Annotated in this window: 55 protein-coding genes and 1 tRNA gene (2 of these 56 running past the window's edge); 28 read left to right on the top strand and 28 right to left on the bottom strand. The window is 67.0% G+C overall.

The window, feature by feature from the left end; all coding sequences use genetic code 11:
* The 7 genes from trxB to GGR03_RS00820 all read left to right on the top strand — a co-directional run.
* Nucleotides 1–417, top strand: partial view of a thioredoxin-disulfide reductase gene (gene trxB / locus GGR03_RS00850; protein WP_183205461.1) — the end only. It extends 555 nt beyond the left edge of the window; 417 of the gene's 972 nt are visible here — the last part of the coding sequence; its start codon lies beyond the left edge, outside the window; its stop codon occupies nt 415–417.
* A gap of 54 nt (nt 418–471) precedes the next feature.
* Nucleotides 472–1,368, top strand: a complete 897-nt coding sequence (locus GGR03_RS00845; protein WP_163043641.1) for a LysR family transcriptional regulator — start codon at nt 472–474, stop codon at nt 1,366–1,368.
* A gap of 60 nt (nt 1,369–1,428) precedes the next feature.
* On the top strand, nt 1,429–2,232 hold the full coding sequence (locus GGR03_RS00840; RefSeq protein ID WP_183205460.1) for a metallophosphoesterase: 804 nt from the start codon (nt 1,429–1,431) through the stop codon (nt 2,230–2,232).
* A gap of 289 nt (nt 2,233–2,521) precedes the next feature.
* Complete coding sequence (locus GGR03_RS00835; RefSeq protein ID WP_183205458.1) at nt 2,522–3,538, top strand: SOUL family heme-binding protein; 1,017 nt, start codon at nt 2,522–2,524, stop codon at nt 3,536–3,538.
* Between the two features lie 253 nt (nt 3,539–3,791).
* Complete coding sequence (locus tag GGR03_RS00830) at nt 3,792–4,502, top strand: hypothetical protein (protein WP_183205457.1); 711 nt, start codon at nt 3,792–3,794, stop codon at nt 4,500–4,502.
* A gap of 205 nt (nt 4,503–4,707) precedes the next feature.
* Complete coding sequence (locus GGR03_RS00825; RefSeq protein WP_183205455.1) at nt 4,708–5,634, top strand: Gfo/Idh/MocA family protein; 927 nt, start codon at nt 4,708–4,710, stop codon at nt 5,632–5,634.
* Between the two features lie 45 nt (nt 5,635–5,679).
* Complete coding sequence (locus GGR03_RS00820; protein WP_183205453.1) at nt 5,680–6,948, top strand: cytochrome P450; 1,269 nt, start codon at nt 5,680–5,682, stop codon at nt 6,946–6,948.
* On the opposite strand, the gene GGR03_RS00815 is transcribed toward GGR03_RS00820, so the two are convergent.
* On the bottom strand, nt 6,938–7,285 hold the full coding sequence (locus GGR03_RS00815) for a cupin domain-containing protein (protein WP_183205450.1): 348 nt from the start codon (nt 7,283–7,285) through the stop codon (nt 6,938–6,940). The two genes, GGR03_RS00820 and GGR03_RS00815, sit on opposite strands and share 11 nt — an antisense overlap.
* Nucleotides 7,286–7,399: 114 nt before the next feature.
* Nucleotides 7,400–8,677 (bottom strand): O-acetylhomoserine aminocarboxypropyltransferase, encoded by a 1,278-nt coding sequence (locus tag GGR03_RS00810; protein WP_183205448.1) that lies wholly within the window; start codon nt 8,675–8,677, stop codon nt 7,400–7,402.
* A gap of 201 nt (nt 8,678–8,878) precedes the next feature.
* On the opposite strand from GGR03_RS00810, the gene GGR03_RS00805 reads away from it, so the two are divergent.
* Both GGR03_RS00805 and GGR03_RS00800 read left to right on the top strand, forming a co-directional pair.
* The gene (locus tag GGR03_RS00805; protein WP_183205446.1) at nt 8,879–9,985 is read left to right on the top strand and encodes a Gfo/Idh/MocA family protein; all 1,107 of its coding nucleotides are present in this window, start codon (nt 8,879–8,881) and stop codon (nt 9,983–9,985) included.
* A gap of 218 nt (nt 9,986–10,203) precedes the next feature.
* Nucleotides 10,204–11,940: a sensor domain-containing diguanylate cyclase gene (locus tag GGR03_RS00800; protein WP_183205444.1), complete on the top strand. Its 1,737-nt coding sequence runs from the start codon at nt 10,204–10,206 to the stop codon at nt 11,938–11,940.
* A gap of 50 nt (nt 11,941–11,990) precedes the next feature.
* Here GGR03_RS00800 and GGR03_RS00795 read toward each other — a convergent pair whose 3' ends face one another.
* Together GGR03_RS00795 and GGR03_RS00790 are read right to left on the bottom strand one after the other, a co-directional pair.
* Nucleotides 11,991–12,521: a CoA-binding protein gene (locus GGR03_RS00795; protein WP_183205442.1), complete on the bottom strand. Its 531-nt coding sequence runs from the start codon at nt 12,519–12,521 to the stop codon at nt 11,991–11,993.
* A complete protein-coding gene (locus GGR03_RS00790) occupies nt 12,518–13,336 on the bottom strand; it encodes an enoyl-CoA hydratase (protein WP_183205440.1) in 819 nt (272 codons plus the stop codon). Before GGR03_RS00790 ends, GGR03_RS00795 begins: the two co-directional genes overlap by 4 nt.
* 130 nt (nt 13,337–13,466) lie before the next feature.
* Between GGR03_RS00790 and GGR03_RS00785 the strand changes: the two genes are divergently transcribed.
* From GGR03_RS00785 to rpsI, 3 genes are all read left to right on the top strand, one after another.
* Complete coding sequence (locus GGR03_RS00785) at nt 13,467–13,919, top strand: PaaI family thioesterase (RefSeq protein ID WP_246367639.1); 453 nt, start codon at nt 13,467–13,469, stop codon at nt 13,917–13,919.
* Nucleotides 13,920–14,094: 175 nt separating this feature from the next.
* Nucleotides 14,095–14,559 (top strand): 50S ribosomal protein L13, encoded by a 465-nt coding sequence (gene rplM, locus GGR03_RS00780; RefSeq protein WP_183205436.1) that lies wholly within the window; start codon nt 14,095–14,097, stop codon nt 14,557–14,559.
* Nucleotides 14,559–15,035 carry a 30S ribosomal protein S9 gene (gene rpsI, locus GGR03_RS00775; RefSeq protein WP_183205434.1) on the top strand — a complete coding sequence of 159 codons (477 nt, stop codon included), beginning with the start codon at nt 14,559–14,561 and terminating at the stop codon, nt 15,033–15,035. Before rplM ends, rpsI begins: the two co-directional genes overlap by 1 nt.
* Before the next feature lie 133 nt (nt 15,036–15,168).
* Here the strand turns inward: rpsI and glmS are convergent, their stop codons facing one another.
* The 3 genes from glmS to GGR03_RS00760 form a co-directional block, all read right to left on the bottom strand.
* Nucleotides 15,169–16,995 (bottom strand): glutamine--fructose-6-phosphate transaminase (isomerizing), encoded by a 1,827-nt coding sequence (gene glmS, locus GGR03_RS00770; RefSeq protein WP_183205432.1) that lies wholly within the window; start codon nt 16,993–16,995, stop codon nt 15,169–15,171.
* A gap of 102 nt (nt 16,996–17,097) precedes the next feature.
* Nucleotides 17,098–18,468 (bottom strand): bifunctional UDP-N-acetylglucosamine diphosphorylase/glucosamine-1-phosphate N-acetyltransferase GlmU, encoded by a 1,371-nt coding sequence (gene glmU, locus GGR03_RS00765; protein ID WP_183205430.1) that lies wholly within the window; start codon nt 18,466–18,468, stop codon nt 17,098–17,100.
* Between the two features lie 156 nt (nt 18,469–18,624).
* Entirely contained in the window at nt 18,625–20,622 is a 1,998-nt protein-coding gene (locus GGR03_RS00760; RefSeq protein WP_183205428.1) for a polysaccharide biosynthesis protein, read from the bottom strand.
* Nucleotides 20,623–20,955: 333 nt separating this feature from the next.
* Between GGR03_RS00760 and metK the strand changes: the two genes are divergently transcribed.
* From metK to argC, 4 genes are all read left to right on the top strand, one after another.
* A complete protein-coding gene (gene metK, locus GGR03_RS00755) occupies nt 20,956–22,221 on the top strand; it encodes a methionine adenosyltransferase (protein ID WP_183205426.1) in 1,266 nt (421 codons plus the stop codon).
* Nucleotides 22,222–22,334: 113 nt separating this feature from the next.
* Nucleotides 22,335–23,297, top strand: coding sequence for an agmatinase (gene speB, locus GGR03_RS00750; protein WP_183205424.1), 963 nt, complete (start codon nt 22,335–22,337; stop codon nt 23,295–23,297).
* A gap of 159 nt (nt 23,298–23,456) precedes the next feature.
* Complete coding sequence (locus GGR03_RS00745; RefSeq protein WP_210291970.1) at nt 23,457–24,599, top strand: DegT/DnrJ/EryC1/StrS family aminotransferase; 1,143 nt, start codon at nt 23,457–23,459, stop codon at nt 24,597–24,599.
* 120 nt (nt 24,600–24,719) lie between these two features.
* A complete protein-coding gene (gene argC / locus GGR03_RS00740; protein WP_183205422.1) occupies nt 24,720–25,775 on the top strand; it encodes an N-acetyl-gamma-glutamyl-phosphate reductase in 1,056 nt (351 codons plus the stop codon).
* Between the two features lie 57 nt (nt 25,776–25,832).
* Here argC and GGR03_RS00735 read toward each other — a convergent pair whose 3' ends face one another.
* A complete protein-coding gene (locus tag GGR03_RS00735; protein WP_183205420.1) occupies nt 25,833–26,924 on the bottom strand; it encodes a COX15/CtaA family protein in 1,092 nt (363 codons plus the stop codon).
* 152 nt (nt 26,925–27,076) lie between these two features.
* On the opposite strand from GGR03_RS00735, the gene GGR03_RS00730 reads away from it, so the two are divergent.
* The gene (locus GGR03_RS00730; RefSeq protein WP_183205418.1) at nt 27,077–27,286 is read left to right on the top strand and encodes a DUF2842 domain-containing protein; all 210 of its coding nucleotides are present in this window, start codon (nt 27,077–27,079) and stop codon (nt 27,284–27,286) included.
* Nucleotides 27,287–27,302: 16 nt separating this feature from the next.
* On the opposite strand, the gene GGR03_RS00725 is transcribed toward GGR03_RS00730, so the two are convergent.
* A complete protein-coding gene (locus tag GGR03_RS00725) occupies nt 27,303–28,235 on the bottom strand; it encodes an NAD-dependent epimerase/dehydratase family protein (RefSeq protein ID WP_183205416.1) in 933 nt (310 codons plus the stop codon).
* A 135-nt stretch (nt 28,236–28,370) separates the two neighbouring features.
* Between GGR03_RS00725 and GGR03_RS00720 the strand changes: the two genes are divergently transcribed.
* Nucleotides 28,371–28,925 carry a sugar transferase gene (locus tag GGR03_RS00720; protein WP_183205414.1) on the top strand — a complete coding sequence of 185 codons (555 nt, stop codon included), beginning with the start codon at nt 28,371–28,373 and terminating at the stop codon, nt 28,923–28,925.
* Here GGR03_RS00720 and GGR03_RS24700 read toward each other — a convergent pair.
* Both GGR03_RS24700 and GGR03_RS00710 read right to left on the bottom strand, forming a co-directional pair.
* The gene (locus GGR03_RS24700; RefSeq protein WP_183205412.1) at nt 28,922–30,172 is read right to left on the bottom strand and encodes an O-antigen ligase family protein; all 1,251 of its coding nucleotides are present in this window, start codon (nt 30,170–30,172) and stop codon (nt 28,922–28,924) included. The two genes, GGR03_RS00720 and GGR03_RS24700, sit on opposite strands and share 4 nt — an antisense overlap.
* On the bottom strand, nt 30,169–30,954 hold the full coding sequence (locus GGR03_RS00710) for a glycosyltransferase family 25 protein (RefSeq protein WP_183205410.1): 786 nt from the start codon (nt 30,952–30,954) through the stop codon (nt 30,169–30,171). The genes GGR03_RS24700 and GGR03_RS00710 overlap by 4 nt, the downstream gene beginning before the upstream one ends.
* A gap of 313 nt (nt 30,955–31,267) precedes the next feature.
* Between GGR03_RS00710 and GGR03_RS00705 the strand changes: the two genes are divergently transcribed.
* Both GGR03_RS00705 and GGR03_RS00700 read left to right on the top strand, forming a co-directional pair.
* Nucleotides 31,268–31,831, top strand: coding sequence for a polysaccharide biosynthesis/export family protein (locus GGR03_RS00705; RefSeq protein WP_183205408.1), 564 nt, complete (start codon nt 31,268–31,270; stop codon nt 31,829–31,831).
* 237 nt (nt 31,832–32,068) lie between these two features.
* Complete coding sequence (locus GGR03_RS00700) at nt 32,069–33,604, top strand: undecaprenyl-phosphate glucose phosphotransferase (RefSeq protein ID WP_246367551.1); 1,536 nt, start codon at nt 32,069–32,071, stop codon at nt 33,602–33,604.
* Here the strand turns inward: GGR03_RS00700 and GGR03_RS00695 are convergent.
* Complete coding sequence (locus GGR03_RS00695; RefSeq protein WP_252920134.1) at nt 33,598–34,413, bottom strand: 3'(2'),5'-bisphosphate nucleotidase CysQ; 816 nt, start codon at nt 34,411–34,413, stop codon at nt 33,598–33,600. The genes GGR03_RS00700 and GGR03_RS00695 overlap by 7 nt on opposite strands.
* Before the next feature lie 639 nt (nt 34,414–35,052).
* On the opposite strand from GGR03_RS00695, the gene GGR03_RS00690 reads away from it, so the two are divergent.
* The 5 genes from GGR03_RS00690 to GGR03_RS00670 all read left to right on the top strand — a co-directional run bounded on the left by GGR03_RS00690 (nt 35,053) and on the right by GGR03_RS00670 (nt 38,109).
* Nucleotides 35,053–35,520 carry an Rrf2 family transcriptional regulator gene (locus GGR03_RS00690; protein WP_183206958.1) on the top strand — a complete coding sequence of 156 codons (468 nt, stop codon included), beginning with the start codon at nt 35,053–35,055 and terminating at the stop codon, nt 35,518–35,520.
* On the top strand, nt 35,510–36,406 hold the full coding sequence (locus tag GGR03_RS00685; protein ID WP_183205404.1) for an NAD(P)/FAD-dependent oxidoreductase: 897 nt from the start codon (nt 35,510–35,512) through the stop codon (nt 36,404–36,406). The genes GGR03_RS00690 and GGR03_RS00685 overlap by 11 nt, the downstream gene beginning before the upstream one ends.
* A gap of 121 nt (nt 36,407–36,527) precedes the next feature.
* Nucleotides 36,528–37,145 carry a class I SAM-dependent methyltransferase gene (locus tag GGR03_RS00680; protein ID WP_210292007.1) on the top strand — a complete coding sequence of 206 codons (618 nt, stop codon included), beginning with the start codon at nt 36,528–36,530 and terminating at the stop codon, nt 37,143–37,145.
* A gap of 329 nt (nt 37,146–37,474) precedes the next feature.
* On the top strand, nt 37,475–37,807 hold the full coding sequence (locus GGR03_RS00675; RefSeq protein ID WP_183205400.1) for a DUF2934 domain-containing protein: 333 nt from the start codon (nt 37,475–37,477) through the stop codon (nt 37,805–37,807).
* Between the two features lie 2 nt (nt 37,808–37,809).
* Entirely contained in the window at nt 37,810–38,109 is a 300-nt protein-coding gene (locus GGR03_RS00670) for a hypothetical protein (protein ID WP_183205398.1), read from the top strand.
* A gap of 116 nt (nt 38,110–38,225) precedes the next feature.
* Here the strand turns inward: GGR03_RS00670 and GGR03_RS00665 are convergent.
* Nucleotides 38,226–38,302, bottom strand: a tRNA-Pro gene (locus tag GGR03_RS00665).
* A 209-nt stretch (nt 38,303–38,511) separates the two neighbouring features.
* Here GGR03_RS00665 and GGR03_RS00660 point away from each other — a divergent pair.
* Nucleotides 38,512–39,933: a phosphomannomutase gene (locus tag GGR03_RS00660; protein WP_183205396.1), complete on the top strand. Its 1,422-nt coding sequence runs from the start codon at nt 38,512–38,514 to the stop codon at nt 39,931–39,933.
* Between the two features lie 59 nt (nt 39,934–39,992).
* Nucleotides 39,993–41,015, top strand: a complete 1,023-nt coding sequence (gene galE / locus GGR03_RS00655; RefSeq protein WP_183205394.1) for a UDP-glucose 4-epimerase GalE — start codon at nt 39,993–39,995, stop codon at nt 41,013–41,015.
* A 39-nt stretch (nt 41,016–41,054) separates the two neighbouring features.
* Here galE and GGR03_RS00650 read toward each other — a convergent pair whose 3' ends face one another.
* The 6 genes from GGR03_RS00650 to GGR03_RS00625 form a co-directional block, all read right to left on the bottom strand.
* Nucleotides 41,055–41,630 carry a MerR family transcriptional regulator gene (locus tag GGR03_RS00650; protein ID WP_183205392.1) on the bottom strand — a complete coding sequence of 192 codons (576 nt, stop codon included), beginning with the start codon at nt 41,628–41,630 and terminating at the stop codon, nt 41,055–41,057.
* A 26-nt stretch (nt 41,631–41,656) separates the two neighbouring features.
* Nucleotides 41,657–41,995 (bottom strand): integration host factor subunit alpha, encoded by a 339-nt coding sequence (locus GGR03_RS00645; protein WP_183205390.1) that lies wholly within the window; start codon nt 41,993–41,995, stop codon nt 41,657–41,659.
* Between the two features lie 106 nt (nt 41,996–42,101).
* Nucleotides 42,102–43,082 (bottom strand): beta-ketoacyl-ACP synthase III, encoded by a 981-nt coding sequence (locus GGR03_RS00640; RefSeq protein ID WP_183205388.1) that lies wholly within the window; start codon nt 43,080–43,082, stop codon nt 42,102–42,104.
* On the bottom strand, nt 43,079–44,146 hold the full coding sequence (plsX, locus tag GGR03_RS00635) for a phosphate acyltransferase PlsX (RefSeq protein WP_281378948.1): 1,068 nt from the start codon (nt 44,144–44,146) through the stop codon (nt 43,079–43,081). The genes GGR03_RS00640 and plsX overlap by 4 nt, the downstream gene beginning before the upstream one ends.
* Nucleotides 44,147–44,231: 85 nt before the next feature.
* Nucleotides 44,232–44,810, bottom strand: a complete 579-nt coding sequence (locus GGR03_RS00630) for a YceD family protein (protein WP_183205384.1) — start codon at nt 44,808–44,810, stop codon at nt 44,232–44,234.
* Nucleotides 44,807–45,337: a ubiquinol-cytochrome C chaperone family protein gene (locus tag GGR03_RS00625; protein ID WP_183205382.1), complete on the bottom strand. Its 531-nt coding sequence runs from the start codon at nt 45,335–45,337 to the stop codon at nt 44,807–44,809. Before GGR03_RS00625 ends, GGR03_RS00630 begins: the two co-directional genes overlap by 4 nt.
* A 197-nt stretch (nt 45,338–45,534) precedes the next feature.
* Here GGR03_RS00625 and GGR03_RS00620 point away from each other — a divergent pair, with 197 nt between their 5' ends.
* Entirely contained in the window at nt 45,535–46,005 is a 471-nt protein-coding gene (locus GGR03_RS00620) for an outer membrane protein assembly factor BamE (protein WP_418885024.1), read from the top strand.
* Nucleotides 46,006–46,078: 73 nt separating this feature from the next.
* Here GGR03_RS00620 and GGR03_RS00615 read toward each other — a convergent pair whose 3' ends face one another.
* The 9 genes from GGR03_RS00615 to GGR03_RS00575 all read right to left on the bottom strand — a co-directional run.
* Complete coding sequence (locus tag GGR03_RS00615) at nt 46,079–48,229, bottom strand: sodium-translocating pyrophosphatase (protein ID WP_183205378.1); 2,151 nt, start codon at nt 48,227–48,229, stop codon at nt 46,079–46,081.
* Between the two features lie 146 nt (nt 48,230–48,375).
* On the bottom strand, nt 48,376–49,599 hold the full coding sequence (locus GGR03_RS00610) for an MFS transporter (RefSeq protein WP_183205376.1): 1,224 nt from the start codon (nt 49,597–49,599) through the stop codon (nt 48,376–48,378).
* A complete protein-coding gene (gene nusB / locus GGR03_RS00605; protein WP_183205374.1) occupies nt 49,599–50,090 on the bottom strand; it encodes a transcription antitermination factor NusB in 492 nt (163 codons plus the stop codon). The genes GGR03_RS00610 and nusB overlap by 1 nt, the downstream gene beginning before the upstream one ends.
* 5 nt (nt 50,091–50,095) lie before the next feature.
* Nucleotides 50,096–50,545, bottom strand: coding sequence for a 6,7-dimethyl-8-ribityllumazine synthase (ribH, locus tag GGR03_RS00600; protein ID WP_183205372.1), 450 nt, complete (start codon nt 50,543–50,545; stop codon nt 50,096–50,098).
* Between the two features lie 137 nt (nt 50,546–50,682).
* Entirely contained in the window at nt 50,683–51,300 is a 618-nt protein-coding gene (locus GGR03_RS00595) for a riboflavin synthase (protein WP_183205369.1), read from the bottom strand.
* Nucleotides 51,300–52,442: a bifunctional diaminohydroxyphosphoribosylaminopyrimidine deaminase/5-amino-6-(5-phosphoribosylamino)uracil reductase RibD gene (gene ribD, locus GGR03_RS00590; protein ID WP_183205367.1), complete on the bottom strand. Its 1,143-nt coding sequence runs from the start codon at nt 52,440–52,442 to the stop codon at nt 51,300–51,302. Before ribD ends, GGR03_RS00595 begins: the two co-directional genes overlap by 1 nt.
* Entirely contained in the window at nt 52,439–52,921 is a 483-nt protein-coding gene (nrdR, locus tag GGR03_RS00585) for a transcriptional regulator NrdR (RefSeq protein WP_183205365.1), read from the bottom strand. The genes ribD and nrdR overlap by 4 nt, the downstream gene beginning before the upstream one ends.
* 54 nt (nt 52,922–52,975) lie before the next feature.
* Nucleotides 52,976–54,292, bottom strand: a complete 1,317-nt coding sequence (gene glyA / locus GGR03_RS00580; protein ID WP_183205364.1) for a serine hydroxymethyltransferase — start codon at nt 54,290–54,292, stop codon at nt 52,976–52,978.
* Between the two features lie 175 nt (nt 54,293–54,467).
* Nucleotides 54,468–55,688 carry the 3' portion of a L,D-transpeptidase family protein gene (locus GGR03_RS00575; protein ID WP_183205362.1) on the bottom strand. Its footprint extends 123 nt past the window's final position, so the window shows 1,221 of its 1,344 coding nt (coding positions 124–1,344); its start codon lies beyond the right edge, outside the window — the gene reads right to left on this strand; its stop codon occupies nt 54,468–54,470.

Here is a 55,688-nt window from a genome sequence, read left to right as displayed (position 1 = left end):
ATCCTGCAGAACCGGCTGTTCGCCACGCCCAACATCGAAGTGATCTGGGATACCGCGGTCGACGAGATCGTTGGGCAGACGGAGCCGATGAAGTCGGTCGAGGCCGTGCGGCTGCGCAACCGCATCTCCGGCGAGATCGTCGAGCGCAAGACCGACGGCGTCTTCGTCGCAATTGGCCACGCGCCGGCGGTCGAACTGTTCGTCGGGCAGCTGCGGCAGAAGCCTTCCGGCTATCTCTGGGTCGAACCCGGCACGACCCAGACCTCGGTCCCGGGCGTCTTCGCCGCCGGTGACGTCGCCGACGACGTCTACCGGCAGGCCGTCACCGCTGCGGGTCTCGGATGCATGGCAGCCCTCGAGGCAGAGAAATGGCTGGCGGCCCGAACCGCCGACGAGACCCGCGTCGCCGCGGAGTAACACTCGCCGAAGGCGTCACGCCTTCTTCCAAGGCCATTCGAGGAAACACCACCCATGGCGCTCGATTGGGACAAGCTGCGGATCTTCCATGCTGCGGCGGAAGCCGGCTCGTTCACCCACGCCGCCGATGCGCTCAATCTGAGCCAATCGGCGATCAGCCGGCAGGTCGCCGCGCTCGAGAACGAGATCGGCGTGCCGCTCTTCCACCGCCATGCCCGCGGCCTGGTGCTGTCCGAGCAGGGCGAATTGCTCTTCCAGACCGCGAACGACGTGCTGAAGCGGCTCGAAGCGGTTCGCGTGCAGTTGACCGAGACGCGCGAGAAGCCGACCGGCAAGCTCCGCGTCACCACCACGGTCGGCCTCGGCTCCGGCTGGCTCACCGAGCGGTCGAAGGAGTTTCTCGAGCTCTATCCAGAGCTTGAGTTGCAGCTGGTCTTCGACAACGAGGAAATCGACCTCACCATGCGCAAGGCGGACGCGGCGATCCGCCTGCGCCAGCCGCAGCAGCCGGACCTGATCCAGCGCCGGCTGTTCACGGTGCATTTGCACGTCTACGCCGCGCCCTCCTATCTCGCCCGTTTCGGCACGCCCGAGACGATCGAGGACCTCGACCATCACCGCATCATCACCTTCGGCGAGCCGGCACCGAACTATCTGCGCAACCTCAACACGCTGGAGACGGTCGGGCTGCCAGAGGGCAAGTCGCGAAGCCCGATCCTGCAGATCAACAACCTCATGGCGATCCGCTCCGCCATCGAGAGCGGCATCGGCCTGGCCTTGCTGCCGGACTACATGGTCGACAAGCGCGCCAAGCTGGTCCAGGTCCTGCCGGAGATGGAGATGCCGACCTTCGACACCTATCTCTGCTATCCCGAGCAGATGCGCAGCGCCGCCAAGCTCAAGGTCTTCCGGGACTTCCTGATCTCCAAGGCCCGCACCTGGGCGTTCTGACGCTCTGCCGCCGGGGACGGGCAGGTCGTGGCCCCCGCCGCTACAGGGATTGATGAAGCGATGCTGACAGAGTCACCCTCGCGGGTCATCGCCATCGGCGACGTGCATGGTGCTTCCGATCTCCTGGAGACGCTGCTGGGCCGCCTTGACCAGGCTGCGCCCGGCTGGCCGATCTATTTCCTCGGTGACATCGTCGATCGCGGGCCCGACAGCCGTCGCGCGATGGATCTCGTCGAAGCCACCCTCGAAGCCCGTCCGGGCTCGAAGCTGCTGCTCGGCAATCACGACGACTGGCTGCTGCGGTTCCTGGAGGACCGGCTTTCTCTTTCCGAGGCTCTGCACTGGCTGGCGCAGGGCGGAGGCGAGACGCTTCAGTCCTACGGGGTCGCACCCGGCGCGGACCTGGATGAGGCGCGCCTGCATGTGCTGGGTACGCGGCCGAGCCACCTGCCTCTCCTGAATTCCGCCTCCGTTCTGGAAAGCGTCGACGGCTTCGCCTTCGTGCATGCCGGCATCGACCCGCTCCGACAGCTGGACGAGCAGCAAAGGCACGACTGTCTCTGGATGCGGGAGCCCTTCCTCGGCCATGTCGGGCTTCTTGGACATGTGGTGGTGCACGGTCATACGCCGCTTAAGGACGGCAGGCCCGTGGTCACCGAAAACCGCATATCGATCGACACGGCGGCGGTTCTGACGGGCGTGCTTACCGCAGCCCTCATCGATGTCGCCGACGGCAGCATCGGCTTCCTCGCGACCGGGAAGGCCGGCTGCGTGACCGCAGCCCAGCCGCACCGCCTGAATCGCGGATTGGGCACGGCGCTGGATCGGCTGACGCGAACCGACGTCTTTTCCACGTCCCGCTGAGCCTCGGGCAAAAAAAGGGGCGGCCTGAGGCCGCCCGAGTAAGGCTGGAGTATCAGGTCATGAAAAACCCGATGCTGTCCTAATGCGCTTACGCATCAATGGTTGCACTGCCGGAGCATGAATCTCGCACCGGCGTGAGGGTAATCGGGCTGATCGGATTCGGCGCCGCTCGATCGTTTGCAACGCAACCATCCTTCCGGGTCGACGTTATCGCGGGAAGCGCCGCATTGTCCTACCGCGAGGACGCGGTTCTGCCTGCGACCGAACGGAATGACTCAGGAGTCCAAACATGTTTCGCGACAAGCCCAGCACCTACGACCGCCTTGCCGACACGTTGAGCGGCATCGGCGACCGCCTCGCGGAGCTCGAGGAGCAGGCCGTCGAGCGCTTCCATCCGGCGCCGAGCCGCACCGAGCGCGTCCGCCGGGCCATCGCGCGTAACATCCCGTTTCATTCCGAGCCGACCGGCGTCGCTCGCTACCTGCCGGAGTTCATGACCGGCTGGAACATGCCGTCGACCACGGATGCGCGCCGCCACATGCTGTCGCTTCGCGACTCCGCCGGCGACAGCGTCGATGACGCGCGCGGCTACTTTGCCGACGCCCGCCGGCATCTGCCGGACTTTCGCCTGCCGCGCTTCACCAGCTTTCGTCGCGGCATGGAAACCGAGCGTGGGCTGGACTATCTCCGCAACCGCCCGGAACTGACTGCCCTCCTCGTCGTCGGCGGCGCCGTGGCGGTCGTCGGGACGGCCTACTACGTTACCAAGAAGGTGCAGGACCACGCCGAGGAGCCGGATTACGACGTCGTTCGCGAGGACGGGACGATCGAGATCCGCGACTACGATGCGATGATCGTCGCCGAGACGATCAAGAGCGGCTATCACGAGAAGGCTCGCCGGTCGGGCTTTGAAACGCTGGCCGACTACATCTTTGCCCGCAACCGCGACGGCAAGAAGATCAAGATGACCACCCCAGTGCTGCAGCAGCTTGCGGAAGGCGATGGCCGGACCAAGGGCTGGGCGATCCGCTTCGTCATGCCGAAGAAGTACACAATGGCCAGCCTGCCGAAGCCCGCCGGCAGCGACGTGACGCTGAAGGACATGCCGGCCCGGCGGATGGCGGCGATCCGGTTCTCCGGCAATTTCAGCGCGACGCTCGCCAGCAAGCAGCTGATGAACCTCTACAACTACCTCGCGGACAACAATCTGAAGCAGAAGGGCGACCCGCAATACGCCTTCTACAACCCGCCCTGGACGCCCGGCTTCATGAAGCGCAACGAGATCCTCATCGAGATCGAGCGCTGATCCAAGGCTTGGCTTCCATAGAGGAAGCATCCTTATAAAGAATAATGAGGCCCGCTTTCGGCGGGCCTTTTTCATGTCTGCCTGCGGCCGGAACGCTGGAGTTTGTCAGATTCGCCGGCCGTCCGAGGCCTCGTTAAAACTATTCCTATTAACTGGAAATCAAACATTACTCATCGAAGGCCCCATTGGTCTTGTCGAATAGCTAGTCTCGGCAGTTATATCGAAACAATCGGTGTGACAGGAGACCAGGTCCTTGAAGATTTCCGTAGCGCTTGCCGCGACCGCCGGCTTCCTTGCGGTTACACCGAGCCTGGCCGGCGGGCGGCCCACGGCCTGTTACGAACCCGTGCAAGCTCCGGCGCTATATTCCACCGTTGCGGAAGACGTGCTCGTCCGCCCCGGCCGTGTGGTCTACGACGTCGTGCCGGCGCGATACGGCTACGCCACCCGCGAGGTTCTCGTCGAGCCGGAGCAGATAACCAGCGAACGCATCCCCGCGGAATACACCACCGTGGCAAGGCAGGTGTTGCTGCAGCGCGAGCAGGTCATCCGGCGCTCGGCGCCCCCGGTCTATCGGACCGTCGTCGAGACGGTGATGATCGAGCCGGCGCGCGAGACGTGGGAGTGGCGCGTCATCAAGGGCAAGCGGGTCTATTGCCGGATCGTCCTGCCCGCCCGCTACGGCACGCGCGAGCGCACCATTGTCGAGCCCGGCGAGAGCTGGGACGAGGTCGTCCCTGCCGAGTACGGTGTCGAGTATGTGCAGGTCATGCTCGCGCCCGAGCGCTATCGCCAGCACGTGATCCCCGCCCGCTACGAGACGGTTCGCGAACAGGTGGTGATCGAGCCGGAGCAGACGATCGCACGGGAGATACCGGCGCAGTACGAGACGAGGCACAGGACCGTGAAGGTGCGCGAGGAGCGCGCCGGCTGGCGCCAGGTGCATTTGCGCGGTTCCTGCTGAGCCGGCCTGACACCCGCCCGACACGCCCGGGTACCGGCCTGTTGGCCGGAGCCCGCATCCGCTGCGATCGGACCCACCCATTGCCGAAGCCGGCCCCGACTTCTAGAACCGGCCCTGAACCCACCCCTCCGACTTGAGGGTCGGGAACGACGCCCGGCTGGACGGAACGGCGGGTCTCGGAATTGAACGGTTCGGGGATGACATCTTGGAAGACACGATAAGGATCGGCGTCATCGGCTGCGGCGTGATGGGCAGGAACCACGTCCGCGTGCTGGCCGATACGAAGGGCTTCGAGCTGGTCGGCATCGTCGACCACAATGTCGACGTGCGCGAGGCTGCAGCGCGCGCCAGCGGCGCCGCCGCCTGCGCCACGCCAGAGGACCTGATCGCGCTCGGTATCGATGCCGCCGTCGTGGCGCTCCCCACCTCGCTGCATCACGATGTTGGCTCGCAGTTGATCCAGGCAGGCGTCCACGTCCTCATTGAGAAGCCCATCGCGCGTACCGTCGAGGAAGCCCGCGCGCTCATCGCGCTGGCCGAGGCGCATGACCGCCGACTGATGGTCGGTCACGTCGAACGGTTCAATCCGGCCATCGAGGGCCTGCGGCAGGCGATCGGCGACGAGGAGATCCTGTCCGTTGCCGTGACCCGCGTCGGGCCCTTCCCGCCGCGCATCGGCGACGTCGGCATCGTCATCGACCTCGGCGTTCACGACATCGACCTGATCCGCTGGTTGACCCGCTCCGAGATCGTCGACCACCAGACCTTGGTCTCCCGCACGATCGGCGAGCACGAGGACATCGCCTTCATGCAGTTCCGGATGGCGAGCGGGGCGCTGGCCAGCATCAACACCAACTGGCTGACGCCGTTCAAGCAGCGCCGGATCGACGTCTCGACCCGCGACCGCTTCATCAGCTGCGACATGCTGCTGCGGACCGTTTCGGAATTCTCGCGCTACCAGCCGGACGGCGGCTATCTCCACCGCAGCATCGGCATCGGCTTCCACGAGCCGCTGAAGGCGGAGCTGCAGGCGTTCCGGGCGGCCATTCTCGGCACCGCTCCGGTGGCCGTCACCGGCGCCGACGGCGCCCGTGCCCTCGAGATCGCGCTGACGTCCCTCGGCGATGCCTGAACGACCGGCCCGAGTCTCGTTTCTCCCCGCGACCGGCGCCAGCTGATGCCGCCACTGCCGGCCAGTTTCGGCGTGGCGGACGGCGTGCTCCGCCTCGACCCGCGCGATCCGGGGTTCTACCAGGATCCCTACACGGCCTATGAGGAACTGCATCGCCACGGCGGCATCGCGCGCTGGGCCGAGACCGGAACGCTGGCCGTGGCGGACCACGGGACGGTCAGCGCCCTGCTGCGGGACCGGCGCTTCGGCCGGATCCTTCCTGCAGGCGAGGACGGGCGCCCGGACTACAGCGACAAGCCCCCGCACCTTGCCGATTTCTACGCCATCGAAGCCCGCTCGCTGCTGGACCTTGAGCCGCCGACGCATACCCGGCTCCGGAGTCTCGTCACCCGCGCCTTCGTCTCGCGGCAGATCGAGCACCTCGCGCCGCGGATCGGCGCGATCGCCAACGAGCTGATCGACGGGGTCGCTGCCGAAGGCGCGGTCGAACTGGTCGAGGCGTACGCAACGCCGTTGCCGGTGCGGGTAATCGCCGAGCTGATCGGCGTACCGAGCACGGATGCCCCGCTGCTCGTCGACTGGTCGCACCGGATGGTGGCGATGTACCGGCTCGGCCGCACGCAAGAGGTGGAGACCAGCGCCAATGCGGCGGCCCTCGATTTCGCCGCCTATCTTCGCACTGTCATCGCCGACAGGCGCCGGAAGCCGGCAGACGATCTGGTCTCGGCGCTGATCGCGGCGGAAAGCGATGGCGGCCGGCTCGACGAGGCCGAAATGGTCGCGACCCTGGTGCTGCTGCTGAACGCCGGGCACGAGGCGACGGTTCACCAGATCGGCAATGCCGTGAAGGCAATCATCGAGTCGGGCCAGGACCCTGCACGGCTTTTCTGCAACCCTGATTCAACCGCGGCCACGGTGGAGGAATGCCTGCGCTTCGACACGCCGCTGCATCTGTTCGAGCGCGTGGCGCAGGAGGCCGTGACACTCCGGGATGGCCGGCAACTTCAGCGCGGCGACCGTGTCGCCCTGCTGCTCGGCGCCGCCAACCACGACCCGGCGGTGTTCGAGCGCCCCGGCGAGTTCCTGGCCGGACGAGCGGCGAAGCCGCACGTCTCGTTCGGCGGCGGCATCCATTTCTGCGTCGGCGCGCCGCTGGCGCGGCTGGAACTGGCGATCGCGCTGGGCACGCTGTTCCGGCGGCTGCCGGACCTGGCGCTCGCCGTCGCGCCGCATTACCGCGACAGCTGGCACTTTCGCGGGCTGGAGCGGCTCAAGCTTCGCTTCCGACCGCAGGGAACGGCGCTTACACCTTGATGACGTAGTGCTTTTTCGTTGGCTCAACGACCGTCCAGCGGCCCTTGAAGCCGGGGCGGATGACGAAGCTGTCGCCGGCAACGAGCTTGACCGGCTCGCCGCCCTCCTCTGTCAGTACCGAGACGCCTTCGAGGATGTGGAAGAATTCCCACTCGGTGTAGTCGATCTCCCACTCGCCGACCGTCGACTCCCAGATACCGGCATAGAGGCCGTTGCCGTCGTCCTCGAGATTCCAGGTCTTGTTGGTTGGCCGGCCGCTGCGGATCTTCTCCCTGGCGGGTGCGCCATTCTCGACCGGTACCAGAGCCTTGTCGAAGCGGACGAAATGGTCGGTCATCGCGGTTCCTCGTCGATGGTCGCGGCTGGGATCAGGCGCGGCGCCGTTGCAGGCGGCAGAATGGAAAAGACCGGACACCCGAGGCGTCCGGCCTTCAAGAAGAGGCGATGGTCGTCAGACCTTGGCGAGTGCCTGGTCGAGGTCGGCGATGATGTCCGCAACGTTCTCGATGCCGATCGAGAGCCGCACCACGTCCGGCCCGGCGCCCGCGGCGATCTTCTGCTCGTCGGCGAGTTGCTTGTGGGTGGTCGAGGCGGGGTGGATGACCAGCGAGCGCGTGTCGCCGATATTGGCGAGGTGCGAGAACAGCTCCAGCGCCTCGACGAAGGTGACGCCCACCTCGAACCCGCCCTTGAGGCCGAAGGTGAAGACCGCCCCTGCCCCCTTTGGCGAATATTTCTGCATCATCGCGTGGTTGGGGTGATCCGCGAGCCCCGAATAGGACACCCAGCTCACCTTCTCGTGGCCCTTGAGATGCTCGGCCACAGCTTTGGCGTTGTCGCAATGGCGCTGCATCCGCAGCGGCAGCGTCTCGATGCCGGTCAGGATCATGAAGGCGTTGAAGGGCGAGATCGCCGGGCCGAGATCGCGCAGGCCGAGCACCCGGCAGGCGATCGCGAAGGCAAAATTGCCGAAGGTCTCGTGCAGGACGATGCCGTTATATTCCGGCCGCGGCTGCGACAGCATCGGGTAGTGGTCGCTGGCCGACCAGTCGAACGTGCCGGCATCGACGATCGCACCGCCCATCGAGTTGCCATGCCCGCCCATGAACTTGGTCAGCGAATGGACGACGATGTCGGCACCGTGCTCGATCGGCCGGCACAGATACGGCGTCGCCATGGTGTTGTCGACGATCAGCGGGATGCCGTGCTTCTGGGCGATGGCCGCGATTGCCGCGATGTCGACGACGATGCCGCCGGGGTTGGCGATCGATTCGATGAAGATCGCGCGGGTCTTCTCGGTGATCGCCGCCTCAAAGCTCGAGATGTCGTCCGGATCGGCCCATTTCACCCGCCAGTCGAACGACTTGAAGGCATGGCCGAACTGGTTGATCGAGCCGCCATAGAGCTTGCGCGAGGCGACGAACTCGTCGCCCGGCTGCATCAGGCTCTGGAAGATGATCAGCTGCGCGGCATGGCCGGAAGCCACCGCGACCGCGGCCGTGCCGCCCTCGAGCGCGGCGACACGTTCCTCGAGCACGGCCTGGGTCGGGTTCATGATGCGGGTGTAGATGTTGCCGAACTGCTGGAGCCCGAACAGCGAGGCGGCATGGTCGACATCGTCGAAGACGAACGACGTCGTCTGGTAGATCGGCGTGGCGCGGGCGCCGGTGGTCGGATCGGGCTGAGCCCCGGCATGGATGGCGAGCGTTTCGAAACCTGGTCCTGACATGTCGTCTCTCTCCCTTCCTGCCTGATCCGCGGCATCCCGGCCCGGTCGGCAGCGTTGCTTTGGTGACGAACTAGCATGCCGGAGACAGGCTCGCGAGGCATGGCGCGCTCCAATTGCCACACGCCGCGATGCATTTGTTTTGCAACGGAACGCCTGGCGGCGACATTCCTCGGCAGGAAACAAGCATTGGAAGGAACAGCGATGCCGAGCGCCGAAGGGAAGATCCGTTACGCCGTCGTGGGGGCCGGGTGGATTGCCCAGGGCGCCTTCATGCCGGGCGTCGGCCAGACGTCGAACTCCGTGCTGGCCGCCGTCGTCACTGGCGACGCGGAGAAGGCCAAGGGCCTCGGCGAGCGCTACGGCATCAAGGGCTATGGCTACGAGGATTATGCCGCCCTGCTGGCCAGCGGCGAGGTGGACGCCGTCTATGTCGCGACCCCGAACTTCCGGCATCGCGAGTTTGCCGAGCCGGCACTCAAGGCCGGTATCCACGTGCTTCTGGAAAAGCCGATGGCGGCGAGCCTGGCCGATGCCGAAGCCATCGCGGCGGCGGCCAAGGCGTCCGGCGCGAAGCTGATGGTCGCCTATCGGCTGCACTGCGAACCGGGCACGCTCGCCATCGTCGCGGCGATCCGCGCCGGCGAGATCGGCACGCCGCGCTTCTTCACCTCGACCTTCTCGCAGACCGTGAAGGCGTCCAACCATCGCGCCCTGAATGGCTACTGGGCCGGCCCGGTCCCCGACATGGGCACATATCCGATCAACGCGGTGCGTAACTTCTTCGAGGCCGAACCCCTTCGCGTCATGGCCTTCGCCTCGCGCGTGCCGGAGCGCGACCTCGGCTGCGACGACACGGTGAGCGTCATCCTGACCTTTCCGGAAGGACGCAGCGCCAGCTTCACCGTGAGCTATTCGGCCGACAGCATCGACCGGCTCCACGTCGTGGGCAGCGAGGGCGTCATAGAGGCCTCGCCGGCCTTCGGATTCGGCGAGGGCACCTCGATCGACTTCCGCCTCACACGGGGCGGCGATACCGAGGAACGCAAGGCGCCGGTGGTGGATCATTTCGGCGGCGAGACGGAATACTTCTCCGACTGCATCCTGAACGACCGTGAGCCCGAGCCGGACGGCGAGGAAGGCGTCCTGGACATGATTGTCCTCGACGCCATCGACCGCGCCATCGTGACAGGCCTGCCCCACGAACTTCCGCCGCGCTCGCGTCCACGCCGTATAGAAGCCGAGCAGCGGCGGAAATTACCGCTGGTGGCGGTGCCGGACTTCGTCAATACCGACGTGCCGATGGAATAGCGCTCGCTGCGCTCCCGCCCCATACCCCGACGGCCGTGAATTCTCCGCAGCGGCGGCGAACGACAGTGCCATCGGCGGACGGGTGCGAGCCCCTCGTGGGATGCCTGAAACGGGGACGCCTGAACAATTCGTTCAGACCGAGGCTCTATAGCCGGCAAACTGCCGGGCGGCCGCCGCTCGGCCGGAACATCGCGTCGGGTGGAGGAGATGCAAAGGGCATGCGCGAATTCCTGTCGGCCTTGAACCGCGTGCGCGATCGGACGAGCATGAAGCAGCAGTCGGCGCTGCTGACCGCGCTGCTCTCCATCCTGGTCGTCGCGGCGATGACGACGGCGACCACGATCCTCATCCGGGACCGCGCAGTGGGGATCGCCAATCACCAGATGACCGACCTTGCCCAGTCGATGGCGGATCGTCTCGATCAGGAGATGTTCGAACGTTTCCGCGAGATCGGCAATTTCGCGTCGCTGCACCCGTTGCGCGACAGCTGGGATGGCGCCCCGGAGGCGATCCGTCGATTGCTGGATCAGATGCAGAGGACGCTGCCGCGTTACGCCTGGATCGGCTATGCCTCGCTCGACGGCGAGATCCTGGCGGCGACCGGCGGCACGCTCGAAGGCGTGTCGGTCGCCGAGCGTCCCTGGTTCATCGCGGGGTCCCAAGCGACCTCCGCACTCGACCTGCACGAAGCCAAGCTGCTGGCGGACATACTCGGCCCGTCCGAAGACGGCGCGCCCTTCCGCTTTGTCGACGTCGCCGCCCCGGTGCGCGACGAGGCGGGCAATGTCCAGGGTGTCCTCGGCGCCCATCTGAGCTGGTCATGGGCGCAGTCGGTCCGCAGCTATCTGCTGGGGGCCCTCGAGCCGGATCTGCGGACCGATCTCTGGGTGACAGCCTCGGATGGCAGCGCCATTCTCGGCGCGCCGTATGGCCAGCCGGTCCTTTCGCCCGGCCAGTTGCAGATCGCTCGCCAGACCTTCGTCGGCGGCGAGGGAGACGGGACCTACCTCGCGGCGGCCGTTTCCACCAAGGGCTTCGAGACCTACCCGGGGCTCGGTTGGATCGTCGTCGCCAACCGTCCGATGTCGGTCGTCCTGGCGGACGCCAACCGGGTCACGCTGGCCATCGTGCTGATCGGCACGTTCGCGGCCGTGGTCGGCATCGCCGCGTCCTTCCTGATCGCCGGGCGGGTGACGCGTCCCCTGACGCGCCTCGCCGCCGACGCGGACAGGCTTGGGCGCGCGGCTGCGGAGACCAGCGTGTTCGACCGCCAGCGCGGCTCGTCGGACATCCTGAGGCTGTCCAACTCGCTGCGATCCCTCATGCGCCGCGTGGATTCGGCCGAGAGCCGCGCCACGGAAGTGCGCGACCTGATGGAACGGACCGAACAGGCCCATTCCGTTCAGACGCTCGAGCACCGCGAAACCGTCCGCAGGCTGCGGTACCTGGCCGACACCGACCCGCTGAGCGGCCTGATGAACAGGCGAAGCTTCCTCGGTGATGCCCAGGACGTCATGACCTTCTACCGCCGCTACGACCGCACGTTCGCCGTCCTGATGATCGACATCGACCATTTCAAGCGGGTCAACGACGCGCATGGCCACGCCGTCGGCGACGAGGTGATCAGCGCCGTCGGCAGGGTGCTCGCCGAATTGGCCCGGGAGACTGATCGCGTTGCCCGATTCGGGGGCGAGGAATTCGTCATCTTGCTGCGTGAAATCGACTCGGCTTCCCTCACGACCTGGGCGGAGCGGGTGCGCCGCGCCGTCCATGCCGCTGTCGTGGCGACCGAGGCCGGCCCGGTAAGCGTCACCGTCAGCGTCGGGGCGACGCTGGTCTCGGCCGATGACCGGGATGTCGAGGACGTCCTTCATCGGGCCGACGTCGCGCTGTACCGCTCGAAGTCCAACGGACGAAACCGGCTGACGGTATCCCCGGCCCGGACGGCGGAGTGAAAGCCGACTGACCGAGCGATGCGCAGGGTTCGGCCCCGGCACTCCCAGCCCTACCGCCGGGGTCCGAGCCCGAAACTCTGATAGCCCGAGCCGCGGGTCGGCTTCTTCGAGGAGATCACCCGCGAGTTGACGCCGTTCCAGCCGATCTCGCCGGAGAGCCGGGCGAACTCGATCTTCGGGCAGCGATCCATGATCACCGTCAGCCCTGCCGCCTCGGCCTTGGAAGCCGCTTCATCGTGGCGGACGCCGAGCTGTGTCCAGATCACCTTCGGCTTCGGGTCGAGCGCCAACGCCTGATCCACGACCGCCGGCACGGCGTCGGAAGAGCGGAAGACGTCGACCATGTCGACCGGCTCGGGAATGCTCGCCAGATCGGCATAGACGGTCTGGCCGAGGATTTCCTGGCCGGCAAGGCCGGGGTTGACCGGGATGACGCGGAAGCCCTTCGCGAGCAGGTATTTCAGGACGAAGTAGGAGGGCCGGATCTCCTTGGCGCTGGCGCCGACCATGGCGATGGTGCGGATTTCCGTCAGGATGCGGCGGATGACGGCATCGTCGTAGCGCAGCGGGGCCGCGCTCATTCGTGCGTCCATTCCGGCTTGCGCTTCTGCAGGAACGCCCCGATGCCCTCTTCGGCGTCCTTGGCGAGCATGTTCTCTACCATGACTTCTGCCGTATAGGCATAGGCGTCGGTGAGACCCATCTCGGCCTGACGATAGAAGGCTTCCTTGCCGGTTTTGACCGTGGCTGCCGATTTCGAGGCGATGGTGGTGGCGTATTTGCCCACCACCGTGCCGAGATACTCCGGCGGCACGACGCGGTTGACGAGGCCGAAATCGCGGGCACTGCGCGCGTCGATGGTCTCGCCGGTCAGCAGCATCTCCATCGCATGCTTGGGCGATAGGTTTCGCGACAGGGCTACCATCGGCGTCGAGCAGAACAGACCGATATTCACCCCCGGCGTGCAGAACTGCGCTTCCTCGGATGCAATGGCGAGATCGCAGGAGGCAACCAGCTGGCAACCGGCGGCGGTGGCGAGGCCGTTCACCTCGGCGATGACCGGGCTCGGGTGGCGAACGATGGCCTGCATCAGCTCGGCGCATTTCTGCATCGTCGCGGCGAAGAACGCGCGGCCGCCGTCGGGGTCACTGCGGTGCCCGGTGAGTTCCTTGAGGTCGTGACCCGCTGAAAAGACCTTGCCCTCCCCGGCGATGACCACCACCCGGTTGGTCTTGTCGGCGGCCGCTTCGGCGAGGCCCGCGAGCAGCGCGTCCATCACCGCCAGCGACAGAGCATTGGCCGGCGGGGCGGCGATGACGAGGCGGGTCAGGCTCGGCGCGCGCTGGACGACGACCGGCCCCTCATTTGCCATGTGGAGTTCGAGAATGTCTGCCATGGGATCCGCGCACGCTGTCTTCGGGGCCGGGTGGCCTTTCGGTCGGCAGCTAGATAGGACGAATCGTGCCCGTCCGCCAACGCTGCGCGTCTGCAGCCTGCTCGAAGGATCCGTGCCCGTGCAGCCGATCATGACAGTTGCGGAGATCAATCGCTTCCTCGAGACCGACTTTCCGCAGCTCGGCGGCAAGGACGGCGGCTACCTCGTCGTCGACGTCGCGCCCGGCACCGCGGTGCTGCGCCTCCTGGCTGGTTCGCAGCATCTGCGCCCGGGCGGCACGGTCTCCGGCCCGACCCTCTTCGCGCTGGCCGACGTCGCCGCCTATGTCGCGATCCTCGCGCATATCGGCCCGGTGGCGCTCGCAGTGACCACGAATCTCTCGATCAATTTCCTGCGCAAGCCCGAGCCCGGCGCGCTGTTCGGCCGTGCCCGCATCTTGAAACTCGGGAAGCGTCTTGCCGTGGTCGAGGTGGCAATCACCCCGGACGACGAAGCGGACACCGTGGCCCACGCGGTCGCGACTTATTCCATCCCGCCCCGTCCGACAGACGCAACGGATTTGCCGGGTACGCTGATACCCTAGCCCATCAATGCCTTGTATCACAGAGGATTGGCGGCAGCGGCGCACCGCGCTTTTGCGTTGACAGCGCTGCCTTCCGCCCGTATGTCACCGCCCAGAGAGAGCGGCCGTGAGCCGCGCTTTTCGTTTGGCGGCCGCAGCGGTTGCCTCAGACTCACGAACGACCCAAAGGCAACCCATGAAAACCTTCTCGCAGAAGACCGAGACGGTGGAGAAGAAGTGGATTCTGATCGACGCCGAAGGGCTCGTCGTCGGTCGCCTCGCCTCCATCGTTGCGCTTCGCCTCCGCGGCAAGCACAAGCCGACCTACACGCCGCATGTCGACGACGGTGACAACGTCATCATCGTCAACGCCGACAAGATCGTGCTGACTGGCAAGAAGTACGAAAACAAGACCTATTACTGGCACACCGGCTATGCCGGCGGGATCAAGGAGCGCAAGGCGCGCCAGATCCTCGAGGGCCGCTTCCCGGAGCGCGTCGTCGAAAAGGCCATCGAGCGCATGATCCCGCGCGGCCCGCTCGGCCGTCGCCAGATGAAGAACCTCAGGGTCTATGCCGGCGCGGAGCATCCGCACGTGGCGCAGAACCCGGTTGCGCTCGATGTCGGCGCGATGAACTCCAAGAACACGAGGGCCGTTTGATGTCCCAGCTCTCCTCGCTTGAAGAACTCGGCTCCGCCGAGACCATCACCCAGCCGGAAGCGCCGGTCTACGTCCAGAAGCTCGACCAGTTCGGCCGCGCCTATGCGACCGGCAAGCGCAAGGACGCCGTCGCACGCGTCTGGATCAAGCCGGGCACCGGCAAGATCACCATCAACGAGCGGGACTTCGGCACGTATTTCGCCCGTCCGGTCCTGCAGATGGTGCTCCGCCAGCCGATCGTCGCGGCCAATCGCGACGGCCAGTTCGACATCATCGCGACGGTCGCCGGTGGCGGCCTCTCCGGCCAGGCCGGCGCGGTTCGTCACGGCATCTCCAAGGCACTGACCTATTACGAGCCGGGCCTTCGCGCCGTGCTCAAGAAGGGCGGCTTCCTGACGCGCGACTCGCGTACGGTCGAGCGCAAGAAGTACGGCAAGGCGAAGGCCCGCCGGTCCTTCCAGTTCTCGAAGCGCTGATCGACCAGCGTTTCGCATCGAAGCAGAAAGGGCCGCCGGAGAGATCCGGCGGCCCTTTTTCGTTGCGGCTGCTTTTTGCAGGGCCGTAGCTGGTTCGCGGCATGGACCCGCCCCGGCGGGAAACCCGTCGCCGCTATTCGACGGTGACGGACTTCGCCAGGTTGCGCGGCTGGTCGACATCCGTGCCCATCTGAACGGCGGTGTGATAGGCCAGCATCTGCAGCGGGATCGCATAGACGATCGGGGTGAGAATTTCCGGCATGTCCGGCAGGATCACCGTGCTCGCCATGTCGCTCCCGGCGCTGGCGGCGCCCTTGGCGTCGGTGAACAGGATGATCCGCCCGCCCCGCGCAGCAACTTCCTGCATGTTCGACATGGTCTTCTCGAAGCTGCGATCGTGCGGCGCGATGACCACCACCGGCATCGTGTCGTCGATCAGCGCGATCGGCCCATGCTTCAGCTCGCCCGCCGCATAGCCTTCGGCGTGGATGTAGCTGATTTCCTTCAACTTCAGCGCGCCCTCCATGGCCAGCGGAAAGGAGAAGCCGCGACCGAGGAACAGCGCGTGGCGCTTCGTCGCCATCTCGCGCGACAGCGCCTCGACCGTATCCTCCAGCGCCAGCGCCTCGTTGGCGAGCCGCGGCACCTCGGCGAGCGAGCGCGTCAGTTCCAGCTCGCGCTCCGGCGAGATCACGCCACGCGCGACCCCGGCGTGGATCGCCAGGGCGGCGAGGCTGATCAGCTGGCAGGTGAAAGCCTTGGTCGAGGCGACGCCGATCTCGGGGCCCGCCAGCGTCGGCAGCACCACATCGCTCTCGCGGGCGATGGTCGATTCCTGCACGTTCACCACCGAGGCGATGCGCAGGCCCTCGCCCTTGGCATAGCGCAGAGAAGCCAGCGTGTCGGCGGTCTCGCCAGACTGCGAAACGAACAGCGCCAGATCGACGTCGCCCAGCGGGCTCTCGCGGTAGCGGAACTCCGAGGCGACATCCAGGTCGCAGGGGATCCGCGCGTAGCGCTCGAAATAATAACGGCCGACAAGCGCGGCGTAGTAGCCGGTGCCGCAGGCCGACAAAGCGATGCGGCGGACGCTGGAGAAGTCCAAAGTCTGGCCACCGGGGATGCGCGTGCGGCCGGTGGTCATGTCGACAAAGGCGCCGAGCGTATGGGAGAGAACCTCCGGCTGCTCGTAGATCTCCTTCTGCATGAAGTGGCGGTGATTGCCCTTGTCGACGTAGAAGGCCTTGCCGGTGGAGCGCCGGATAGGGCGGATGACCGGGTTGCCGTGCTCGTCGAAGATCTCGATCGTCGCATGGCGGAGAACGGCCATGTCGCCCTCTTCGAGATAGCGGACGGTGTCGGTGAACGGCGACAGTGCGATGGCGTCGGAGCCGAGGAACATCTCGCCCTCGCCTTCACCCACCGCGAGTGGACTGCCGCGCCGCGCTCCGATCAGGAGGCTTTCTTCGCCGTCGAACAGGAAGCCGAGCGAGAACGCCCCTTCCAGCCGCCCGAGGACCGCCTGCACCGCTTCCTTCGGCGCCAGCCCGCGCTTCTGCTCGCGGGTGACGAGATGGGCCACCGTCTCGGTATCGGTCTGGCTTTCGAAGACGGCGCCATCCGCCTCGAGTTCCGCGCGCAGTTCGCGGTAGTTCTCGATGATGCCGTTGTGGACGATGGCGAGCTTGCCGGTCATGTGCGGATGAGCGTTGGCCTCGGTCGCCGCGCCGTGCGTCGCCCAGCGCGTATGGCCGATGCCGATCGTGCCGGACAGCGGATCGCCCTCCAGCCGGCGCTGCAGGTTGACCAGCTTGCCCTCGGCCCGGCGCCGCGTCAGCACGCCGTCTTCGAGGGTCGCGACGCCGGCGGAATCATAGCCGCGATATTCCAGACGCTTGAGCGCGTCGACCAGCCGACCTGCGACAGGTTCGTGACTGACGATGCCGATGATGCCGCACATGGTGGAACGAGCCCCTGTCTGGTCGCGCATTGCCGCCGGAGCGGCTTTGCCGTCTCTACCGCAGCGCACGCCCCGCGGGGATTCACGATTGGTGACGGGAAATTACGCCGCGCCGCCGGACTTCGACCGGGCCGCCTTCGCCGCCTTGTTTCGCTCGGTGATCTCGCGGCCCCGGCCGGGCTTGTTCACCTGCCGCTGCCGCGCGATCGCCAGCGCGTCGTCCGGCACGTCGTCGGTGATCACGCTGCCGGTGCCGACATAGGCGCCGTCGCCGATCCGCACCGGCGCGACCAGCGCCGAGTTCGATCCGATGAACGCCCCGGCCCCGATCTCGGTCAGGTGCTTCAGGGCGCCATCGTAATTGCAGGTGATCGTTCCCGCACCCAGATTGGCGGCGGCGCCGACCGTCGCATCGCCGACATAGCTGAGGTGGTTGACCTTGGCCCCCTCGCCGATCTCGGCGTTCTTCACCTCGCAGAAATTGCCGACCTTGGAGCCAGCGGCAAGGCGCGTGCCCGGCCGCAGCCGTGCGAACGGGCCGATAGAGACATTCGGCCCGATCGAAGTCTGCTCGATATGGGAGAAGGCGTGGATCGTCGCACCGGATGCGACCCGAACGCCGGGGCCGAAATAGACACCCGGCTCGATCGTCACGTCGGCGTCGACCTCGGTATCATGCGAGAAATAGACCGTGGCGGGATCCTGCAGCGTGACGCCATCAAGCATCGCCGCACGGCGCCGACGGTCCTGCCAGAGCGCCTCGACGGACGCGAGTTCGGCGCGGTTGTTGACGCCTTGGACTTCCTCGGCATCGGCCTCGATCGCCTTGACGCTGTGGCCGGCGCGTCGTGCGATCTCGACCAGATCGGTCAGATAGTATTCGCCCTTGGCGTTGGCGTTGCCGATCGCGTCGAGCATCGCCAGCGCTTCCGCGCCGGCGAACGCCATCACGCCGGCGTTGCAGAACCCGATCGCCCGCTCCTCGGCACTGGCGTCCTTCTCCTCGCGGATCGCCACCAGTTCCCCGTCCTGCTCGACGAGGCGCCCGTATCCCGTCGGATCGGTCGGACGGAATCCGACGACGCAGACGGCGGCGCCGTCGGCGAGCACCGCGCGGGTACGCGCCAACGTCTCGGGCCGGATGAGCGGCGTGTCGGCGAACAGCACCAATACGTCATCCACGCCCTTGCCGATGGCGGCGCGGGCCGCAAGAACCGCGTGCGCCGTGCCAAGCCGTTCGTGCTGCGGGAAAGTCGCCACCGTGCCGACATCGACCCGTACCGCAGCTTCGACCGCCTCGCCGTCGCGCCCGACGACGACGGCGAGATCACTCGACCCCGCAGCAGCAGCAGCGCGCGCGACATGCCGGATCATGGCGAGGCCGCCGACGGGATGCAGTACCTTCGACATCGAGGACTTCATCCGCGTGCCTTCGCCGGCTGCGAGGATGATCGATAGGCAGCGTCGCGCCATGGTCTACTCGTCGTTCCATTCGGGAGAATTGCCCATAGCACGGGCTGGCGAAGTCTGTGAACGCGGCGGAGCCTCAGCGCCGGCGCGCCGCCTGTGCGGTATCACCTCCAGCGTTGCCACCTCTTTCGAGCAGCCGCCGCGAGAGTCGCCCGGGCATCAGTCGTCGGTTTCGCTCTTGACGCGCGTAACGGCGAGCAGCGGCGGCGCCGTTTTCTCGCGCTCGATCATCGCCTGGATTTCCTGGCTCGGCACGAACTCCTGCACCGTCGACTTCAGCAGGCGGATCGCGCCGGGCAGGTCGTGGTCCCGGATCAGTTCTTCCATCTGGTCGAAGATCCGCTGCACCAGCCGCCATTCGATCGGCCGCGGGAACGCCGCCAGGATGTTGGCTATCCCCGTGCGGTCGGTGAGCTCGTCCGGATCGAACAGCTCCTCGAACAGCTTCTCGCCCGGCCGAAGGCCTGTGTAGAGGATCTTGACGTCGGCGTCGGGACGCATCCCCGATAGGCGGATGACGTTGCGGGCGAGATCGGCGATCTTCACCGGCGAGCCCATGTCCAGCACGAAGATCCGGCCGCGCTGCTCACGGTTGCTCAGGCTGTGCGCCGCCGACTGGAGGATCAGCAGGCAGGCCTCGGAGATGGTCATGAAGTAGCGTTCGATCTCTGGATGGGTGACGGTCAGTGGCCCCCCCTCCTTCAACTGCTTCTCGAACAGCGGGATGACCGACCCCGCCGATCCGAGAACGTTGCCGAAGCGTACGGTGATGAAGCGCGTATCGCCGTCGCTGCTGTGCAGGTCCATGGCCTGGCAGAACATTTCCGCGAGGCGCTTGCTGCCGCCCATGACGTTCCAGGGACGGACGGCCTTGTCGGTCGAGACCAGGATCATCGCCTCGACCTTGGCGGCGGCCGCCGCCTCGGCGACGTTGCGCGTGCCGATGGCGTTGGTATGCAGCCCCTCGAGCGGCTGCGCCTCGACGATCGGCACGTGCTTCAGCGCTGCGGCGTGAAACACCACCGACGGCTGCGTGGCGTTGATGACGCGCGCGATGCTGTCCCGCTCGCGAACGTTGCAGAGAGCGGCGTGAAGCCTGATCCGCGGGTATCTTTGGCGCAGTTCGCGCTCGATCGAATAGATCAGGAATTCACTGGCATCCACGAGCACCAGATTGCTGGGCTCCAGCGCCGCGATCTGCCGGGCCAGTTCCGATCCGATCGAGCCGCCCGCCCCGGTGATCATAATGGTGCGGTTCTTGATCATCGCCGCGACAGGCGCACCGTCGAGGTGAAGCGGTTCGCGCTGCAGCAGGTCTTCCAGCTTGATCGGCCGCACGTTCGACACCGCGTCGATGTCCTGCATGTCGAACATGTCCGGCAGGCAGAGCACTTCGAGCTTCATCCGCCCAGCGAGTTCGACGAGATATTCCAGCCGGGCGTGGCGGGAGAATTCCTGCCGCGAACGCGTCAGGACCACCGCGTCGGGCCGGCGTCCCTGGGCCTCGAACCGTGCGACCGCCTCTTCCATCGCCTCCAGCGTCCCGATGATCGGCACGCCGCGGATGAAGCGGCCGGATCGCCTGCCGCGCTCGTCGATGATCGCCAGTACTTCGAAGCGGGACTGATGCCCCTCCTCGGTCGCCTTGATGAAGGCATCGGCCGTATCCGTCGCGCCGATCAGGAGGACGCGCTTGATGGCTTCGGTCGTGTTTTCGTTATCCCGCTTGCGGTCCCGCTGGTTGCGGTAGCTTCGGTACCCGGCTCGCGGCGCGGCGAGCAGGATTATCAGGAATGCCCAGGCGATGATCGGAGCCGATCGCGGTATCGAATCCAGGCGCACCAGCATGAAGTGGAAGACGATGAACAGGCAGGTGGCGATGGTCGCGGTCTTGGCGATGGCCACGAAGTCCCGCAGCGATGCGTAGCGCCATATGCCGCGATTCATCCCCACCACGAAGCCGACGAAGCCGACGACGACCCCGAAAACCACGGCCGCCATGACGTAGGTCGGCAGATTGTAGAGAAAGGCGTCGCGGTCCAGTCGCAGGACGAGCGCGAGCATCAGGGCGATGATGCCCATGAGCGTGTCGTGAAGCCATGCAGCGCCGCGCAGGAGCACCATGCGCGACAGGTCCTTCGACATCTTGATGGTCATTCGTCGGGGCGCCAAACGGTCAGGTTGCTTCAGCGCCTGCATACACGTGTGCGCCGCAACTTTCCACAGCGTACGCGCGTGCCGTGTAGGGAGGCGCCATCGTATGGCTGCATCGTTGCCGGCTCGCCACGGCGAACTTGCCAACTCCCCTGATCTCGACCGCGACAGCGAAATCCGGGGGCCTCCCCTTGACGATCACCCGCGATTCCCGCAAAGCGCCCGCGGTTGGGAGGCGTATTGCGCCATTTCCCGACGTCACGTTGACCGCTCCGTTGCGCACGCGACGGCGCAGGCGGTCCTCGTGTTCTCTCTTTGCCGAGGACGGGATCATCTATGGCACGACAGGATTACGTATTCACCAGCGAGAGCGTGTCGGAAGGTCATCCTGACAAGGTCTGCGATCGGATCTCGGATGAGATCGTCGATCTGGTCTATCGCGAGGCGAAGAAGACCGGCGTCGATCCCTGGTCGGTCCGGATCGCTTGCGAGACGCTGGCGACCACGAACCGCGTCGTCATCGCCGGCGAGGTTCGGTTGCCGTCTTCCCTGATGAAGACCGACAAGCATGGCAACCAGGTCATCAATCCGTCGCGGTTCAAGTCGGCGGCCCGGCGGGCGATCCGCGACATCGGCTACGAGCAGGACGGCTTCCACTGGAAGACGGCGAAGATCGACGTGCTCCTGCACTCGCAGTCGGCGGACATCGCCCAGGGCGTAGACCGTGCCGCGGACGTCGACGCGAAGGGTTCCAACCAGCAGGCCGAGGGCGCCGGCGACCAGGGCATCATGTTCGGCTATGCCTGCCGCGAGACGCCGGAGCTGATGCCGGCGCCGATCTATTACGCACACAAGATCCTGGAACTCCTCGCCAAGGCTCGCAAGTCGGGCGAAGGCGATGCCGGCAAGCTCGGGCCGGACGCCAAGAGCCAGATCACCGTGCGCTACGAAGGCGGCAAGCCGGTCGAGGTGACGCAGATCGTCCTGTCGACGCAGCATACCGACGAAAGCTGGGATTCGGCGAAGGTGCGCGAGGTGGTCGAGCCGTATATTCGCGAGGCCCTGCAGGACCTGCCGGTGGCGGACGACTGCGTCTGGTACATCAACCCGACCGGCAAGTTCGTCATCGGCGGACCGGACGGCGATGCCGGGCTGACCGGTCGCAAGATCATCGTGGACACCTATGGCGGCGCGGCGCCGCACGGCGGCGGCGCGTTCTCGGGCAAGGACACGACCAAGGTCGATCGCTCGGCAGCCTACGCGGCGCGCTATCTGGCGAAGAACATCGTGGCCGCCAAGCTCGCCGACCGCTGCACCATCCAGATCGCCTATGCGATCGGCGTGGCGCAGCCGCTGGCAATCTATGTCGACCTGCACGGGACGGGCCACGGCGTGGACGAGGAACAGGTCGAGACGGCGATCCGCGAAGTGATGGACCTGTCGCCGACGGGCATTCGCCAGCATCTCGACCTCAACAAGCCGATCTACGCCAAGACCTCGGCCTACGGACATTTCGGCCGCAAGCCAGGCCGCGACGGCACCTTCTCCTGGGAGAAGACCGATATCGCCCAGAAGCTGAAGGCTGCCGCCCTCGGCCGCTGAGACGCAGAGAAAAGGCCTGCCCGCAACACGTGGGCAGGCCCCCCGGCGCATCGGTCGGCCAGCCGCATTCGTCTGCCCTTAAGCGTACCTTGCGCCACGATGGGACCGCCCGGATGACACGCAAGAGCATCGACCACGCCTTCACCAGCCGGAGCTCGCTCGGGGCAGCCGGCGATCCGACCTATGCTGGCGCCCTCTCCTTCATGCGCCGCCGCCAGACCAAGTCGCCGGACGGAGCCGACGTGACGGTCTGGGGCGTGCCCTTCGATGCCTCGGTGTCGAACCGACCGGGTTGCCGCTTCGGCCCGCAGGCGCTGCGGCGCGCCTCGGCGATCTTCGACAACGATCCGCAATATCCCTTCGACTGCGACCTGTTCGCCGCGATGAGCGTCGTCGACTACGGCGACTGCGCGCTCGACTACCGCCTGCCCGAAACCGCGCACGAAACCATGCGGCAGGAGGCGGAAGCCATCCTTGCCGACACAGGGTTCCTGCTGACGCTGGGCGGTGATCACTCGATCACCTTCCCGCTGCTCCAGGCGCATGTGGCCCGGCATGGCAAGCTCTCGCTCGTCCAGTTCGACGCACACCAGGATACGTGGCCGGTTGCCGCCGGGTCGCACGGCCGGCCCCGGATCGACCATGGTTCCTTCGTCAAGGGCGCCGTCGATGCGGGTCTAATCGACCCCGCGACGTCCATCCAGGTGGGCATCCGCACCCATGCGCCGGAGGATTGCGGCATCGCGATCATCGACGGCGAGGCGGTGGAGGAGATGTCAGCCGCCGCGATCGCCGAGCAGATCCTCGCCCGCACCGCCGGCAGCAACGTCTATCTCTCCTTCGACGTCGACTGCCTGGACGCGGCGTTTGCGCCGGGCACGGGCACCCCCGTCGCGGGCGGGCCGTCCAGCGCCAAGATCCTTTCGGTGTTGCGCCGGCTGGGCGGACTGGCGCTGGTGGGCGCCGACGTCGTCGAGGTCTCGCCGCCTTACGACCATGCCGAAATCACCGCCATCGCCGGCGCGACGGTGGCCATGTACGTCCTCGGCCTACTCGCCGAGCGCGAAAACGCCTGACGCTCCCGGGATGTTCTAACGCCCGGCGCGTCACCGGGCCCGCTGCCCCGGCGAAAATCGTGATTCACTGACACGATTGTTGAATGGCGCGGCGGGCGAAATTCGCTCACCAGCGACGAAAGCCGGTGCGCCCGGCGATTCGCGATCCGGACAGGCTTCATGACCCAGAACATTCCCTTCATCGATCTCGCCACGCAGCGCGACCGGATCCGCGAGAAGGTCGATCGGCGGATGGCCGCCGTGCTCGACCATGGCGCCTTCATCCTCGGCCCGGAAATCCGCGAGTTCGAGGCCGAGCTGTCGCGCTTCGGCAAGATGGCGCACACGCTCTCCTGTGCCTCCGGCACCGATGCGCTGGCGCTGCCGCTGATGGCGTGGGACGTGAAGGTCGGCGATGCCGTCTTCTGCCCGAGCTTCACCTTCGCGGCGACCGCGGAGGTCGTCGCCTGGCTCGGCGCGACGCCGTATTTCGTCGATGTCGATCCCGCGACGTTCAACATGGACCCCGCCAGCCTCCAGGCGGCGATCGCCGAAGTCGAAGCCGCCGGCAAGCTGCGGCCGCGGGCGATCATTGCGGTGGACCTGTTCGGCCAGCCCGCGGACTATCCGGCGATACGCCGGATCGCCGACGCGCACGGGCTGAAGCTGATCTCGGACGCGGCGCAGGGCTATGGCGGCACGATCGACGGCGAGCTGTCGAGCCGCTGGTCGCATGTCGTGTCGACCAGCTTCTTCCCGGCCAAGCCGCTCGGCTGCTACGGCGACGGCGGCGCGGTGCAGACCGACGACGCGGAGCTCTTCGACATCATGGCGTCGCTGCGGGTCCACGGCCAGAACGTCGAGGACAAGTACGACAATATCCGGATCGGCATGAACGCCCGCATGGATACGCTGCAGGCGGCCATCCTGCTCGAGAAGCTGGCGATCTTCCCGGACGAGCTGGCGGCGCGCTCTCGCATCGCCGCGCGCTATTCAGCCCGGCTTTCGAACATCGCGACGCCGCAGAAGCTGCTGCGTGATGCCACGTCCACATGGGCGCAGTACACGGTGCGGCTGCCTTCCGGCGCCGACCGGGCGGCGGTGGCCGCGTCGCTGCGCGAGGCGGGCGTGCCGACGGCGATCTACTATCCGAAGCCGCTGCACCAGCAGACGGCCTACAAACGCTTCCCCGTCGTCGGCGGCGCACTTCCGGTCTCGGATGCCCTCGCCAAGGACGTCATCAGCCTGCCGATGCACGCCTATCTGGACGAGCCGACGCAGGACTACATCATCGACGCGCTGGCGACCGCCCTCGCCGCCTAAGGCTTCCGCCGAACCTGTTCCGCGGCTCGCGACCCTCTGGACGTTGCGAGGAAAGTGCGTACATGCCGGCGGCGCGTGCGGACGATCGTCGGCGCCGCGGCAGAATGATGGGAATGGACGATGACAGACAAGATCCGGATCGGAGTACTGGGTGCGAGCGGCTATACGGGCGCCGATCTGGTGCGCCTTGCCGTCCGCCACCCCGCAACCGAGATCGGCGTGCTCACGGCGAACAGCCACGCGGGCAAACCGATGCGCGAGGTGTTCCGGCATTTCTCCCATATCGAGCTGCCTGACCTCGTGCGCATCGACGAGGCCGACTGGGGCACCGTCGACGCGGTGTTCTGCGGCCTGCCGCACGGCACCACCCAGGCGATCACGAAGGAGATCTTCGCGACCTATCCCGAGACCAAGATCATCGACATGTCGGCGGACTTCCGGCTTCGGGACGCCGCGATCTACAAGGAATGGTACGGGCTCGACCACGGCGCGATGGATATCCAGGGCGAGGCGGTCTACGGGCTCACCGAGATCTACCGGGATGCCATCCGCGACGCGCGGCTGATCGCCTGCCCCGGCTGCTACCCGACCGCCGTGCTGCTGTCGCTCGTGCCGCTGGCGCGCGCCGCGATGATCGACACGGCCGACATCGTCATCGACGCGAAATCGGGGGTCTCCGGCGCCGGCCGCAGCCTGAAGGAGAACACGCTCTTCTGCGAGGCGGGCGAAGGCATCTCTCCCTATGCGGTGGGCAAGCATCGCCACATGGCCGAGATCGAGCAGGAAATCGCCGTGGCGGCCGGTGTCCCGGACACGCGGATCAACTTCACCCCGCATCTCATCCCGATGAGCCGCGGCGAGCTCTGCACCAGCTATGTGCGGCTTGCGGGCGGCGCGACCGCGTCGGACCTGCGCAACCGTCTCGCGGAGACCTATGCCGACGAGCCGTTCGTCACCGTGCTCGAGGACGGCGTCCTGCCGCAGACGCAGATGGTGCGCGGCTCGAACTATGTCGCGATGAACGTCGTGCCGGACCGCATTCCCGGCCGGGCGATCGTGATCTCGGCGCTGGACAATCTGGTGAAGGGATCGGCCGGCCAGGCGATCCAGAACTTCAACGTCGCCTTCGGCCTCGAGGAGACGCTCGGCATCGAGCAGCTGCCCCTGTTCCCCTGATGTCGCTGTCGGCGAAGCGTCGAGCCCCGACCGTTCGAGGCTTCGCCGACCTGTCTGCTACTGCGCGAGGTATGCGCGCTCGGGATATTCGCCCTTCAGGCTGCGCAGATGGACGACGGCCATAGCCAGCACGACGACGCCGCCGGCCTGATGCGCCAGGCCCCAGCCGATCGGCACGGCGAGCAGCAGTGTGACGATGCCGATCAAGGCTTGCGCCAGCACCAGGAAGAACAGCACCACGGCGACCTTTGCGTGCCGCGTCCCCGGCGCCAGGACCAGTGAGGCCACGGCGTGAAGCGCCACCACAGCGAACAGCGTGTACGCGCCGACCCGGTGGACGAACTGCACCGTCATCACGTTCTCGAAGAAATTCCGCCATGCCGGCTGCATGTTCAGCAGACCGCTCGGGACCCAGGCGCCATCCATCAGCGGCCAGGTGTTGAAGGTCAGGCCGGCGTTCAGCCCGGCGACAAGACCGCCCAGGTAGATCTGGACGAAGGTGAGGAAGAGGATCAGGCCGGCGACGCCGATCGATCCCCGCGACGGCGGCGCATCGAAGCGCGGTCGAGCAAGGCCCCGGGCTACCCAGATGATCGCAGCGAAGATGACGCAGGCAAGCGTCAGATGCATCGCGAGCCGGTACTGGCTAACGTCGGTCCGCACGCTGAGGCCCGAGGCGACCATCCACCAGCCGATGCCGCCCTGCAGCGCGCCGAGGGCGAGGATGCCGAGGAGTCGCGGCTTCAGGAACGGCTCGATGCGGCCGGTGAGCCAGAAGAAAGCCAGCGGGATGGCGAAGACGATGCCGACGCCGCGCGCGAGGAAGCGATGCGCCCATTCCCACCAATAGATAGTCTTGAACTCGTCGAGGCTCATGCCGCGGTTGATCTGCTGGTATTGCGGGATCTGCCGGTAGAGGTCGAATTCCTCCTGCCACTCCTCCACCGACAGCGGCGGCACGACGCCGTGGATCGGCTTCCATTCGGTGATCGACAGGCCCGATTCTGTCAGGCGCGTCGCGCCGCCGACGACGATCAGGGCGAAGATCACAAGGGCGACCGTGTAGAGCCAGGCGCGGATGGCCGAGCGGTCACGATCACGGGGAGACGCCTCGGACGGCGCGGCGACGGAAGAGGCCAATGTGTTCATGCCGGTCGAATTGCACGCAGCTTGCGGCGGATCAAGGGCGTGAAGGTCGCAGGCGGCCCACTGGAAAGAGGCGGCCCCGGCGTTCATAGAGGGGCGGCGCGCGCCGTCGAAGGCAGAGTGCTGCGAGCGCGATCGTCAGTGGAAGGCCCCCCATGCCCGTCAGGCTCAAGAAATTCCTCGGCGCGATCATCCTGATCGTGCTGGTCGTCGTCTACGCCGTCCTCGCCACCGCCTTCGCAACGGTCTATCTCGCCGAGTCGAGCGGCTGGGTCCATCTCGCCTATTTCCTGTTCACCGGCCTCCTCTGGATCCTGCCGGCCATGCTGGTGATCAAATGGATGGAGACGGCGCCACGGCGCTAGCCGCCGGCGACGCCGCTCAGAGAACTCCCGTCGCGGCCATGTGCTTCAGCCGCTCGGCGGTATTGGCTCCAGGTTCCCAGCCCAACTTGTCCTGCAGATGGCCGGTATCGATGACGAAGGGCGTCGAGAGCTCCCGCCAGCGGGCCGCCTTGCCCGTCCAGCCGGCCGCGATCGCCATCATGGCCGCCGGGGCGGGCAGGACCATCGCAGGGCGTCCCCAGCCCCCGCGCAAGGCGCGCACGATATCGGCGGGGGCCAGGGGCCCGTCATCAGCGACAAGGAACGTCTCGCCCTCCGCAGCCGACAGCTCCAGGGAGAGCGCGATCGCAGTGCAGAGCTGATCGACGGCGACAAGGCTGCGAGGCCCGCCGAACCCGTCCAGCGGCAGCGGCAGCTTGCGGCGGGCGAGCCCCAGCAACGTCCCAAAACTACCTCTGGCGCCGGCGCCATAGACCGGCGCGGGCCGCAGCACGCAGCCCTGCGTCCCGGTGCCGGCAAGGGCGTGCCAGAACACCACCTCCGCTTCAGCTTTCGATATTGCATAGGCGTTGGCCGGAGCCAGCGGATCGCTCTCGCGGATCAATCCGTCGCGTGGGGCGTGCACATGGGCGGTGCCGACGAAAACCACCCGCCCGACCCCTTCGCGACCGGCGCGGCGGGCCAGTGCGGCGGTACCCTCGACATTCGCACGGCGGATCGCCGGCAGGTCGTTGGCGGCCGCGTCGCCGCGGCCAGGGTTGAGTGCAGCCAGATGCACGATGGCCTCGATATCGCTGGGCCAGGATCGCCATAATTCGATATCGGCGATGTCGGCCGGACCCTGGATCGTGTCGGGGCCGGGCGCGCCCGCACCGCGCGCCAGGGCGACCACGTCATGGCCGCGCGCCCGCAGCCAGGGGTGCAGGTGCCGGCCGACGAAGCCGCTCGAGCCGGTGAGCAGGATGCGCATGGAGATGTCCCGTGTGTCTGGTCAGGCGAGCCCCGAGACTCTAGAGCAGGAACGGGGGCGCGCCGGCAAGGCGGCTCGGTCCCGTGCCGGTCGGCCGACAGGCGCCTTCACTCGATCCTTCGCCGGAACGGCTTGATGAAACGACTATTCGATTTCACCGTCAGCGCGGCCGGGCTGCTGCTCTTCGGATGGCTGATCCTGGTGCTGGTCGTCGTTATCCGCCTGAGCTCGCCCGGGCCCGGCCTCTTCCTGCAGGAGCGGGTTGGCCGCGGGCAGCAGCGGTTTCGCTGCTGCAAGCTGAGGACGATGGCCGAGGGCACGCCGCACGTGGCGACACATCATGCGCAAGCCGCGAGCATCACGCGGCTCGGCCGCTGGCTGCGGCGGGTCAAGCTCGACGAGCTGCCGCAATTGTGGAACGTCCTGAAGGGCGAGATGAGCCTCGTCGGCCCCCGTCCCTGCCTGCCGGTGCAGGCCGAGCTGATTGCCGCGCGCGAACGGCGCGGCGTCTTCGCGCTGCGGCCCGGCATAACCGGCCGGGCGCAGGTGCTGGGCGTCGACATGTCGGATCCCGAGCGCCTGGCGCGGATCGACGCAGAATACGCGGCGTCGCGATCTTTCGCTGGAGACCTAAGGCTCCTGGTACAGACCTTTATCGGCGCCGGCCGCGGCGACCGGGTCGCTCTCTAGCGGCTGCGCTGAGCCATACGGACCGGCGGACGGGTCGAGTAGCGAAGCCGGAAGGCTTCGCGCCGGATCGAGACGAGCACCAGCGTCATGAACGAGAACGTCGACAGCACCATCCATTCGTTCAGCAGCACCCCATGGAACGAACCGAAGGTGACGACGAGGAACACGAAGGCGTAGGACGTCTCGACGACCCGTCCGCCGGGCGCCGCCCGGGTCACCTGGAACAGGAACACGCCGAAGATCCCGAGAAGAAGGCCGAGGCCGACCAGCCCGTTGGATGTCGCCTCGTCGAGAAACATGTTGTGGAGATGGGTGAAGCTGCCGACATAGCCGGCGTTGCCGGATGCCACGGCCGCGGAGACCGCCGCCACCCGCTTGGTGCTGCCGACGCCCGACACGGGGTTGTCGGCGATGACGGCGAGGGATCCGGCCCACATGACCGCCCGGACGTCCACCGACCCGGTCGCGACGCCGGTCTCCTCCAGCCGCTGAATTTCCTTCAGGCCTGCGTCCCAGCGGTTCTCGACGAGGGAAGCCGCCGGGATCGCGACCGCCAGGGCAACGGCGACGGCCGGCAACGCCAGCCAGCGCAACCGCGGGGGGACTTCGCGCCAGCGCGGCAGAAGCGAAAGGAGATCGAAGACAGCGACGAGAACGTAGACGAACCAGGCCGCCCGCGTGCCGGTGAGCAGCACCGGGACGAGCGAGACGTAGGTCCACAGCCGGCTGTTGGGCAGATAGGGTTCCGGCCGCCGCGCCTCCATCCGCGCCGCCAGACCCGCCACCGCGACGAGAAAGGCGAGGATCGCCTCGTTGAGCCCGAGCCCGAGCCGATTGTCGTTCAGCAGCGGATCGAAGGGAATCAGCGCCAGCACGGCAAGGATCGCGAGGCGGGAGCCGAGGATCAGCGTGTCGAGCGGCTGCCGGATCAGGCTGATCGACATCGGCAGGAACACGAAGCCCAAGATGATCCCGCTATAGGTCAGGAAGCGGTTGTCGAGGATCGGTTCGTCGCGGGCGACCACGAGGAAGGCCGTCCAGGCGACATAGCAGACGATGATCCAGGAGAAGGCCGGGTCGGCGTAGCGCCAGGTGCGGTGACGGGCGAAGCCGAGATTGACCCCGATCAGGCCGAACAGGCTGAAGACCCATTTGGCGAACGGGTTGCCGAGCACCAGCAATACCACGCCGAGGGTCAGGAAGGGCGAGTCGAACGGCCGCCGGGCGAGGAGCCATCGCTTGATCACGAGCGGTCTCGCGCCCGGGCCGCATAGAATGTGCGGCGGAACAGTTCCGACGTCCGGAACGCCAGCGTCGTCACCCGCCGCCACGGGGCCAGCCGCGCCGCGGCGTATTTCTTGGTGCCGCCGATCAGGCTCTTCTTGGTCGCCGCATTGCTGGTCACCAGGTCAGGGCGGACATGGCGGACGCGGAGGCCGAGCGCCCAGCCGCGCTCCAGCGCGACGTCGTAAGGCAGACGCATGGGCACGAGATGCAGCCGCAGGACCTCGGCAGCCCGCCGGTTGATCAGATAGCATGCCGAACTGCCGGTCGGGCCGAACCAGGCGAGACCCAGCTCGCGGCCCCCACCGAGCGAGCGCCGCGAGCGGAGAGCCGGCATCCGGTGATGCATGAGCTTGACGAGGTCCCAGTCGTCCACCGCGACGATGGCCTCGACGACCGGCAGGAAATCGCTGGTCGGGCGGACATCGTCCTCGAATATCACCGCCGCGTCGGCATCGCCGGCGAGAAACTCCTCGAAGGCGTCGAGATGGCTGGCATAGCAACCATACTCGCCATCCATCGGAATCTTGCCATGCAGGCGCCTGAACCCCGCCTCGTCCAGGACGCGTCGTCGCTCCTCGGCGGGAACAAGTGCGCCATCCACGGCCGGTACACGTTGCAACTGCAGTCCGCTGCCGGCCGCATCTGCGGAGATGGCCGCGAGCCTGTCGGGAGAACGGTCGAGATTGATGACGTAATAGGCGATCTTCAAGCCACGACCTTCACCTGCGGGGGGCAGCTTCATCCGCCCCGGCGCTTCGAAAGCGCAGATCGCGAGCGGGTGTCAAGGCAGCGCGCCTCGTACCTATGTCGAAGGTGGCGGCCTGACAGCCGATTGTGGCGATGCGATGCCCGCTCCGTCATCCACGGAGAGCGGGCGACGATGTCATCTGCCCTCGTCGACGTGAGGGAACGACAGCGATCGCAACTTGCGCGATGCTCGGCGCGCAAGCAGCGGAGGCTCCGTCGGTTGTCAGTTTTACCGGCGGTTAACCATAACGAATTATCAACATGAACCGAGCTGCCTGCTGCCCCGGGCGGGAACCGACGGAACGGACATGATGCGAAAGACGACCTTGGCGCTGATCGGCGTGATGATGGCGTCGCTGCCGGGATGCGCTTCCTACAAGCCGGTTCCGCCAGCCTTCCACGCCGTTCTCAACCAGCCCTATCGTCTGGACAGCGGCGATATCCTGCGGGTCACGGTGTTCGAGCAGGAAGGTCTGACCAATGCCTACCCTGTCGACAAAGGGGGATATATCGCGTTCCCGCTGGTCGGCTCGGTGCCGGCCCGTGGCCGCACGACGCAGCAACTCGAACAGGCCCTTGCCGACCAATTGCGGGGCGGATACCTGCGCGATCCCGACGTCACCGTCCAGATCGACCAGTATCGTCCGTTCTTCATCATGGGCGAGGTCACGACAGGCGGACAGTACACCTACGTCCCCGGTATGACCGTACAGAAGGCGATTGCCATCGCCGGCGGATTCACGGCCCGGGCAGAGCAGGAATCGGTGGACATCACGCGGCAGGTCGGCGAACGCATCCTGACCGGGCGGGTCCTGACATCCGACCCGATCGTGCCCGGCGATACGCTCTACATTCGCGAGCGCTGGCTCTAGAGCCGCGATCCGGCGGCCGGCCCGGCAACCGTTATCCGCAGCGCTGGCGGCGATCAGCAGCGACCGCAACGCCATGCGCGAAAGGGTGCACGGAACCAGCCACTTCCTCGAATGCGTCGCTGCTGAGCAACGCAATCTTAGCCGCCTCGTGCCAATGTGCCGGCCGGCAGGCTCATACCCGCGCCGCGAGCGACGGCTGTCGGCGCGCGCCGGGTTCTTTCGCGGAAGCAAAGGCACATGACGAACATGGAGGACGGCCTGCCGTTCACCCGGGAGGCCTTGCGGTCATTCCGGTCCGAGACTTCCGACGAAACGACCGCGCTCAATGCTTTCGCGGCGCGCGCCGCTCTGCAGTACCAGAACGATTTCATCACGCCGCGCCTGCTTGCGGGCGTCTGGCGCGTCATCGAGTTCGCGCTGCTGATGGGGCTCGGCCTGCTGGTCTTCTTCCTCTATGTCGGCTCGTCCAGTTATCTCTGGCTGTCCTATCTCATCCTTTCCGTGCTGGGCGCAGCCGCCGGTGTCGTCGCAATCGGCATTCTGGACGGTTACGATCTGGCCGTCCTCAAGGGTAGCCTTGCGCAGTTCTGGCGGGTTGCTGTGGCGTGGGTGGGAACGCTCTCGCTGCTCACGGCGGCCCTGTTCTTCCTGTTCAACGACGGCGCCTATTCGCGCGTCTGGCTCGGCACCTGGCTCGTCGCCGGACTGGCGACGCTGTTCGTCGGCCGCTTCGTGCTTCGCGCCAAGATCCGCCGCTGGGCGAGGAACGGCCGGATGGAACGACGGGCGGTCGTCGTCGGCGGCGGCAAGGGCGCCGAGACGCTGATCCGCAGCCTGGAAAGCCAGCAGGACAGCGACATCCGGATCTGCGGCATCTTCGACGACCGTGACGATTCACGCTCGCCCCCGATCGTCGCCGGCTATCCCAAGCTCGGCAACATCCGCGAACTGGTGGAGTTCGCCCGGCTCGCGCGCATCGACATGCTGATCGTGACGCTGCCCCTCTCGGCGGAAGAGCGCCTGCTATCCATGCTCAAGCATCTGTGGGTGTTACCGCTGGACATCCGCCTGTCGGCGCATTCGGCGCAGCTGCGGTTTCGGCCGCGCACCTATTCCTTCGTCGGCGACATTCCCCTGATCGACGTGTTCGACCAGCCGCTGGCGGACTGGGACCGGGTCGGCAAGCGGGTGTTCGATGTGATCTTCGCCAGCCTGGCGCTGCTCGTCCTGTCCCCGGTGATGCTTGCCACCGCCCTCGCGATCAAGCTCGACTCGCGCGGGCCGGTGCTGTTTCGCCAGAAGCGCCACGGCTTCAACAACCAGATCGTCGAGATCTACAAGTTCCGCTCGCTCTTTCACGAGATGTCGGATCCCCTCGCCCGGCAGATCGTCACCCGAAACGACAGGCGTGTCACCCGCGTCGGCCGATTCATCCGCAAGACGTCGATCGACGAGCTGCCGCAGCTGTTCAACGTGCTGCGCGGGGAGCTTTCGCTGGTCGGCCCACGCCCGCACGCCGTCCACGCCATCTCCAGCCGCAACGAGACCTTCGTGCAGATCGTCGACGGTTATTTCGGCCGTCACAAGGTCAAGCCGGGCATCACCGGCTGGGCGCAGATCAAGGGATGGCGCGGCGAGATCGACAGTCCCGAAAAACTGGAGATGCGCTTCGAGCACGACCTCTATTATATCGAGAACTGGTCGCTGCTCCTCGACCTCTACATTCTGGCCATGACGCCGATCAGCCTGCTGAAGTCGGAATCCGCCTACTGATCCGTCGCCGGCAGGATGGCGGCGCGTCGCAGCAGCGACCGGTCGCCGACGGCGATGAAATCAGGGTTGGCGAACAGGTCCTCGCCCGGCGCCCCGGTCAGCCCGTACGGCAGCGGCATGCCGTCGGTGCGGACGGTCAGGCCACCGGCTGCCCGCAGGATCGCGTCCCCGGCCGCCGTGTCCCATTGCATCGTCCGCCCGAAGCGCGGGTAGAGATCGGCCTTGGCTTCGGCAAGCAAGCAGAATTTCAGCGACGAACCGATCGATACCCGGTCTCCGACGGTGATCCGGGCAAGATAGTCCTCGGTCTGCGGCGTCAGGTGGCTGCGGCTGGCGACGACGTCGAGCGCCGACAGGGCCGGCCTGTTGGCAAGCGCATGGACCTCGTTCTCACGCTCCACGACCGGGGCACACCCGACGCCGCCGTGGTAGACGACGCCCGTCGCGGGAATCCCGACGCAGCCGAAGACCGGAACCCCGGCCTCGATCAACGCGACATTGACCGTGTAGTCCGGCGTCCCGGCAATGAAGCTCTTGGTGCCGTCGAGCGGGTCGATCAGCAGGAAGCGGCGGCCCACCTCCGGCACAAGGCCGGCAGCGAACCGCTCCTCCGCGACGATCGGAACGTCGGAGACGGCTTCGATGACGGCCAGGATCGCCCGCTCGGCGGCTTCGTCCGCCTCCGTCACCGGTGACCGGTCGGATTTGTAGGTCACTCCGCCTGCCGCCGCCGCTCGCGCGACGATCGCCTGCATCCCGGCGCGGACGGCCTCCACGATCACGGCCGGGTCGATTGAAGATCGTGTCACGACAGTCCTTTCGCTCAGGCTGCCGCAGACCGCATCCTGTCCGGCACGGGCGCGAGGTTTCCCCAGCGCAGCCCCATTCATGTTGGCCCGACTATGGCAGACAGTTTCGGGTCCATCCACCGAGGTCGCGCGGCCGCTTTCGACCTGTCTGACAAACCGCCGTGGAACGCCGTTCGACCGTCAGATCGCACCGGAACACGTTCAGCGACTGCCGCGTTTTGCCTTCTCAACCGATGGAGGTGGAAGGATGGCTACTCGCCAAACTGCTCCCAGCGCATCGTCCGCGGCGTATCGCGGCCGGAGGAACGTGCAAGCCGTCAGTTCCGCGATTTCTCGGCCCGTTCGGCGAGATGATCGGGAGACACACAGGTTCCCCGAAGAGCGGACGGCGTTCGAGATCCTGGACCGGGACTGCCAGCAGGCAACCGACTATGACCGTCGCGGACGGCAATGAACTGCCGCAGTGGCGGCCGCTTACCCGAAGGTCGTGGATTGCGTTCAGCTGCGGCGTGAAGCACGCGCCGGATTCGACGACACGCTTTAGCTATCGCCCGATTGCCGAGAATGCTGCGGCTGTCGCGAGCAGGCAATACGTCTCGCGACTTGACACGGCTGCTTTCATGTAACATCTTTTGTTTCATGAAAAGAGACAGCCGATTGTCGGGCGTCCTGCACGTCCTCCTCCACATGGCCGAGGCCGACGGCCCGATCACTTCCGAGCATCTTGCCAAGGCCATGCGGACGAATCCCGTCGTCATCCGCCGTACCATGGCCGGATTGCGCGAGCAGGGTCTCGTGCGTTCCGGGAAGGGGCACGGGGGCGGCTGGACCATCGCGAAGGACCTCGCCACCGTGACGCTGCGGGACGTCTACGAGGCGCTCGGCTCGCCCGGCATCTTCGCGATGGGCAACCGCACCGAGGCTCCTGGTTGCCTCGTCGAGGAAGCGGTCAACGCGGCGATGGACGACAGCTTCGCGCGCGCCGAAGCCCTGCTTCTCGATCGCCTCGGCGAAGTGACGCTGGCCGCCCTCAGCGCCGACTTCCACGCTCGCATGGCGCGGCGCAGCAGCCATTGCGACTTCAAGGACGAAATCCATGCGGCATGACGCCATCGTCGTCGGGGGCAGTTTCGCCGGCCTGTCCGCCGCCACCTACATCGCCCGCGGACGCCGGTCGGTGGCGGTGATCGATGCGGGTGCGCCCCGCAACCGCTTCGCGGCCCATTCCCACGGCTTCCTTGCACAGGACGGCTCGAATCCCGGCGCCATCCTGTCGGCCGCGCGCCAGCAGCTTGCCGCTTATGAAGGCCTGTCGCTCATCGCGGCGACCGCCCTCGATGCCCGCCGAACCGACGATGGCTTCGCCGTTGTCCTAGACCGCGGCGAGACGCTGGAGGCTGCGAGGCTCGTCCTGGCCTTCGGCCTGACCGACCTATTGCCCGACGTTCCGGGTTTGCGCGAGCGCTGGGGCCGGAGCGTGCTCCATTGCCCCTATTGCCATGGCTACGAGTTTGCCGGGCAACGCCTCGGCGTCCTCCACACCGCGCCGCACTCGACGCACCAGGCGATGCTGATCGCCGAATGGGGGCCGACGACACTGTTCCTCGACGGCAAGGAGATGCCGGACGCGGCGACGCAGGACGAGCTGGCGCGACGCGGCGTGCGGATCGAGCCGGCGCCCGTGCTCGCACTTGAGGGGAACGAAGGCACTCTCACGCACATCGCCCTCGGCGATGGCCGCGAGTTGTCGCTCGAGGCGCTCTACATCGCGGCGCCGACGCGGCTGAACAGCGACCTCGCGGGGCGGCTCGGCTGCGCGATCGTCGAGGGACCGCTCGGTCCACTGATCCAGACGGACGCAGACAGGATGACGACTATCCCCGGCGTCTTCGCCGCCGGCGACATCGCCCGCGCCCCGCACAGTGTTGCCTGGGCGGCGAGCGACGGGGTCACGGCGGGCGTCGCCCTTCACCGTTCGCTCGTGTTCGGATAGGGACGGAATGGCCAGGAAAGCTGCGCCCGCCGAGGCACTCGCCGGCAGGGGTGGGCTCGAACAAGCGTCGCCGTTCTCCGATCCCGAAGCGGTCGCGCGCTATGCCCAGAATCCGGTGCGAATGGTGCCCGGCTTCGAGCACCTGCATCGGATGACGGCGCTGCTGCTCGCCGAGCGGGTGGCGGAGGACGGCCGCATCCTGGTGCTCGGAGCGGGCGGCGGGCTGGAGTTGCAGGCCTTCGCTTCGTTCAGGCCCGGGTGGCGGTTCGACGGCGTCGATCCCTCGGCGGCGATGCTGGAGCTGGCCAGGCGTATCCTCGGTCCCCTCGCCCCTCGCGTTCGGCTGCACGAAGGCACGATCGACATGGCTCCGGAGGGCCCGTTCGACGGTGCGACCTGCCTCCTGACCCTGCACTTCCTTCCCCGTGAGGAGCGCCTGCGCACGCTGATCGAGGTCAAACGGCGCCTCGCGCCCGGTGCCCCCTTCGTCGTTGCGCATCACAGCTTCCCGCAGGACCCCAAGGGCAAGGCGCTCTGGCTGGAGCGCTTCGCGGCCTTCGCGTTGGAATCGGGCATGCCCGCCGCACAGATGTCGGGTGCGATTGCGGCGATCGGCGAGCGATTGCCCGCCTTGTCGCCGGAAGAAGACCACGCCCTACTCCGCGATGCCGGCTTCGAGGGCGTCGATCTCTTCTACGCCGGATTCACGTTCAGGGGCTGGGTCGCCTACGGCCCATGACCGCGGCCGGGCGACGCGGACTTGGGTAACGGACGATTTGCCAGGAGCGCATTGGGATCCCGGTCCCCGGCCGCAGTACCCCGCTTCGGAACGGCGCGGACGATGCCTCGTCGAGAGCGTCGCCTCACGGCGCGGGCTGCGCGTCCGTCAGTTGCCGCTTCGCAGTCGCCTTCCGCAAGGCAGCTGGACGCGTCGCGATTTGTGCCAGCTAAGGTCTTCGCGCGGAACGACATTCCGCCCCGGCTATTAACCGAGCGAGAGCACCGGGCTGGATCCTGCCTTGCGGCCGAAGACGCGGCCCGGTGTGCGATCAAGCGACAAGGATCAAGATGAGCGATCTGGACGAAGACCGCGTTCGCGCCAAGGCGCACGCGTTGTGGGAAAGCGAGAACCGGCCGGAAGGCCGCGCTGAACGCCACTGGATGGAAGCGCGGGAGATCGTCGCGCTGGAGGACTCCTACAGCAGCACTTTGCGGCCGCTCGAGGAAACGGTCGAAGACACGGTCGAGCCGTTGATTGCCGTCGAGAGCCATGGCGACGTGCCGGAACTCACCGATCTTGGCGACGGCCGGAGCGTGCCGAGGCGACAGGCCGCGGCGCAGGACGCGGACGCCAGCCCGTTGCAACCGGATATGGGCGGGCGGTCGCCCAAGGAGAAGTGAAAATGTCGGACATCAGAGACGATGCAGCCGCCGCCGCCGAACTGACCGAATCCGACCGTGCGCTCCTCGAGAGCGCCGAGCGGGAGGCTTCCGAGTCGGTCGACGTCGACCCGAATTCGCTCGAGGCCGACGACGCCGTGAGGCTCGACGTCGGCACGCAGCCAGCAAGCGTCACGTCCAGCCAAGCCCTCGAAGACGATGGCTACGAAGACACTATCGACGGGCTGGCCCCCCTGGAGGAGGCGGTGCGCCAACAGGCCGAGGACCATGCGAGTGGGGATGACGAGGACTATACCGGCTGAAGACCAGCGGCTTCCAGGCTGATCGACGCTGCTGAACGGTGGCCAGACGGCGGCTGGCCGCAGACAAGAAGGCTGCTGGGGAGAGCCTAGCGAGAAAACTGCGGGCCTGGGATTATTGGTCGGAGCGAGAGGATTCGAACCTCCGACCCCTTGGACCCCATCCAAGTGCGCTACCAGGCTGCGCTACGCTCCGACAGCCAAAAGCCCTAGAGAAAACGGGGTTCGGACGCAAGAGCCTTCCGACGAAGGAAGAGGGATATGCCGGAACTCGGCATTTTCCTCTTCCGGGCAGGCCGAAGACCCGATAACGAACCTCCCGTGTGCGAGCCGGCCAAAGACCTGACCGGTACCCGCGTCGGCCGCTTCGCCGGCTGATCCTGCAGGCCATTGGGGGACAACGCGATGGATACGCTGAAATTCGGCACCAGCGGATTGCGCGGCCTGGTTTCCGACCTCGTCGGCGGACCGAGCTTTGCCTATGCGCTGGCGTTCCTGCGCCATGTCGCCGCGTCGGACAAGGCCGGCGCCCCGACGGTCGTCTATCTCGGCCGGGACCTTCGGGGCAGCAGTCCGGAGATCCTCGCCGACTGTGCCGCTGCCGCCGAAGTCGCCGGATTTACCGCCATCGATTGTGGGCCCCTACCGACGCCGGCCCTGGCCTTCCGTTCGCTGCGCGAGGGCTGCCCGGCCATCATGGTCACCGGCAGCCACATCCCGGACGATCGCAACGGCCTGAAATTCTACGGCCGCGACGGCGAGATCACCAAGGCGGACGAAGCGGGCATCCTCTCGGCCTTCCATGCGATGGGCGTGGTCGAGCGCCCGCTGCAGGCTCCGTCCATAGCCGAGGACACGACCGGGCTCGACGAATACGAGCAGCGCTACCTCGATTGCTTCCTGCCCGACGCCCTGGCGGGGATGCGGATCGGCGTCTACCAGCACAGTTCGGTCGCCCGCGACCTCCTGATGCGGCTGCTCAAGCGGCTGGGCGCGCAGCCGACGGCCCTGGCCCGCTCCGATCGCTTCATCCCCGTCGATACGGAGGCGCATCGGCCGGAAGACATCGCCAGCATCGCGGAATGGACGAGCGCGGGCGCCTTCGACGCGATCGTCTCCACCGATGGCGATGCCGACCGGCCGCTGATGGCCGACGAGCGCGGCACGCTGCTCAGGGGCGATCTGATCGGACTGCTGACCGCCCGGCACCTGGGTCTGACGACGATCGTGACGCCCGTCACCTCGAGTGCGTCGATCGAACAGGCCGGAATCGCCGAGCGCGTCGAGCGCACCCGCGTCGGCTCGCCCTTCGTCATCGCCGGCATGGCGGCTGCTGCCGCGGACGGCGCCGAGCGGATCGCCGGCTTCGAGGCGAATGGCGGATTCCTGCTGTATTCCGACGTGGTGCTCGAGGGCGCGACATTGGCGGCCCTGCCGACGCGCGACGCGGTCCTGCCGATCATCGCCGTCCTCGCCGAGGCGCGCGAGCGCGGCAAGAAGCTGAGCGAACTCGTAAGTGAACTCGGGGCGGGCCACGCGGCTGCCCACAGGCTGGCGAACATACCCGGTGAGCGCAGCGCGGCATTCCTGGCGCGCCTGTCGGGGGAAGAGGATTTCCGGCGGGAGTTCTTTGCGCCGGTCGGGACCGTCACCGCCGTCGATACGATCGACGGCGTGCGCACGCTGCTCGCCGACGGCAGCTCCATCCATTTCCGTGCCTCCGGCAATGCGCCGGAGCTGCGCTGCTACGTCGAGGCCGCCACCGAGGCCGACGCAGCACGGCTACTGGCATGGGGACTGGAGCGTGCCGGCGACGAAGTCGCCTAGCGCTGTGATGGCCGTCGCTGCCGCAGGCCGCGCCGACGAGACGCACTGAAGGATCCGAGATGGCAGTGATGGTCACCGGCGGCGCCGGCTATATTGGCAGCCACATGGCCTGGAAGCTGGTCGAGGCGGGAGAGTCCGTCGTGGTCGTCGACCGGTTGAGCACCGGCTTCGACTGGGCGGTTCCCGCGGAGGCAGAACTCATCGTTGCCGACATCGCCGATCAGGACCTGATCCAGGCGGCGATGCGCGAGCATGCCGTCGACGCCGTCATCCATTTCGCCGGATCGATCATCGTGTCGGAATCGGTCGCCGACCCCCTCGCCTACTATCTCAACAACACGGTCGCTTCCCGCAGTCTCATCGAGAGCGCCGTGCGATCGGGCGTTTCGGGCTTCATCTTCTCCTCGACGGCAGCGGTGTACGGAAGCCCGGCCGAGATACCGGTGCGGGAGGGCGCCGCCCTGTTGCCGGAATCGCCTTACGGCACCTCCAAGCTGATGACAGAGATGATGCTGCGCGACGCGGCGGCGGCGCACGGTCTGCGCTATGCGGCCCTTCGCTATTTCAACGTCGCGGGGGCGGACCCGGAAGGCCGCATCGGCCAGTCCACGGAAGGTGCGACGCATCTGATCAAGGTCGCGGCTGAAGCGGCGACCGGCAAGCGCGACCACATGACGGTCTTCGGCACCGACTATCCGACCCCGGACGGCACCTGCATCCGCGACTACATCCATGTCAGCGACCTGGTCGAGGCGCATTACCTCGCATTGCAGCGGCTGCGCGCCGGCGGCGGCAACCTCGTCGCCAATTGCGGCTACGGCAGCGGCTATTCGGTGCTCGAGGTGATCGATGCGGTAAAGCGGGTCGCCGGGCGGGATTTCGACGTCAGGCTGCAGGATCGACGGCCAGGCGATGCGGTGGCGATCGTCGCCAATTCCGACCTCGCCCGACGCGAGTTGGGATGGTCGCCACGCTACGACGACCTGGAGACGATCGTCGCGCATGCGCTGCGCTGGGAGGAGATCCTGCGTGCCCGCAACACGGCGACGCCGCTGCGAAGAAGCGGCGTCTCGGCAGCCTAGCAGCGCCACTCCGAGGGGAGGCCCGATCTGCGCCGACGCCTAGCGAACCTGGTCGAGCAGGCGCTTGCACTCCAGCAACTGGATGACGACGTCGTCGAGCGCTTTCGCAGCTTCCCGTGTCAGGGCCGAAGACGGCGCCGAGGATGCCGGCTCGCGCCGCAGCAGTCCGGCAAAGGACTTCGATGGCTTGCGCTCTGTCTCGACATTCGGCTCCGCCGCCATCTTCCGGGGTTCAGCCGCGATGATGTCGATATCGTCGAGATGCACCTCGCCCGCAGACGCTTCGGCCTGGCCGGGAGCGGCGCTGCGCCCGGCCTGGATCTGCTCGATGGCGCCGGTGTCGCCGGAGCCGATGGCCACGACGAAGCGATGGCCGTTCTCCTTGAGGATCCGCTGGACACCCTTGATGGTGAAGCCCTTGACGTAGAGGAGGTAGCGGATGCCGCGCAGCAACTCGACATCATCGGGTCGATAATAGCGGCGACCGCCGCCGCGCTTCATCGGCTTGATCTGCGGAAACCGCGTCTCCCAGAATCGTAGCACGTGCTGCGGCAGGTCGAGATCGTCCGCGACCTCGCTGATCGTGCGGAAGGCGTCGACGCTCTTGTCGGTCATCGGCGATGCGTCCGTGGCTGCACCGGCTATTCCGCAGCCTTCATGACTTCGACGTCGCCACGCCGCTCGCCGTGAGCCTCGAGGATGCGGTCCTTGAGCACGTTGGACGGCTTGAAAACGGCGACACGTCGGGGCGAGATCGGCACTTCCTCGCCGGTCTTCGGGTTGCGGCCCACGCGCTCGTTCTTGTCGCGGACGAGGAAGGATCCGAAGGACGAGATCTTCACCGATTCGCCGGCGGCGATGGTCGTGCACATCTCTTCCAGCACCATTTCGACAAGCTGCGCCGATTCGGTACGGGACAAGCCAATCCTGCGAAACACTGCTTCCGCAAGATCCGCCCTGGTGAGAGTTCTATCTCCCATTCGTCCCCCCTAATGGCCCGGAAGTTGCCGGCGCTGGGATTGTTTCTTTGACGCCGTAAGTTGCGGGATAATCTGACGAAACGACTGTCGAATCAAGACCCGATATTTACCAGCGGACCAAAACGGCGCCCCAGGTGAAGCCGCCGCCCATCGCTTCGAGCAGCACCAGGTCCCCGGTCTTGATGCGGCCATCGCGCACCGCCACGTCGAGCGCGAGCGGAATCGAGGCAGCCGACGTGTTGCCGTGACCCTCGACGGTGATGATCACCTTTTCCGCCGCGATGCCGAGCTTCTTGGCGGAGGCGTCGATGATGCGCCGGTTGGCCTGATGCGGCACGAACCAGTCGACGTCGTCGGGTCCGATCCCCGCGGCCTCGAACGATTGCTCGATCACGTCGGTGATCATGCCCACGGCGTGCTTGAAGACCTCGCGTCCTTCCATCCGCAGCTTGCCGACCGTGCCGGTGGTGGAAGGCCCGCCGTCGACATAGAGCTTGGACTGGTGCGCGCCGTCCGATCGCAGCCGCGAGACGAGGACGCCGCGCGGCTCCTCCGTTTCGGCGATCTCGACCGCCTCGAGCACCACGGCACCCGCACCGTCGCCGAAAAGCACGCAGGTGGAGCGGTCCTGCCAGTCGAGGATGCGCGAGAAGGTCTCGGCGCCGACCACGAGTGCGCGTCGGGCCATGCCGCTCTTGAGATAGAGATCCGCCGTGGTCAGGCCGAAGACGAAGCCGCTGCAGACGGCCTGGATGTCGAAGGCGAAACCGTGGTCGATGCCGAGCGCCGCCTGCAGCTGCACGGCCGACGCCGGAAAGGTGTTGTTCGGCGTAGCGGTGGCCAGCACGATCAGGTCGATGTCGTCCGGCGTCAGGCCGGCAGCATCGAGAGCCCGGCGCGACGCGGTCTCGGCCAGCGACACGGTTGTCTCGCCCTCCCCGGCGATGTGCCGTGCGGCGATTCCGGTGCGCTGGCGGATCCACTCGTCGGAGGTCTCGACGATCCCCTCGAAATCCTGGTTCCACATGATCCGCTCTGGCAGGCAGGATCCGGTCCCGCGCACCACGGACATCAGTCGTGACGTCATTGCATGCTTTCCGAGAGATCTGTCGTTTCGCCGGACAGGCGATGGAATCGGTCGAGGTCGGCCTCGATCTTCTCCCGCAGCCCGTGTCGCGCCATGGCGTGGGCAAGGTCGATGGCGGCCGCAATACCTTCCGGGTTCGCGCCACCATGGCTCTTGATGACGATGCCGTTGAGGCCGAGGAAGACGCCGCCATTGACCTTGCTCGGGTCCATCTTGTCCCGCAACCGGTCGAACGCGCTCTTGGCGAGGATGTACCCGGCCCGTGCCATGAGTGTACGCGACATCGCCGCCTTCAGATAGGCGGCGATCTGGCGGGCGGTGCCCTCTGCGGTCTTCAGCGCGATGTTGCCGACGAAGCCTTCCGTCACGACGACGTCGACGATGCCCTGGCCGAGATCATTGCCTTCGACGAAGCCGCGATAGTCGATGCCGGGGATCGGCATCTCCTTGAGCAGCCGGCCGGCCTCGCGGATCTCGTCCTGACCCTTGACCTCCTCGACGCCGATATTCAGCAAGCCGACGGTCGGGCGCTCCAGACCGAAGAGCGCCCGCGCCATGGCCCCGCCCATCATCGAAAAGTCGATCAGCTGCTGCGCATCGGCGCCGATCGTCGCGCCGACGTCGAGGACGATGCTCTCGCCCTTCAGCGTCGGCCAGATCGCCGCGATCGCCGGGCGTTCGATATTGGCCATGGTGCGCAGGCAGAACTTCGCCATCGCCATCAGCGCGCCGGTATTGCCGGCGGAGACGGCGACGTCGGCCTCGCCGGTCTTCACGGCGTCGATGGCCCGCCACATGGACGATTTATACCGGCCCTGGCGCAGCGCCTGGGAGGGCTTGTCGTCCATGCGGATCGAGACGTCGCAGTGATGGAACGCGGAAGCCGCCGCGAGCTCGGGATGCGCATCCAGAACCGGCTGGACCGACTGGGTCTCGCCATACAGGACGAAGCGGACGTCCGGATGCCGCTTCAGCGCGATCGCGGCGCCCGCCAGAACCACCGCCGGCCCGTGATCGCCGCCCATGGCGTCGATCGAGATCGTGATGCCGGTGCTTGAAGTCAAATGATTCTCGCTTTCACACGCTGCCAGGCCGCGGCGCGGCGCGAAGATAGCCGTTTGAGCGGGAACGGCAACCGCCGATCGCCGGTCATTTGTCGACCTTTCCGTCCGGCCCGACGAGCGAGGAAAGCGCGCCGAATGCGGATCGCCGTCCGGCATCCGGATCCGGATCGGTGTCGACCTCGTCGAAGCTCTCTCCCTCGGCGCGGGGATACGGGTCGAGCGCCAGCACCAGCGCCTCGACGATATAGGGCCCGAGATCGATCCGGTCCCCCTGGAAGACCTCCGGCGGATCGTCGCCCTCCGGGTCGATGTGCAGCTCGTGCTCGCTGGGCGCTGCGACGCGGGCGAGCTTCGACCCCTCCGGCACGAAGACCGCCTTGAACTTCTCGTCGATCGCCCGGTCGAGCGGCTCGAGGCTGACGACGCTTTCCTGCTGCACCCGGGCGGTGATCGATCCCTCGACGCGCACCCCGTCCCGGCGCCAGGGCGTCGCGCGCAGGTCTACCCTGAGGGACCCGACCGCGACGATGTCCAGCTGGCGCGCCAGCGCCGCACGCTCGCGCTCGTCCGCATCGAAGCGGACCGGCATGCCGTCGCGCGGCAGCCTGACCGCCGAGATCTCGTAGCGCAGGACCGCGCCGTCGTCGTTGTCTGCCCGGTTCATGTTGCTTCCTTCACGTCGAGACTGCCGGCGAGAATCGCCGCCGCCGGCACCGCCTCCAAACGGGCCGCCGCTTCCCTCATGTAGGCGGCCAGCCGCGGAGGCGCACCTTCCGGGGCATCCGGCGCCACGGCGCGTGGCCGAAGCGCCTCGGCAAGGCGACCGGTCCCCGATCCGGCATCCATGGCCGGATCGTAGGCTTTGACGCGCTCGTAGAAAATGCCCGCCAGCTTGCGCATCCGTTTCGGGACCGACTGGTCTCCGACGCCGAGTTCCCGGATCGACCGGTCGATATCGGCGATGAATCGGTCGACCACGTCCTGCGCCAGCGGGCGCAGGGCGGCGTCGTCGCGGCAACGGCGGAGAAACAGGAAGACGTGGATCGACAGGGCCTCGAAACGTCCCATGACGGTGTCCGGAATGCCTGCTTCTTCATAGAGATGCGGCTGGCGGGCGCGTTCGACGAGATCGACGTAGATCGCGTCGATGATCTCGCGATTCCTGCGGCCGGCTCGCAATCGTTGGAACATGATGGAATGCCTCGTCTCTGCGGCAGGCGGTGCCACAGGCTTGCGTCGATTGCAACGCCGCCGAAGGTGCTTTACCTAGGCTCCGCCGTAGCTTTTACCGGCGAAACAGGGTTCCGCCGGTCGATTTTCGGCAGCGCCTCAGATTAGCCGCCAAGCGGTAGGCAGCTCAGACCGGTGGCCCAGGGAGTATGATTAGCGTGAACAGTTCCGTCCGCCTGAAACGACCGCTTTTCGCCACCGTCGCCGTCTCGGCCTTGCTCGTGCTCGGCGCATGCACGACGGCCGAGGTGCTGAACCAGGGTTACATCGTCGACGAGCGGTCGCTCGAGCTGACGCCGGTCGGCTCCAGCCGCGAACAGGTACTGCTGGCGCTCGGCTCGCCGTCGACGACCGCGACCTTCGACACCGAGGTCTTCTATTACATCTCCCAGAAGCGGGTCCGGCCGGTCGCCTTCATGGAACCGCGGCTGGTCGACCAGCGCGTGCTCGCCGTCTATTTCGACGCCGAAGGCCGCGTGGCGCGCATCGCCAATTACGGCCTGCAGAACGGCCAGGTCTTCGACTTCATCTCGCGCACGACCCCGACGAGCGGGCGCGACGCTTCGTTCCTCGGCCAGATCCTCACCGATACGACGAGCAGTTCGGGCGGCCCGCGCATTCCGCAATAGCGCGTCCTTCAGGACGGACAAAAAAGGCCCCGCGAGATGCTCGCGGGGCCTTTTTCATGCATGAAATTTGCGCTCAGGAATGCGCGAGCACCGCCAGGAGCAGCAGCGCGACGATGTTGGTGATCTTGATCGCCGGGTTCACGGCGGGGCCCGCCGTATCCTTGTAGGGATCGCCGACGGTGTCGCCCGTCACCGAGGCCTTGTGCGCCTCCGAGCCCTTCATGTGACGCACGCCCGCCGAATCGACGAAGCCGTCCTCGAAGGACTTCTTGGCGTTGTCCCAGGCACCGCCACCCGAGGTCATCGAGATGGCGACGAACAGGCCGGTGACGATGACGCCCAGCAGCATGGCGCCGACTGCCGAAAAGGCCTGGCTCTTGTCGGCGATCAGCAGCACGGCGAAGTAGACGACCACCGGCGCCAGTACCGGTAAGAGCGACGGAACGATCATCTCCTTGATCGCCGCCTTGGTCAGGAGGTCGACCGCCCTGGCGTAGTTCGGCTTGGACGTGCCGGCCATGATGCCCGGGTCCTCGCGGAACTGCTTGCGCACCTCTTCGACGATCGCGCCCGCCGCCCGGCCGACAGCGGTCATCGCGATGCCGCCGAACAGGAACGGGATGAGGCCGCCGAGCAGCAGGCCGACGACGACATACGGATTGCTGAGGGCGAAGTCCGGCTGCACGTCCCGGAAATACTCGTAGCCGTTGCCGGCCTGGGCCTGTGCTACGAAGTACTGCAGGTCGTAATTATAGGCGGCAAAGAGCACCAGCGCGCCGAGGCCCGCCGATCCGATCGCATAGCCCTTGGTCACCGCCTTCGTGGTGTTGCCGACCGCATCGAGCGCGTCGGTCGAGCGGCGCACGTCGGCGGGCAGGCCCGCCATCTCGGCGATGCCGCCGGCATTGTCGGTCACCGGGCCGAAGGCGTCGAGGGCGATGATCATGCCGGCAATGCCGAGCATCGCCGTCACCGCAATGGCGGTGCCGTAGAGGCCGGCAAGCTGGAAGGTCGAGATGATGCCGCCGACGATGACGATGGTCGGCAGCGCGGTGGATTCCAGCGACACGGCGAGGCCCTGGATGACGTTGGTGCCGTGGCCGGTGACCGAGGCCTGGCTGATCGAGCGCACCGGGCGGAAGCCGATGCCGGTGTAGAACTCGGTGATCCAGACGATCAGGCCCGTCACCACGAGGCCGATGATGCCGCAGATGAACAGGTTGAGCCCGTTGATCGTCAGGCCTGCGGCGGACTGGCCGATGTCGCCGAAGCCGATCGTCGCCCAGGTGGCGATGGCGAGGCCGACGATCGATAGCAGCGTCGTCGCCCACAGGCCCTTGTAGAGTGCGCCCATGATCGAGCCGTTGGCGCCGAGGCGTACGAAGAACGTCCCGACGATGGAGGTGACGATGCAGGCGCCGCCGATCGCCAGCGGGTAGACCATGGCGCTCTCGATGATGTCGGTGCCGGCGAAGAAGATCGCCCCCAGCACCATCGTCGCCACCACGGTCACCGCGTAGGTCTCGAACAGGTCGGCCGCCATGCCGGCGCAGTCGCCGACATTATCGCCGACATTGTCGGCAATTGTCGCCGGGTTGCGCGGGTCGTCCTCGGGGATACCCGCCTCGACCTTGCCGACGAGATCGCCGCCGACATCGGCGCCCTTGGTGAAGATGCCGCCGCCGAGCCGGGCGAAGATCGAGATCAGCGATGCACCGAAGCCGAGCGAGACGAGCGCGTCGATGACGGTCCGATCGGAGGCGGCAAAGCCCAGCTGTACGGTCAGGACGTAGAAATAGACGGTGACGCCGAGCAGCGCGAGGCCGGCGACCAGCATGCCGGTGATCGCACCCGACTTGAAGGCGATGCCGAGGCCGAGCGCCAGCGAGCGCGACGCCGCCTGCGCGGTGCGCACATTGGCACGAACCGAGACGTTCATGCCGATGAAGCCGGCGAGGCCCGACAGGATCGCGCCGATGGCAAAGCCCGTCGCGGCGTAGAGCGACAGGAGGAACCAGGTGAGCCCGAAGACCACCGCTCCGACGATGGCGATGGTGGTGTACTGGCGGGCGAGATAGGCCTGCGCACCCTCGCGAATGGCGGCGGCGATCTCGCGCATTCGCGCGTTGCCCTGGTCCGCCGAGAGCACGGAGCTGGTCGCCCATATCGCGTAGGCGATCGCCAGCAGGCCGCAGATGGCCACGACAATGAGAATTGTTGGCATGCTGTCCCCTCACCTGTGCACCTGGCGCGGAGCGCTGGCGCATCCCCTTCACTGCTTGCTCCGCGGTAGGCTCCCCCCGCCCCCGGACAGAGTGAGGCTATAGGAAGGCCGAATGCCGTCAAGCAGTCAGATAGGTGGCGCGGGATTCAACCCTTGGCGGCAACCCTCCGGCCTCGTAACGCCTCCAGCGCGAGGGCGGCAAGGCAGGTCGCGACCACCGGGAAGACGACGAAATTCATCGTCTCCCAGCCTGCCGCGACATAGATCCGGCCCGACAGCAGCGAGGCGGCGGCAACGCAGCCGAACAGCACCATGTCATGCAGGCCCTGCGTCTTGTTGCGCTCCGAAGGGCGGTAGGTCTCTGCGACCATGGCCGTTGCGCCGATGAAGCCGAAATTCCAGCCGAGGCCGAGAAGCACGAGGCCGAGCCAGAAATTCCAGATCGCGAGACCGGATAGCGAGACCGCGGCGCTGGCGGCGAGCAGCAGCATGCCCGCGGCGACGATCCGCGTCTTGCCGAAGCGGGCGATCAGGCGGCCGGTGAAGAAGCTCGGGCCGAACATGGCAAGCACGTGCCACTGGATGCCGAGCACGCTGACGTCGCGGGACAGGCCGCAGCCGACCATCGCCAGCGGCGCGCCGGTCATCACGAAGCTCATGGTGGCATAGGTGCCGACGCCGCAGAGCAAGCCGACGAGGAAACGCGGCTGTCGGGCGATCTGCGCCAAAGGGCGCGGGGGGACCGCGTCGGCGACGGGGTCCTCGCTCGAAGCAGCGGGGACGCGCAGGAAGCTCAGCACGGCGGCCCCGACAAGCCCGAGTACCGCCAGCGCGAAGAAGGCGCCGGCAAACTCCACCGGGAAGAACAGCCCGTCGGTGAAGCGGACGGCCTGCGGGCCGATCACCGCGGCGAAGATGCCACCAGCGAGGACGATGGCGATGGCGCGGGGCTGGTAGGTCCGCGGCGCGCCGTCAGCTGCGGCGAAGCGGTATTGCTGGGTGAAGGAGCCCCCGACGCCGACGGTCAGCAGCGACAGCGCAAACAGCCAGAAGCTTTGCTGGAAGAGCGCCATCGCGGCGCAGAGCGCGCCGGCCGACATGACCAGCGATCCGGCAACGAAGCCATGCCGGCGCCCGACGGCACGCATCAGGGCGGCGGCGGGGATTGCGCCCAGCGCGACGCCGAGATTGTAGCCGGTGACCGGCAGCGTGGCGAAGGACTTGTCGGCCGCGAGCAGCCAGAAGCCGGCGAGGCCGCCGATGGAGATGGCGATCGGCCCCGCCGAGCCGACCACCGCCTGCGCCGTCGCCAGCACCAGGGCATTGCGCCGGGCCGCATTTTCCGCGACGCCCCGCGCAATGCCGGTCATCAGTCGCGCCCCTTGCCCTCGCCCCGTTCGGACCGGGCGATGCGATCGAGAACCGCGTTGACGAGCTTGGGCTCCTCGTCGTTGTAGAAGGCCTTGGCGACGTCGACATATTCCGAGACGATCACCGCGACTGGCACGTCCTTGCGGGCGGACAGCTCGTAGCAGCCGGCCCGCAGGATCGCCCGGAGCGTCGTGTCGAGACGCGACAGCGGCCAGTCGGTCGGTAGCGACGCGTGGATCAGCGGGTCGATGCTCTTCTGCGCACGGACGACGCCGGAGACGACGTCGCGAAACCAGGCGGCGTCGGCATCGCGATAGGTCTCGCCGTCGATCTCCTGGCCGAGGCGATAGCTCTCGTATTCGGTGACGGTCTCCAGGAGGCCGGTGCCGCCCACATCCATCTGGTAGAGCGCCTGCACGGCGGCGAGACGCGCCGCGCCGCGCTTGTTGGCCTGCTTGACGGAACGCGGTTGCGGCTCGGTGTCGGCCATCGCCTTCACGCTCCCAGCCGGTCGCGCAGCGCGATCATCGCCAGCGCCGTGCGGGCCGCCGCGCCGCCCTTGTCCTTGCGCTTGGGGTCGGCCCGTTCGAGCGCCTGCTCCTCGTTCTCGACGGTGAGGATGCCGTTACCGATAGCAAGGTTCTCCTCGATGGACAGCAGCATCAGCGCGCGGGCGGATTCACCCGCGACGATCTCGAAATGGTAGGTTTCGCCGCGAATGACGCAGCCGAGGACGACATAGCCGTCATACTCCTTGTCGCCCTCGTCGGCACCGGTGAGTGCGTAGCCGACGGCCGCCGGCGCCTCCAGAGCGCCCGGAACGGTCACGACGTCGTAGGTGGCGCCGACATCGTCGAGCGCGGCCTTCGCGCCCGCGAGCAGCAGGTCACCGATGTGATCGTAGAAGCGGGCCTCGACGATGAGGATGTGCGGCGTTGCGGCCATGTTCTATTCCTTCGTGGCGGACGACGCGGCAACGCCAGCCGGGGGGACCGGCAAGGACGGCCCCGCTGCGGGTTCCGCCACCCGCCCGCGCCGGCTGATGCTTGGCTGTCCGAATGGGCCGGCGGCGGACGGCTCGCTCACGTAGCGGCCGGGTGCGCGCCGAACAGGCGCTCGGCATAGCGCGCAATCTGGTCGACCTCAAGGTTGACGACGTCGCCGACCTGCCGGTCCTTCCAGGTGGTCACGTCGAGCGAGTGCCGGATCAGGAGCACGTCGAAGCAGTCGTCCTCGACCGAATTGACCGTGAGCGACGTGCCGTCGAGGCAGACCGAGCCCTTGCGGGCGATGAAACGCTTCTCGTCAGGACCGGCCCGCAGCCGGAATCGCGTCGCCTCGCCTTCCGCCTCGACGGCGACGATCTCCGCCAGCCCGTCGACATGGCCGGAGACGAGATGGCCGCCGATCTCGTCGCCGATCCTCAGCGAGCGTTCGAGATTGATCGCCGTCCCCTCCTCCCACACGCCCGCCGTGGTCAGCCGCAGCGCCTCCTCCCACGCCTCGACCTCGAACCAGCGCCGGTCCTCGTCGGCCTGCGGCAAGGCCGTGACGGTCAGGCAGACGCCGGAACAGGCGATCGAGGCGCCGAGATCGATGGAGGCGGTGTCGTAGGCGGTACCGATCCGGAACCGGCGCCCCTCGTCGAGTTGCTCGACCCTTTCAACGCGGCCGACGTCGGTGACGAGTCCGGTGAACATCAGTCGTCTCTCCGCACATATTCGAACCAGTGATCCGGGCCGAAGCGATAGCTCCGCACCGGCCGGAAGCGCTGGCCGGCGACAGACGGCAGGATCGGCGCGGCGACGCCGTCCGGGCCGACCTCGGTGTCGCCCTCGACAAGGATCAGCCGGTCGACGAGGTCGCTTTCCAGGAAGCTCGCGCCGGTCTCCGCACCGCCTTCGACGAGAATGCTCGACATGCCGACGGCGCCGAGATCCTCCAGCATTTCCGGCAGCGCGATCCGGCCGGTGTCCGGATCGGTCTCGCAGGAGAGGAACGCGACGCCGCAAGCGGCGAGCGCGGCGCGTCGGGCGGGGTCGGCATCGACGAAGGTGGCGATCAGCGTCGGCGTGTCGCCGGCGGTGCGCGCCAGCGCCATGCCGGGCTCTGTGCGCAGCCGCGGGTCGAGGACGATGCGTGTCGGCGAGCGGTCGCCGAGCCCCGGCAACCGGCAGTCGAGGCGCGGGTCGTCTTCCAGGAGCGTGCCGGAGCCGACCAGGATCGCGTCGTGGCGGGCGCGCACGAGATGGGTCTGCGCATCGGCGACGGGGCCAGTGATCTTGACCTGGCCGCCGCCTCGGATGCCGATCTTGCCGTCGCGCGAAACCGCAAGCTTCAGAGTCACTTCCGGCCGGTTCCTGCGATGCCGATTCAGATAGCCGGACATGGTTTCCGCCGCTTCCTCGGCCATCACCCTCGGCGTGACCTGGAGGCCGGCGGCGCGCAGGATCGCATGCCCCTTGCCGTCGACGCGCGGATCGGGATCGGCCGCGGCCGAGACGACGCGCGCCACCCCCGCCGTCACCAGCGCCTCGGCGCAGGGCGGCGTGCGGCCATGATGGGCACAGGGCTCGAGCGTCACATAGGCCGTCGCGCCGCGCGCCCGGTCGCCGGCTTCCGCCAACGCCACGGTCTCCGCATGCGGGCGGCCGCCGAGCGCGGTGACGCCGCGGCCGACGATTACCGGTCCCTCGCCATCGTCGCGGACGATGAGCGTGGCGACTGACGGGTTGGTGGCGGTTCGGCCGGCATTGCGCATGGCAAAGCGGATCGCCGCCGCCATGAAACGCCGATCAGTTTCGGAGGCGGCCGGTGTCGGGTCCTTGGAGACCGCGGTCATGCGGGCTTCGCCGGGTCGGCCGGCAACTGCGAGCGGGCCAGTTCACCGATGACGGATTCGAAGTCCTTGGCCTCGCGGAAGTCGCGATAAACCGAAGCGAAGCGGACATAGGCGACGTCGTCGAGGCCCTTCAACGCCTCCATCACCATCTCGCCGATCATGTCGGAGGGGATTTCCTGCTCGCCCGACTGCTCGAGGCGGCGCACGATCCCCGAGATCAGCCGCTCGATCCGTTCGGGCTCGACCGGTCGCTTGCGCAGCGCCACCTCGACCGACCGCGCCAGCTTGTCACGGTCGAACGGCACCTTGCGGCCGGCCTTCTTCAAGACCTGAAGCTCGCGCAACTGGATCCGCTCGAAGGTGGTGAAGCGGCCGTTGCAATCCGGACAGACGCGCCGGCGACGGATCGCCCCGCCATCTTCGGCGGGGCGCGAATCCTTCACCTGGCTGTCCTGCGAGCCGCAATAGGGGCAGCGCATGAATCCTCGCTTACTGGCCTTGCTGTGCCGCGGTGATCGACGCGCGCCGCCGCGTCAGAGCGTCGGGTAGATCGGGAAACGGTCGGTCAGGGCGATGACCTTCGCCTTGACCCGCGCCTCGACCTCGGCATTGCCCTCTTCCGAATTCGCCGACCGAAGCCCGTCGAGCACCTCGACGATCATCTGGCCGACTTCCCGGAACTCCTGGACACCGAAGCCGCGGCTCGTCGCGGCGGGCGTGCCAAGACGGACACCGGACGTTATCGTCGGCTTCTGCGGATCGTTGGGAACGCCGTTCTTGTTGCACGTGATGTTGGCGCGGCCGAGCGCCGTCTCCGAATGCTTGCCCGTGAGATTCATCGGCCGAAGGTCGACCAGCATCAGATGGGTATCGGTGCCGCCGGATACGATATCCAGCCCGCCCTCGCGCAGGGTCTCGGCCAGGACCTTGGCGTTCTCGACGACGCTCTTGATGTAGGACTGGAACGCAGGCGTGAGTGCCTCGCCGAAGGCGACGGCCTTGCCCGCGATGACGTGCATCAGCGGCCCGCCCTGCAGGCCGGGGAAGATTGCCGAGTTGATCTTCTTGGCAATCGCCTCGTCGTCGGTAAGCACGATGCCGCCGCGCGGGCCGCGCAGCGTCTTGTGGGTGGTCGAGGTGACGACATGGGCGTGCGGGAACGGGCTCGGATGCTGGCCGGCAGCGACGAGGCCGGCGAAATGCGCCATGTCGACCCAGAGATAGGCACCCACCTTGTCGGCAATGGCCCGGAACCGGGCGAAGTCGATATGGCGCGAATAGGCCGAGCCACCGGCGACGATCACCGCCGGCTTGTGCTCGACGGCGAGCGCCTCGACCTGGTCGTAATCGATCAGCCCGGTCTCGAGGTCGAGCCCGTACTGCACCGCGTTGAACCAGCGGCCGGACAGGTTGGGCTTGGCGCCGTGCGTCAGATGACCGCCGGCATCGAGGCTCATTCCGAGCAGCGTGTCGCCCGGCTTCGACAGCGCCAGCAGCACCGCCTGGTTCGCCTGGCTGCCGGAATTCGGCTGCACGTTGGCGAAGCCGCAGCCGAACAGCTGTTTGACCCGGTCGATCGCCAGGTCCTCGACGACATCGACGAATTCGCAGCCGCCGTAATAGCGCCGGCCGGGATAGCCCTCGGCATATTTGTTGGTGAGGACGGAGCCCTGTGCCTCGAGCACCGCCCTCGAGACGATGTTCTCCGAAGCGATCAGCTCGATCTCGTGCCGCTGCCGCGCGAGTTCCTGGCCCACCGCTCCGAAGATCGCCGGGTCGCGTTCGCCCAGGGAGGCTGTGAAGAAATCGCCGAAATCATTGGCGGCACCGGTGCGGACGGCCTGGCTCATGATCGTTGTCTCCCGTTGCAGTGGCTGGTCTTGGGGGCCCACCTGCCTGTCGCGACGGCCTTAGCACAGCCGCTCCGGGCGCACCAACCACGTCCCGCGGCGGCCGCTTCAAAAAGCCGCGGCCGGGCGCATCGCTGCACCCGGCCGATTTTCAGTCGCGAAAAAGGCCGGGCGATCAGTAGCCGTCGTCGCCCCGCGCATAAGGGTTTTCCTGGCCGGCCGCATAGGCGGTCGTGGTCAGCTCGCTCATCGCCAACTGCTCGGCGCCATCCAGATGGTAGATGTCGTCGCGGAACTGCACCACCGTCGGATCGGTCGCCCAGGCCGACACATAGGTGAAGTGCACCGGGATCGGGTTCGACAAGTCGATGTCCTGACGCGTACGGGCAGCGATGATCTGCTCGATCGCCTGGCGATCCCAGCCCGGCTCGTCCCGGGCGATCCAGACGATCAGGTCGCGAACGTTCTGGACGCGCACGCAGCCGGACGATTCGAAGCGCATCAGCTCGGAGAACAGGCTCTGCTGCGGCGTGTCGTGCATGTACACCGCATGGGCGTTCGGGAAGTTGATCTTCACCGAGCTCATCGCGTTGTTCTTGCCCGGCTCCTGGCGGAACAGATAGCGCACGGCGTCGTCGGAGTTCCAGTTGATCGTCTCCGGCGGGATCTCCTGCCCCTTGCCGTCGAAGATGTGGATGTCGTTCCGCTCCAGATAGGTCGGGTCCTTCTGCATCAGCGGAATGATGTCCTTGCGGACGATCGAGGCCGGCGCGTGCCAATACGGATTGAGGTTCAGGTTGGTGATCTTGGAGTCCAGGATCGGGGTCTGGCGATCGGTCTTGCCGACGACCGCCGTATGACGCTGGACCACGCGGCCGTTCTCGACGGCCTCGATGGCCGCAGCCGGAATGTTGACCATGACGAAGCGCGCGGCCCGCTCGCTGGCGAGCGCCGCCTGCAGACGGCCGAGATTGACCTGCAACTGGCGCAGGCGCAGGTCCGCCGGGACGTTCATCGCCTTGAAGGTGTGGGTGGACGCGACACCGTCGGCCGGCAGGCCGTGGCGGGCCTGGAAGCGCTTCACGGCGGCGTCGACATAGGTGTCGAAGGACGGCGAGGCGCCGGCGCTCTGCGGCAGGTCGCCCGACGCGTAGAGCCGCTGGCGCAGCGCCGTCACGGACGGCGAGGTGACGCCGAGGCGCAGGGTCTCGCCCTCCGGCACCATCTGCCAGCCGCCCATGGAGACGAGTTCGCCATAGGCCTGCACCGCCTGCTGCGTGGCCGCGAACGTGTTCTGCGAGAATACCGGCGAGTTGGAGGCGACCTGCCGGGCGCTCGTGCCGCGCGTGTCGAACTGGTCGTCCCAGTTGCCGCGGCTCGGCGCGCGCAGCAGGTC

It is taken from the genome of Aurantimonas endophytica (genome assembly GCF_014196845.1).
GTDB lineage: Bacteria > Pseudomonadota > Alphaproteobacteria > Rhizobiales > Rhizobiaceae > Aurantimonas > Aurantimonas endophytica.
This window is presented reverse-complemented; position numbering and strand designations above follow the sequence as displayed.

Excerpts from the sequence above, each read along its gene's own strand:
- GGR03_RS00640 (WP_183205388.1), bottom strand. The coding sequence starts at position 43,082 with ATGACGTCACGACTGATGTCCGTGGTGCGCGGGACCGGATCCTGCCTG.
- GGR03_RS00615 (WP_183205378.1), bottom strand. The coding sequence starts at position 48,229 with ATGCCAACAATTCTCATTGTCGTGGCCATCTGCGGCCTGCTGGCGATC.
- GGR03_RS00650 (WP_183205392.1), bottom strand. The coding sequence starts at position 41,630 with ATGACCGACAAGAGCGTCGACGCCTTCCGCACGATCAGCGAGGTCGCG.
- GGR03_RS00705 (WP_183205408.1), top strand. The coding sequence starts at position 31,268 with ATGATGCGAAAGACGACCTTGGCGCTGATCGGCGTGATGATGGCGTCG.
- glmS (WP_183205432.1), bottom strand. The coding sequence starts at position 16,995 with ATGTGCGGCATCATCGGCATCGTCAGTCACGAACCTGTCGCAGGTCGG.
- GGR03_RS00625 (WP_183205382.1), bottom strand. The coding sequence starts at position 45,337 with ATGTTCCAACGATTGCGAGCCGGCCGCAGGAATCGCGAGATCATCGAC.
- GGR03_RS00630 (WP_183205384.1), bottom strand. The coding sequence starts at position 44,810 with ATGAACCGGGCAGACAACGACGACGGCGCGGTCCTGCGCTACGAGATC.
- GGR03_RS00595 (WP_183205369.1), bottom strand. The coding sequence starts at position 51,300 with ATGTTCACCGGACTCGTCACCGACGTCGGCCGCGTTGAAAGGGTCGAG.
- GGR03_RS00735 (WP_183205420.1), bottom strand. The coding sequence starts at position 26,924 with ATGAACACATTGGCCTCTTCCGTCGCCGCGCCGTCCGAGGCGTCTCCC.
- GGR03_RS00720 (WP_183205414.1), top strand. The coding sequence starts at position 28,371 with ATGAAACGACTATTCGATTTCACCGTCAGCGCGGCCGGGCTGCTGCTC.
- ribD (WP_183205367.1), bottom strand. The coding sequence starts at position 52,442 with ATGACCGCGGTCTCCAAGGACCCGACACCGGCCGCCTCCGAAACTGAT.
- GGR03_RS00745 (WP_210291970.1), top strand. The coding sequence starts at position 23,457 with ATGACCCAGAACATTCCCTTCATCGATCTCGCCACGCAGCGCGACCGG.
- GGR03_RS00725 (WP_183205416.1), bottom strand. The coding sequence starts at position 28,235 with ATGCGCATCCTGCTCACCGGCTCGAGCGGCTTCGTCGGCCGGCACCTG.
- GGR03_RS00840 (WP_183205460.1), top strand. The coding sequence starts at position 1,429 with ATGCTGACAGAGTCACCCTCGCGGGTCATCGCCATCGGCGACGTGCAT.
- GGR03_RS00835 (WP_183205458.1), top strand. The coding sequence starts at position 2,522 with ATGTTTCGCGACAAGCCCAGCACCTACGACCGCCTTGCCGACACGTTG.
- glyA (WP_183205364.1), bottom strand. The coding sequence starts at position 54,292 with ATGAGCCAGGCCGTCCGCACCGGTGCCGCCAATGATTTCGGCGATTTC.
- metK (WP_183205426.1), top strand. The coding sequence starts at position 20,956 with ATGGCACGACAGGATTACGTATTCACCAGCGAGAGCGTGTCGGAAGGT.
- argC (WP_183205422.1), top strand. The coding sequence starts at position 24,720 with ATGACAGACAAGATCCGGATCGGAGTACTGGGTGCGAGCGGCTATACG.
- GGR03_RS00710 (WP_183205410.1), bottom strand. The coding sequence starts at position 30,954 with ATGAAGCTGCCCCCCGCAGGTGAAGGTCGTGGCTTGAAGATCGCCTAT.
- ribH (WP_183205372.1), bottom strand. The coding sequence starts at position 50,545 with ATGGCCGCAACGCCGCACATCCTCATCGTCGAGGCCCGCTTCTACGAT.
- GGR03_RS00810 (WP_183205448.1), bottom strand. The coding sequence starts at position 8,677 with ATGTCAGGACCAGGTTTCGAAACGCTCGCCATCCATGCCGGGGCTCAG.
- glmU (WP_183205430.1), bottom strand. The coding sequence starts at position 18,468 with ATGGCGCGACGCTGCCTATCGATCATCCTCGCAGCCGGCGAAGGCACG.
- GGR03_RS00800 (WP_183205444.1), top strand. The coding sequence starts at position 10,204 with ATGCGCGAATTCCTGTCGGCCTTGAACCGCGTGCGCGATCGGACGAGC.
- GGR03_RS00680 (WP_210292007.1), top strand. The coding sequence starts at position 36,528 with ATGGTGCCCGGCTTCGAGCACCTGCATCGGATGACGGCGCTGCTGCTC.
- GGR03_RS00670 (WP_183205398.1), top strand. The coding sequence starts at position 37,810 with ATGTCGGACATCAGAGACGATGCAGCCGCCGCCGCCGAACTGACCGAA.
- GGR03_RS00805 (WP_183205446.1), top strand. The coding sequence starts at position 8,879 with ATGCCGAGCGCCGAAGGGAAGATCCGTTACGCCGTCGTGGGGGCCGGG.
- GGR03_RS00785 (WP_246367639.1), top strand. The coding sequence starts at position 13,467 with ATGACAGTTGCGGAGATCAATCGCTTCCTCGAGACCGACTTTCCGCAG.
- galE (WP_183205394.1), top strand. The coding sequence starts at position 39,993 with ATGGCAGTGATGGTCACCGGCGGCGCCGGCTATATTGGCAGCCACATG.
- GGR03_RS00660 (WP_183205396.1), top strand. The coding sequence starts at position 38,512 with ATGGATACGCTGAAATTCGGCACCAGCGGATTGCGCGGCCTGGTTTCC.
- GGR03_RS00675 (WP_183205400.1), top strand. The coding sequence starts at position 37,475 with ATGAGCGATCTGGACGAAGACCGCGTTCGCGCCAAGGCGCACGCGTTG.
- speB (WP_183205424.1), top strand. The coding sequence starts at position 22,335 with ATGACACGCAAGAGCATCGACCACGCCTTCACCAGCCGGAGCTCGCTC.
- GGR03_RS00690 (WP_183206958.1), top strand. The coding sequence starts at position 35,053 with ATGAAAAGAGACAGCCGATTGTCGGGCGTCCTGCACGTCCTCCTCCAC.
- GGR03_RS00845 (WP_163043641.1), top strand. The coding sequence starts at position 472 with ATGGCGCTCGATTGGGACAAGCTGCGGATCTTCCATGCTGCGGCGGAA.
- rpsI (WP_183205434.1), top strand. The coding sequence starts at position 14,559 with ATGTCCCAGCTCTCCTCGCTTGAAGAACTCGGCTCCGCCGAGACCATC.
- GGR03_RS00610 (WP_183205376.1), bottom strand. The coding sequence starts at position 49,599 with ATGACCGGCATTGCGCGGGGCGTCGCGGAAAATGCGGCCCGGCGCAAT.
- rplM (WP_183205436.1), top strand. The coding sequence starts at position 14,095 with ATGAAAACCTTCTCGCAGAAGACCGAGACGGTGGAGAAGAAGTGGATT.
- GGR03_RS00795 (WP_183205442.1), bottom strand. The coding sequence starts at position 12,521 with ATGAGCGCGGCCCCGCTGCGCTACGACGATGCCGTCATCCGCCGCATC.
- GGR03_RS00815 (WP_183205450.1), bottom strand. The coding sequence starts at position 7,285 with ATGACCGACCATTTCGTCCGCTTCGACAAGGCTCTGGTACCGGTCGAG.
- nusB (WP_183205374.1), bottom strand. The coding sequence starts at position 50,090 with ATGGCCGACACCGAGCCGCAACCGCGTTCCGTCAAGCAGGCCAACAAG.
- GGR03_RS00730 (WP_183205418.1), top strand. The coding sequence starts at position 27,077 with ATGCCCGTCAGGCTCAAGAAATTCCTCGGCGCGATCATCCTGATCGTG.
- nrdR (WP_183205365.1), bottom strand. The coding sequence starts at position 52,921 with ATGCGCTGCCCCTATTGCGGCTCGCAGGACAGCCAGGTGAAGGATTCG.
- GGR03_RS00685 (WP_183205404.1), top strand. The coding sequence starts at position 35,510 with ATGCGGCATGACGCCATCGTCGTCGGGGGCAGTTTCGCCGGCCTGTCC.
- GGR03_RS00790 (WP_183205440.1), bottom strand. The coding sequence starts at position 13,336 with ATGGCAGACATTCTCGAACTCCACATGGCAAATGAGGGGCCGGTCGTC.
- GGR03_RS00700 (WP_246367551.1), top strand. The coding sequence starts at position 32,069 with ATGACGAACATGGAGGACGGCCTGCCGTTCACCCGGGAGGCCTTGCGG.
- GGR03_RS00645 (WP_183205390.1), bottom strand. The coding sequence starts at position 41,995 with ATGGGAGATAGAACTCTCACCAGGGCGGATCTTGCGGAAGCAGTGTTT.
- GGR03_RS00820 (WP_183205453.1), top strand. The coding sequence starts at position 5,680 with ATGCCGCCACTGCCGGCCAGTTTCGGCGTGGCGGACGGCGTGCTCCGC.
- GGR03_RS00760 (WP_183205428.1), bottom strand. The coding sequence starts at position 20,622 with ATGACCATCAAGATGTCGAAGGACCTGTCGCGCATGGTGCTCCTGCGC.